Below are 57,671 nucleotides of genomic sequence, written 5' to 3'. Positions count from 1 at the left end.
CGGCTGAACCAGGCGGTCGCCGATCCGGTGATCATGGAGCTGGAACGCGAGTTACGCGGCTATCCCGTGCCGAAGCGGCTCGGTCCGCCGGCGTCGGCGCGCGACTATTCGCCGATCGCGGTACCACTGCGGGTCAGGATGAACGACATTACCCTGTCATTCATCTCGACCATCACCGTGTTCGGCACGCCGCTCGACGTGACTCTGTCGGAACTGGCGATCGAATCATTCTTTCCGGCCGACGAGGCGACGGCCGAAGCGATGCGCGCGATGGCAGCAGAGCGCGAGGCTGCGGCTTCCCCTCCCCCTTGAGGGGAGGGTGCCGAGCGAAGCGAGGCGGGAGGGGCCGCCTCGGCAGCGCTCCGGCGCGAAGCAACGTTGGCGTTTGGCCGCAGCGACCCCTCCCCCGGCCTGCGGCCGGACCCTCCCCTCAAGGGGGAGGGAAGGACGGCTCCTACTGCGGCGGCGTCGCTTCCTTTGCCGCCGCCCGCTCGATGCCGAGGCGGCGTTCGCGCAGGATGATGAAGATGCCGGCGCCGACGACGATCAGGCCGCCAACCAGCATGTGCACCGTCGGGACATCGCCGAACAGCATGTAGCCCACGGCGATGGCGAGCAGCATCGAGGTGTATTCGAACGGCGCGACGACCGAGGCCTCGGCGTGCCGGTAAGCCTCCGTCATCAGCAGTTGGGCGATGCCGCCGCAGATGCCGGCGCCGACCAGCAGGGCGGCCTGCTCCATTGTCAGCGCCTGCCAGCCGAACGGAACGGAGACCAGCGACAGCGCCGCCGCCGACAGCGAGAACCAGATGACGATGGTGGAGGTCTTTTCCGTATGCACGAGGCTGCGCACCAGGATCATCGCCAGCGCGGAAGCGGTCGCGCCGCCGAGGGTAGCAAGGGCGCCGAGCGCCTCGTCGTTGCCGAATGCGGCTCCCTCGCTGAACAGCGTGAGTTTCGGCCAGGAGATGATGAAGACGCCGATCAGCCCGACGACGACCGCGCTCCAGCGGTAGAAGCGGATCGTCTCGCCAAGGATGACGGCGCTGAAGACGACGACCAGCAGCGGCTGCGCATAGTTGATGGTGACCGATTCCGGCAGGGGCAGACGGGCGAGGCCGAAGAAGCCCAGCGCCATCGAGGTGACGCCGACCAGCCCGCGCAGGAAATGGCTGACCGGACGCGTCGTATGCAGCGCGCGCCTGAGGTCATGGTTCCACATCAGGAAAATGACGATCGGCAGGATCGCGAAGAAGGAGCGGAAAAACACGACCTGCCCGGTTGGCAGTGGCCCCGCCGCCTTGATCATGCTCGACATGGCGACAAAAACGGTCACCGAAACAATCTTGAAGGCGATACCCGCCAGCGGGCTGTCGGGATGGGAGCGGCCCGGCTTCGTCACCGGGCCGTCGCCTCCCGGATCGCTGCCCAGATGCGCGACGGCGTCGTCGGCATCTCGATGTGACCGATGCCATAGGCGCGCCACAGCGCGTCGGTGACGGCGTTGAGTGTCGCCGGCGTCGAGCCGATCGTGCCGGCCTCGCCGGCGCCCTTGATGCCCATGGCATTCGTGGTGGACGGCACGTTGCGCGTTTCGAAGTGGATGAAGGGAACGTCGTCGGCGCGCGGCATGGCATAGTCCATGAAGCTCGCGGTGAGCAGTTGGCCATCGTCGCCATAGACGGTTTCCTCGATCAGCGCCTGGCCGATGCCCTGGACGATGCCGCCATGCACCTGGCCGGCGAGCAGGATCGGGTTCACAGTCACGCCGAAATCGTCGACCACGACATAGTCGGTGAGTTCGGTGCGGCCGGTCGCCGGATCGATCTCGACCTCGCAGATGTGGGTGCCGTTCGGATAGGTGCACTCGTCCTGGACGAATTCGCCGAAGCCGGCAATGTCCTCCGGCTTCTTCGCCGCTTTCGCCAGCGCGGGAAAGCCGATCGAGCGGTCGGTGCCGACGATACGCGCCTCGCCGCCGGTGAGTTCGATATCGTCGGACGAAGCTTCCAGTTCGTCCGCCGCCAGTTTGCGCAATTTCACGGCAAGATCCTCGCCGGCGCGCGACGCGGAGACGCCGCCGAGCGGGATGGAGCGCGAGCCGCCCGTGCCGCCGCCGCTGGCCAGCCGGTCGGTGTCGCCCTGGTGGACGATCACCTTCTCGACATCCAGCCCGAGTTTTTCCGCCGCGATTTGCGCATAGGCGGTGGCGTGGCCCTGTCCGTTCGACTGGGTGCCGATGCGAAGCGTCACCGTGCCGTCGGGATTGAGGTCGACATAGGCCGGCTCGGAGCCTTCGAAGGCGCAGGCCTCGATGTAGGTCGCCATGCCGATGCCGCGGATCAGCCCCTTGGCGCGCGATTCCTCCAGCCGTGTTTCGAAGTCGGTCCACCCGGCGCGCTCCATGGCGAGCGTCATATGGGCGTCGAACTCGCCGACGTCATAGAGCCTGTCAGTGGCCGTGCGGTACGGGAATTGTTCGGGGCGGATGAAGTTGCGGCGCCTGATCTCCTCGCGCGGCAGGCCTAGCTCGCGGGCGCAGACATCGACCAGCTTTTCGAGCAGGAACGCGGCTTCCGGCCGGCCGGCGCCGCGATAGGCGTCGACGGGGGTGGTGTTGGTGTAGACGCCGGTGATGGTCACGTCGAGCGCCGGTATGTCGTAGAGGCCGGTCGACATGGAGGCGCCGATGTAAGGCACGATCGGGCCGTATTGGGAACAATAGGCGCCGAGATTGGCGAGGAAACTTACCCGCAGCCCAAGGAAGCGGCCGTTCTCGTCCATCGCCATCTCGGCGTCGACGGCATTGTCTCGGCCTTGCGCGTCGCTCAGAAAATGCTCGCCGCGGTCGCCCGTCCATTTCACCGGCTTGCCCAAGCGCTTCGCCGCCTCCAGCACCAGCGCGTATTCGCGATAGACGAAAGCTTTCGGCCCGAAGCCGCCGCCGACGTCGGGCGTGATTACCCTGATCCTCGACTTGTCGATGTTGAACACCTGCTCGGCGAGGACGTATTGCATCGAATGCACGCCCTGCGAGCCGCTGGTCAGCACCAGCCGCCCGGTCTCGTCAACCTCGCCGATGGCGGCGCGCGCCTCCATGTAGTTGACGACGAGGCGGTTGTTGACGAAGGAGACGCTGGCCGTGCGGGCAGCTTTCTCGAAGGCGGCATCGGTGGCGGCGCGGTCACCGATCTCGTAGAGGAAGGCACGGTTGGTGCCGAGTTCCGGCCAGACCAGCGGCGTTTCGGGATCGAGCGCGGTCGCCGTCTTTCCCGCCGCTTCCTCGGCGTCGTAGTCGACCTCGATCAGCTCGGCGGCGTCCTGCGCCTGCGCCCGGCTGTCGGCGACAACGAAGGCTATGGCGTCGCCGACATGGTTGACGCGATCCCGACAGAGGATCGGGATGTCGCGCGTCGGCGCGCGCTTGCCGTCCGGCTGCTTCTGCATGACGGTCGACTTCAGCGCGCCGAGATGCGCCACGTCCTCGCCGGTCAGCACCAGATGCACGCCCGGCGCGGCGCGGGCCGCCTCGGTCGAGGTGATGCGGAAACCGCCCTTGGCGACCGGGGAGCGCAGCACGAAGCCATGCAGCATGCCGGGAGCAGAGATGTCGTCGGTGTAGCGGCCCTTGCCGGTGATGAAGGACTGGTCTTCCAGCCGCTTTACGGGCGCTCCCATCCCGAATTTGGGTGTGAAGACGGTCATGACTGCTCCGGAAATCTGTGGCGGGAAGGCTGGCTTGGAGATAAGCGCTTCGTCAGTTTTGTCGAGGGGTGGTTTGCGTGTAAAGAGCAACACCCCGGAATTGTTGGGCCAGTCCGGCTGGCCTTCTGCCGCAACCCAGGAAGGTTTTTCGATGCGCACAGACACCGGCCAGGTTTTCCGGCTCGAGGATTATCGGCCGAGCGACTACCTGATTCCGCGGACCGAGCTTTCTTTCGTGCTCTCGCCCGACAGCACGCTTGTCACCGCCAGGCTGACGATCCGACGCCGCGATACGGAGGCGCGCAACGTTCCGCTTGTGCTCGACGGCGATGGGTTGCAACTGCGCAGCATCAGCCTGGACGGGAAGCCGCTGACGCCGGCCGACTATCTGGCGACGCCGGACAAGGTCATCCTGCACAACCCGCCGGCGGAGTTTTCGCTCACGCTGGAGACCGAGATCGAGCCATCGAAAAACACCGCACTGATGGGGCTCTATCGCTCGAACGGCGTCTATTGCACCCAATGCGAGGCGGAGGGATTTCGGCGCATCACCTATTTCCTCGACCGGCCGGATATTCTGTCGGTCTATACGGTCCGCATCGAGGCCGAGCGGGCCGAGGCGCCGCTGCTGCTTTCCAACGGCAATCCCGTCGAGAGCGGCTATCTCGGCGGCGGCCGACATTTCGCGGTCTGGCACGATCCGTTCCCGAAACCGTCCTATCTGTTCGCGCTGGTCGCCGGCGATCTCGGCGTGGTCGCCGACAGTTTCACCACCATGTCGGGCCGCAAGGTGGCGCTCGGCATCTATGTTGAGCATGGCAAAGAGCCGCTCGCCGCCTATGCGATGGATTCGCTGAAGCGCTCGATGCAGTGGGACGAGGAGGTGTTCGGCCGGGAATACGATCTCGACGTCTTCAACATCGTCGCCGTGTCGGACTTCAACATGGGCGCGATGGAGAACAAGGGCCTCAACATCTTCAACGACAAATACGTGCTGGCCGACGAGGACACCGCGACCGACGCCGATTTCGCCAATATCGAGGCGATCATCGCCCACGAATATTTCCACAATTGGACCGGAAACAGAATCACTTGCCGCGACTGGTTCCAGCTTTGTCTGAAGGAAGGGCTGACCGTTTTTCGCGATCATGAGTTTTCCGCCGACCAGCGCTCGCGCGCCGTCAAGCGCATCGCCGAGGTGCGCACGCTGCGCGCCCACCAGTTCCCCGAGGACCAGGGGCCGCTGGCGCATCCTGTTCGTCCGCGCCGCTACCGCGAGATCAACAATTTCTACACGGCGACCGTATACGAGAAGGGCTCGGAAGTCGTGCGCATGATCCGCACCATCCTCGGCGCCGAGGATTTCCGCAGGGGCATGGACCTCTATTTCGAGCGGCACGACGGCGAGGCCGCGACGATCGAGGATTTTCTGAAGGCTTTCGAGGACGCGTCAGGCCGCGATCTCAGCCAGTTCGCGCTGTGGTATCATCAGGCGGGAACGCCGAACCTGACGGTGACCGCCGAGCACGACGCGACGGCTGAAACCTTCACCGTGCAGATCGAGCAGTCGGTGCCGCCGACGCCGTCGGAGAGCCGCAAGCGGCTGATGCATATTCCGGTCAAGTTCGGCCTCGTCGGGCCGGACGGACGCGACCTCGACTATTCAGGCGCCGAGGGCGCGGCCGTCGAGGACGGCGTGATCCATCTGCGCAAGCGGCGGCATTCGGTCGTCTTCTCGGGCGTCAGGGAACGTCCGGCGGTGTCGCTCAACCGCGGTTTTTCCGCGCCGGTGACGCTTTCGGTCGAGCAGAAGGCGGAGGACCAGTTCTTCCTCGCCCGTCACGACAGCGACGCCTTCTCGCGCTGGCAGGCGTTCAACACGGTGATGACGGAGGCCCTGATCGCCGCGTCGCGGCTCATACTCGACGAGCGCGCGCCGGATTTTTCGCCGGCTATCGCCGAGCTCGCCGGCGCGATTGCCGACGACGGCAGCCTCGAACCGGCGTTCCGCGCGCTGGCGTTGACCCCGCCCAGCGAGGCCGACATCGCCCGCGAGATCGGCGGCAATATCGACCCGGACGCGATCTTTTCGGCGCGCGAAGCCCTTGTCCGTTTCGTCGCGGAGGCCAATCGCGAGCGCTTCTCCGCGCTCTACCAGAACCTGGCTGACAGCGGGCCGTTCAGTCCCGACGCGGCGAGCGCCGGACGGCGGGCCTTGCGCAACGTGCTGCTCGATTATCTGTCGGCACTGCCTGGCGGCGTCGAACTGGCGTTCAGGCATTTCTCGTCGGCGACGAACATGACCGACCGCGCCGCGGCCCTGACCGTGCTCGCGCATCGCCATCAGGCAACGCCCGAGGCGCGCGACGCCCTCTCCGGCTTCGAGACGACCTATGGCAAGGACGCGCTGGTGATGGACAAGTGGTTCGCCATCCAGGCGGCCGCGCCGGGGACCGGCACGGTCGACGCGGTAAAACGTCTTTCCGAGCATCCGTCGTTCTCGATCGCCAATCCCAACCGCCTGCGCTCGCTGTTCGGCACGTTCTTCAGCGGCAACCAGACGGGTTTTCATCGGGCCGACGGCGCCGGCTACAGGCTGTTCGCGGAGACGATCCTGCAGATCGAGAAGCGCAATCCGCAGGTCGCGGCGCGGCTGGCGACCGGCCTGCGTTCATGGCGCTCGCTGGAGCCGAAGCGGCAGGAACTGGCGCGTAAGGCGCTGGTGTCGATCGCTTCCACCAAGGGGCTGTCGGCGGATTTGAGCGATATCGTCGAGCGTACGCTGGCGTAGGGAAGTCAGGCCTCAGGCCGGCTCCCGGATCGCTCCGCCATCCTGCTTGTCCCCCGCCGGCCGGGCGCCCCTCGAAGCACCGATCGTCATATGCACGGCGACAGCGACGAAGACGATCGACCCGCCGACCAGCGTGCTCTCGCTCGGCGTTTCGCCGAATGCCAGCCACACCCAGAGCGGCGCTAGCGGCGCATCCAGCGCGCCGATCAGCGCGGTCTCGATCGCCGGCAGGAAGCGCGCGCCGAGGGTGAACAGCGCCAGGCCCAGCGACGAATTGACGATGCCGAACAGGGCAAGCAGCAGCAGATCGTAGCTGGAAACCGCCAGCGGGTCGCCCATCGGCCAGCAGGCGAAGCCGCTCAGCAGTGCCGACAGGCAGGCTGCCGGCATGACCGGAATGTCGCGAAAACGCCGGGCGATGGTCATCATGACAGCCATTGAGAGCGTCATGCCGAAGGCCAGGAGATCGCCGAGCAACCCGCCCTCGACGCCGAGCCCGACCATGATGGCCACGCCGACCAGCGCCGCAAGGCTGGCGAGCAGCGCATTCGCGGTCGGCCGCTCGCGCATCAGCAGCCAGCCGAGCGCCGCGGCCAGGAAGGGAGCCGTCGCATAGATCACCGCGACATGCGCGACCGTGGTATGTCGCAGCGAGGTGATGAAGAACACCATGCCAAAGGCCGACACGGTCACGAACAACCAGCCGGGCCAGCCCATCCTCCACATGCCGCGCAACGAATCCCCCCGGCGCAGAGCGACGATGACGATAGCGAGCCCGAGTGCGCCGAACAGGCCCCGCCAGGTGAGCATGGTCCATGTGTCCGTCGGGATCAGCCGGGTGAACAGGCCGGCGGTGCTCCAGGCGACTGCGGAACCGGTAACCAGAATCAATCCAAGGCGATACTCGGAGGCGTTCATGCTCCGCCTCCGCCGGTCGCGGAGGGCGAATTCGCCGTCTTCCAGTCTCCCGTCGTGTTCCACCAGCGGTTCGGGTTGGCACGGTCGTCGAGCCCCTTCGACCGGCTGGTCAGGATTTCCTGGAGCCTGATCACCGGCTCCTGGTAGCTGTGCGCCTGGAAGATCGCTTCGATCACTTGGCCAGCCAATTGCTGGTCGTCGGGGAGTTCGAGGGAGATGGTGACAACGCCGGGCCGCTTCCTGAGCTCCGTTTCCGGTCCGGCGGCCGCGCCCTCGAGCGGGCGATAGCGTTCGATACCGGCTGCCGACTGGTAGGCGTTGCTGTCGTAACTCCCCATCGCCAACGGCGTGATTTTCACCACCGCTTCCATGATGCGATCGACGTCCTCGACGGGAGCGTGGAACGTCAGCAGAAGCATCCGCTCCATCCCTACCGAGTGTGTTTCGAAGCCCTGCCCCACTGTCCGCGCTCCTTGCCCTGTGCAAACGCACCATACGCGCTGGCTGCTGACAACCGCCTGTCAGCAGTGACGATCCATCTACGATGGTCCCAATCGAGTCTCGATCCCGTCCACCGGTCATTTTTTTACGCCGGCTTGACGCGTTTCGTGCGTGAACACTGGACAAGGCGAATCACGTCTGATTCTTTAGGGCAGATTCGGGTGTGCGGCGTATCCGGATCGTCAGAGAAAAACCGGTTTCGGGGAGCCAGTCGGATGGCAAGGACGGACGCGTGGGGCGCGGCCGGCAGGTCGGCTTTTGTCCGGCGCAGGCCAATACGAGCGGAGACTGTAAGCGTGTTCGCCAAGCCTGCCTTCCGGCGCCTGCTGGCCGCCGAGCCGCTGCTCAGGCGATCGATCCCGACGCTGATCATCGTCTTCCTGATCGTCATCGGTGCAGCCCGCGTCCTGTCGCTGCTCGCCCAGCATGACGAGATCGAGCGCAATGCACGCACGATCCTGGCGCTTTCCGCCGCCGAACTCGGCAGCACGCTGACCAGGGCCGATGCAGAGACCGACGGGGCACCGGCCACGCGCGAGCTGATCGAGCGGACGGCGCATCGCGCGCTGCTCGGCTCTCGCCATGTGCTCGCGGTGATGGACGACCGGTTCAACGTGGCCGCGGCAAGCGACGCGGGGTCCGCGTGGAAAGGCAGGCGGCTCGACACGATCGTCTCCGGCGGCCAGCCAATGTTCCTGTTCGGCGAGCGCGCCGGCGTGCTGGAGGTCACGGTCGAAGGCGAGCCGTGGTTCGCGGCGATGGAGCTGTCGGAGGACCGCGGCATCGCCGTCGCCGCGCTGGTTCCCCAGGACGCCGTCTTCGCGGAATGGACCAAAGCCGTATCGCTCAATGTCACCCTCTTCCTGCTGACCGGCAGCATCCTGGTCATCGTGCTCTATGCCTATTTCCGGCAGGCGACGCGTGCCCAGATTGCCGACCGCATCTATCGCGACGCGCACCAGCGCATCGACCTGGCGCTCATCCGCGGCCGCTGCGGCCTGTGGGACTGGGACATGGTGCGCGGCAAGATGTACTGGTCGCATTCGATGTACGAGATGCTTGGCTACCAGCCCTGCGAGGCGATGCTGTCCTTCGGCGACGTGCATGACATCATCCACCAGGACGACGGCGACCTGTTCCATCTGGCGGAGCGGATCGTGGCGCGCGAGATCGATAATATCGACCAGGTTTTTCGCATGCGCCATGCGGACGGGCATTGGGTGTGGGTGCGGGCGCGCGCACAGGTGATCGATCCCGAGGCGTCCGACATCCAGTTGATCGGCATCGCCGTCGACGTCACTGAGCAGCGCCATCTCGCCGCGCGTTCTGAGGCCGCCGACCTCCGGCTGCGCACCGCGATCGAAAGTATCAGTGAATCCTTCGTCCTGTGGGACGCGGCCGGACGCCTCGTCATGTGCAACACCAAATACCAGCAGGACAGCGGGCTTTCCGATAAGGTACTCCTGCCCGGCGTGCCGCGCGAGGAACTGGAGGAGCGGATGACCGCCTTCGCCTCGGAACGGCGCATGGCCAATCCGAACGGACCGCGCGGCGGCGCCACCTATGAACGGCAGCTCGCCGACGGCCGCTGGCTACAGGTCAACGAGTTGAAGACCCGCGACGGCGGCACCGTCTCCATCGGCACCGACATCACGCTGATCCGGCAGAACCAGGACAAGCTGATCGATGGCGAAAGGCGGCTGATGGCCAACCTCCACGACCTCAGCCAGGCGCGCCGCAACGAGGAGGAGCGGACCCGCGAGCTTGAGGAGCTGAATCGCAAATACATGAAGGAGAAGGATCGGGCCGAGGCGGCCAACCGCGCCAAGTCGGAGTTCCTCGCGAACATGTCGCATGAGCTGCGCACGCCGCTGAACGCCATCATCGGCTTCTCGGAACTGATGGGCAACAGGCTGTTCGGCCCGCTCGGATCGCCGCGCTACGAGGAATATGCCGGCGACATCAACAGCAGCGGAAAGCACCTGCTGGGCGTCATCAACGACATACTCGACATGTCGAAGATCGAGGCCGGCCAGTTCTCGATGGACCGCGAGGAGATCGACCTCAACCCGCTGATCAGCGAGACGGTGCGCGTCATCTCGCTGCAGGCCAAGCAGAAATCCATTGCCGTGGAGACCAAGATCGCGGAGGCGATGACGCTCTATGCCGACCGCCGCGCGATCAAACAGATCGTCATCAACCTCTTGTCCAACGCGGTGAAGTTCACCGGCGAAGGCGGCCACATCCTGGTGCGGGCGCGAAAAGTGTCGGGCGCCATGATGCTGTCGATCGAGGACAATGGCTGCGGCATCCCGAAGGCGGCATTGAGCAAGCTCGGTAGGCCGTTCGAGCAGGTGCAGAACCAGTTTTCCAAAAGCCATGCCGGCTCGGGGCTCGGCCTCGCCATCTCGCGGTCGCTGGCGGAACTGCATGGCGGCGCGCTGAAGATCCGGTCGCGCGAAGGCATCGGCACGATCGTCTCGGTGCGCATCCCGGCCCGCAAAGGCCCGCCGCCGGTGACAATGCTGCAAGCGGCGGAGTAGCGCCGGTTAACCCTCCCCCTTGAGGGGAGGGTCGGCGAACGGTCGGAGCGAAGCGGAGATCGCGAGACGGGGTGGGGTCGCTTCAGGACGGAGCACTGCCGCACCGACCCCTCCCCGCTTACAAAACCTCGCGTTCCGCTCGGCTTTTTCCGCGACCCTCCCCTCAAGGGGGAGGGTTATGAAGGCGCGCGGCCTCGACGGTCAGTGCCGCTTGCCCCAGCCGCGCTTGGGCATCTCTTCCGGCACGATCTTGCCGTCGTCGTTGCGGTCCATCAGCGCGAAGAGTTTCTTCTGGCGCGACTCGATCTCGACGACCGTCAGCATGCCGTCGCCGTCGGTATCGAAACGCTCGACGATGCGGCGCGCCATGCGTTCCGCGCGCATGCGTTCGATCTCGGAGGCGATCTCGGCGACGGTCATCTTGCCGTCGCCATTGGCGTCGGCATTGCCGATTCGGTTGTTCATCGCCGCCACGAACTCCTCGAACGTGACGTCGCCGCTCGAATCGGCGTCGGCCCGCTCGAAACGCATGTTGCCGCCCATGCGGCCCTCCTCCCGGTCGGCCGCGAAGGCGGACGTTCCGCCGCTGGTCGCCACCGCCAGAAAGGCCATTGCGAGTTTGGTCGATGTCTTCACTTTATCTCTCCTTTGCATCGTTACCCCCGATGCGGTTCCGGCAAGGTTGCGGCGTCCCATCGCCGTCAGGCCTTTCCGGTACGAAGCAACCGGTCGAAATGCCTTCGAACCCGTTGCGCCGTCTCCTTGACGTGCGCTTCCAGCACGCCGATGTCAGGCAGGTCGGTCGCCCGCAACAGAAGATCGATAAGGCCGGGCGGGGCCTCCTTCCGGTCGAAGGGACCGGTAAGGCAAAGCCTGATCATCTGCGTCAGCGCCATATAGAGCGCGTCCGCGTCGCAAAGCTCCTGCCGTGTCTGCGCGTCGGCGAAATCCGGCGACAGCCGGTTCAGCGCGCCGACGGTGCTGGTCAGCCTGCCGGCCTCCGCGACGGTATTGCCGGTGAGCACTGCTGATTGGGCGATGAATTCGAGATCGATCAGTCCGCCCGGCACCAGTTTCAGGTCCCAGAAGTCACGCGGCGGTTTTTCCTTTTCGATCAGAGCCCGCATCTCGGCGGCTTCGCGGAGCACCTTGCCGGCATCGCGCGGCAAGGCCAGAATCTCCGCGACCTCCGCCTCCACCTCGGCGCAAAGGTCCGCATCGCCGGCAACCGGCCGGGCGCGCGTTAGCGCCATGTGCTCCCAGGTCCAGGCGTCGGTCCGCTGGTACTTTTTGAAAGAATCGACATGGGTCGCCACCGGTCCCTTGTTGCCGGAGGGCCGCAGCCTCAGATCCAGTTCGTAGAGCACACCCTCGGCGGTCTGCGCCGAGACGGCGGCAATCAGGCGCTGCGTCATGCGGGCGAAATAATGCGATGGGGCGAGGCCCTTCTCGCCATCCGATTCTTCGGCGTCCGCGTCGTGGTCGTAGAGCAGGATCAGGTCGACGTCGGAGCCGGCGGTCAGTTCGCGGCTGCCGAGCTTGCCCATGCCGAGGATCGCCACACGCCCGCCCGGCACCTTGCCGTGCCTGACCGCGAATTCGACCATGACGGCGTCTAGCGCGGCACCTATTGTCAGGTCGGCGAGATCGGAGAACGCCTTGCCGGCACGGCTGGCGTCGATCGCGCCGGCAAGCAGCCGCACACCGATCAGGAATTTCTGCTCCGACGCGAAGATGCGCAGCCGGTCAAGCACCTCCTCGTGCACCGTCACATTTGCCAGAAACGCCGCCAGCCGCTCGGCCAGATAGTCGCGCCGGGGCAATTCGGCGAGCAGCGCAGGATCAAGCAGCCCGTCGAAGACGTGCGGGCGCCGGGTGATGGTCGCGGCCAGCGCCGGCGCCGCGCTCATGATCGTCGCCAGCAGCTTCAGCAACGCCGGATTGGATTGCAGCAGCGAGAAAAGCTGGATGCCGGCAGGCAGGCCGGCAAGAAATGCGTCGAAGCGCAACAGCGCCTCGTCGGCGCGGCGCGTTTTGCCGAAGGCCTCCAGCAGCGCGGGCGTCAATTCGGTCAGCCGCTCGCGGGCTTCCGCCGACTGCGTCGCCTTGTAGCGCCCGAAATGCCAAGTGCGGATGACCCGGCATATGTCGCTGGCGCGCTCGAAACCGAGACGCTTCAGCGTGCTTAGCGTATCCGGGTCATCCACATCGCCGGTGAAGACGAGATTGCCGACGCCCGCCGACAATTGCGGCGCGGCCTCGAACAGCGCGGCATAGTGGCGCTCGACCTCCTGGAGGGAGGAACGGAAGACGCTGGAAAAGGCTTCGGCATTGTCGAAACCGAGCAGGCGGGCAATGCGCTCCAGCCCGTCGTCGTCTTCCGGCAGCGTGTGGCTCTGCTCATCCGCCACCATCTGCACCGCGTGTTCGACGCGGCGCAGGAACCAGTATTGCGCGGCAAGTGCGGCGCGCGCTTCCGCGCTGATCCAGCGGTGCTTGGCGAGTTCACCCAGCATCTGCACCGTCTCGCGGCCGCGCAGTTCGGGGAAACGCCCGCCGGCGATCAGTTGCTGGGTCTGCACGAAGAACTCGATCTCGCGGATGCCGCCGCGCCCGAGTTTTACGTTGTGACCCTTCACGGCTATCTCGCCGTGGCCCTTGTGGGCGTGGATCTGGCGCTTGATCGAATGGACATCGGCGATTGCCGCGAAGTCCATGTATTTGCGCCAGACATAGGGCTGCAATTCCTTGAGGAAGGCTTCGCCAGCCTCGATGTCGCCCGCCACCGGGCGCGCCTTGATCATCGCGGCGCGTTCCCAGTTCTGGCCCCTGCCCTCGTAATAGTTGAGCGCCGCTTCCACCGGGATCGCCAGCGGCGTCGAGCCGGGATCGGGGCGCAGGCGAAGGTCGGTGCGAAAGACGTAACCGGCCTCGGTGCGGTCCTGCATGATGCGGACCAGCCGCTTGGTCAGCCGCGAGAACAGGTCAGTCGCCTCGAACCGGTCGAGGACGGCCGGCGCCTCGGGCTCGAAGAAGACGACGAGATCAATGTCGGAGGAAAAATTCAGCTCGCAGGCGCCGAGCTTGCCCATGCCGAGCACGATCCAGCCCGACCCTTTTCCGGGGATTCCTGGATCGGGAAGCTTGAGCTTGCCGCTGTCATGCGCATCGCGCAGCAGGAAATCGATCGCGGCATTGGCGCAGGCGTCGGCGAGCGCGCTCAGGCGGCGAACGGTGACGTCGGCGCCGACGAAACCGGCGAGATCATCCAGCGCGATGAGGAAATGCGCCTCCAGCTTGAGCCGGCGCAAATCCGTCATCAAGGTCTTTTCGGTGACGCCCTCGGCGACAGGCAGTTGCCTTGCCGCCACGCCAATTGCAGCCAGCCGATCCTCGATGCTGGTATCGAACAGATTCTCCAGAATCTCCGGACGCCGCCTGACACAGTCGCGCATGAAGTCGGACAGATCGAAGACCGCGGCGAGGAATTCCGCCTCGGTGTCGCGGCCCGAAAGCAGCGACGCCAGCCGGGACAGTTCCCTTTCCCTCGCCAGGATTGCGAGATCTCGCATTTCCTGTTTTGCCTCGCCGGCATCGAGCGGCTTGAGCGCTGCCGGCCTAGCCTCGAACAGGCGCGGTTTCGCGGCTGCCTTCGCCCGGGCACCTGCCATCTATCCGTCCTCCTTGCGCGGAAAGCTCATGAGGACGGATAGTCCGGGATTGGCGGGCTCAAGATCAAGCCGGCCGCCGTGGAATTTCATCACAGCCTTCGCGAGGCTTAAACCCAGGCCCGAACCGGGCTGAGATCGGCTGCGTTCGAGGCGCACGAAACGTTCGGTCGCGCGCTTGCGGTCCTCGTCGTCGGGAATGCCGGGGCCGTTGTCCGAAACGCGGAGACTGACGTCGCCGGCCCGGCTCTCCAGGCGGACCAAGACCTTCGGCGCCGCGTTGCCGTCCGCGGAATATTTTATGGCGTTGTCGACGATGTTCGACACGGACTGCGCGATCAGTTCGCGATTGCCGTCGACCATGACGCCCTGCGGAACGTTGGTTTCGAGCGTCACGCCCAACTCCTCGGCGGCGGGCTCGTACAGTTCGACGACGTCCCGCACGACCTCCGTCAGATCGACCCTGGACGTCGATTCGGCCGAATAGCCCGCCTCCAGCCTGGAGATCATCAGGATCGCGTTGAAGGTGCGGATCAACTGGTCGGACTCGGCAATGGTGGCTTCCAGCGCCTCGCGATAGTCGCCGCCCTCCCGCTTGCCGAGCGCGGCCTCGGCACGGTTGCGCAGGCGGGTCAGCGGGGTCTTGAGGTCGTGGGCGATGTTGTCGGAGACCTGCTTCAGGCCTTCGTTCAGGTCGGCGATGCGGGCCAGCATGGCGTTGAGGTTTTCCGACAGGCGGTCGAACTCGTCCCCTGCCCCGCTGATCGGCAGTCGGCCAGTGAGATCGCCGCCCATGATGCGGCGGCTGGCCTCGGACACGCTGTCGATGCGCTTCAGCGCGTGGCGGCCGACGAAGAACCAGATCAGCAGCCCGCCGACCGCCATGACGCCGAGTGCGGCGACGAGCGACTGGCGCACCACGACGCGAAAGCGCTCAGGCTCGCCGAGGTCGCGGCCGACCAGCACGATCATCTGGTTGGGGAGCCGCAGCACCAGCGCGATCGCCGCATGCCGCGTCTCGGATTCGATCTGCGGCGCATCGGGATCGGCTAGGGCGCGGACGCGGCGTTCGGCGCTGCTGTCGCCAAAACGCTGATAGGAGAAGGGCCGCCCGGTCCAGCCCTCGACGTCCAGCACACCGGGCTCCAGGCTCTCGACGTTGCCCGACAGGATGCGGCCGTTGGCGTCGGCGATGAGATAGAGGTTGGCGCCCGGCTGGCGCGAGCGGCGCTCGATGGTGCGCACCAGCAGCGGCAGTCCGCCACGCTGGTAGGCGTTGGCGAGGCCGACGACCTCCTCGTTGATGGTGTCCTGCGTCTGCGAGGTCAGCATCCGCACGGAGAGCGCGGTCATGTAGAAGACGAGGCCGATCGCGCAAATGCCGAAAAGCAGGAGATAAAGCGCCGAGAGGCGCGCGGCGGTCGTCCTGAAGCTGGCCGGCAGCCGCATGCGTCGGTCTACCCGGCCTTGAGCATGTAGCCCGCGCCGCGCACCGTATGCAGGATCGGGCTGTCAAAACCCTTCTCGATCTTCGAGCGCAGCCGCGAGACATGGACGTCGATGACGTTGGTCTGCGGATCGAAGTGATAGTCCCAGACGTTTTCGAGCAGCATGGTGCGCGTCACCACCTGGGCGGCATGGCGCATCAGATATTCGAGCAGCTTGAACTCGCGCGGCTGAAGGACGATCTCGCGGCCGGCGCGGCGCACGGTGTGCGACAGGCGGTCGAGTTCGAGGTCGCCGACACGGTAGAGCGTCTCCGCGTCCTTGAAATTGGCGCGGCGGCACAGCACCTCGATGCGGGCCAGCAGTTCGGTGAAGGCGTAGGGTTTTGTCAGATAGTCGTCGCCACCCGCCCTGAGGCCAGTGACCCGGTCGTCCACCTCGCCGAGCGCCGACAGGATCAGCACCGGCGTGGCGTTGCCGTGGGCACGCAGGCCTGCGATGACGGACAGGCCGTCACGGCGAGGCAGCATGCGGTCGACCACCATCACGTCGTAGTCGCCGGTGTCGGCCAGCGTGTAGCCGGCGTCGCCGTCACCGGCGACGTGGACCGTATGGCCAGCTTCGGAGAGCGCCTTCTGCAGGTAATCGGCCGCCTCGCGATCGTCTTCAATGACCAGAATCTTCATCGGATCATCATATGCGAATTCGAGCTGGCCTGCTGGGACGATGTTCATCGGTGTTCCTCCCTGAATTGGGTGGAGAGTGCGGCAGCAACCGATGGGAGCTGCTGCCGCCCGAACCGATCCTTCAAAGACTGACAACTGGGACCGGTTCAAGGTCCGCGGCGCCCCGTTCGGGGGTGTTGAGGCAAGGCGCCGGGACTTGGCAGGCCGCGGACGTCAGCCGCGGCCGATCGGCAGGGCCACGAAGCGGCTGTTGTCGTCGCGGGTGATCTGGATGAGAACCGCCTTGCGGCCGGCCTTCTCGGCGTCGCTCATCGCGGTGGTGACGTCCTTGGCGCCCTTCACGTCGCGCGAGTTGATCGAGACGATCACGTCGCCGGCCTGGATGCCACGGTCGGCGGCATCGCTGTCAGGATCGACATCGGTGACCACCAGGCCCTTGCCATCCTCCGACGGCGTGACCGTCAGGCCGAGATCGGCAAGCGAGGAAGGCTCGGCCTGCTGCTGCTTGTCCTGATCGTTCGAAGCCTGCTTGTCGGGGCTCGGCAGCGTGCCGAGTTCCAGATTCAGGGTCTCCGACTTGCCGCCGCGCCAGACGGTGACTTCCACCGACTTGCCGGGCTGGATGGCGCCGACCGCACGGGCCAGCTCACGCGGCGAATCGACTTCCTTGCCGTCGACGGCGGTGATGACGTCACCCGCCTTGATGCCGGCCTTCAGCGCCGGGCTGCCTTCCTGCGCCTGGGACACGATCGCGCCCTTGGCATCCTGCAGGCCGATCGAGTCGGCGATGTCCTTGTTGACCGGCTGGATCTCGACGCCGAGCCAGCCGCGCGACACGCTGCCGTCCTTCATCAGGGTCTGCACCACCTGCTTGGCGGTGGAGGCCGGGATGGCGAAGGCGATGCCGACATTGCCGCCCGAAGGCGAGAAGATGGCGGTGTTGATGCCGACGACCTCGCCGCTCAGGTTGAACGCCGGGCCACCGGAATTGCCACGGTTGACGGCTGCGTCGATCTGCAGGAAGTCATCATACGGACCGGCGCCGATGTCACGGCCACGCGCCGAAACGATACCGGAGGTCACGGTGCCGCCGAGGCCGAACGGGTTGCCAACGGCCACGACCCAGTCGCCGACGCGGACCTTGCTGTCATCGGCGAAGTCGACATAGGTGAACTTGCGGCTGTCGTCGACCTTCAGCACGGCCAGGTCGGTGCGCGGATCGGTGCCGATCAGCTTGGCGTCGAGCTCGTCACCATTGTCCATCACCACGGTGAAGGCAGAGCCGCCCTCGACGACGTGATTGTTGGTGACCAGATAGCCGTCCTCGGAGATGAAGAAGCCGGAACCCTGCGCGACGGGGCGCGGACGCTCGGGACGGTCGCTGCGGTGCTGCTGCCAGCGGCCGCCCTGATCGCCATCGCCACGGAATTCGCGGAAGAAGCGCTTGAGCGGGCTATTGTCGGGAAGCTGGTCGAAGCCTGGACCACCCTGGAACATGTCGTCGCCGCCATTGTCGGAGGCGGGCTGGATCTTGGCCTTGACCTGGACGCTGACGACGGCCGGCGAAACCTTGTCGACGACGTCGGCAAAGCTCGGGACCTGCGGCGCCTGGACGCGGACAGCATCGGCGAGCACCGGGGCGGTGCCAGTCGTGACGGCGCCGAATCCGATCGCGCCGGCGATTGCAACGGAAGCGACGGCGGCCAGCAGGCGCGCACGTGTCCGGGAAATGGTGTTGGTGGGGGTGCTCATGGCTTCTATTCCTCTTCAACGGGATGCGTCTTGGGCGGCATCCGGTGCTGACAGAGATAGGAGCCGGAACATTACGGAGCCATTTCCGGGGAATGAAATCTTGGTAATGTTGGCGGCGATCGTGCGACCATTTCGGGGCGACATCGATCCCCGGCCGCTTTCCCATCGCGAGGTCGCGGCTTAAGGTGCGCGCCATGTCGAGCCCGCAACTCCCCGATGCCGAATCCTCAGGACCGATGGACGTCGCAAAGTCTGTCACCGACATCACGGCATGGCTGATCGGACCCGCCCGGAAAGCCAGCCCGCCCAAGGAGATCGTCGCTGGCTTGATTGACCGCCTCGTGGCCGCCGGCGTGCCGCTGTGGCGCGTGCGCATAGGCCAGCGCGTCGCCAATCCGATGATCGGCGCCTGGGGCGTGATCTGGACCCGTGACGGCGGTGCGGAACGCTACACGGTGCCGCGCAGCATGCTCTCGACCGATTCGTATCGCGGGAGCCCGTTCGAGCACGTCATCGTCACCAGGACGAGTTTTCACGAGTCGTTGGAGAATCTGAGAGAAGGTCACGATCATCCGGTCCTTTTCGAACAGGCAGCGACCGGCAGCACCGATTACCTGGCGATCCCGCTGGAATATGGCGATGGCTCGGTCCAGGCCGGCGCATTCACCACGGACCGGCCCGGCGGTTTCGTCGCCCGCGACATCGCGCTGATCGAAGGGCTGGCGCCGGCCATCGCCGCCGCTCTTGAGCCGGCGGCGATGCGCCACTCGATGGAAAGCCTGCTGGAGGTCTATCTCGGCGTCGGCCCCGCAAGCCGTGTCGCCAAGGGCAATTTTCAACGTGGCCACATGACCGAGGCAGAGGCCGCAGTGTTGGTGACCGACATGCGCGATTTCACCGGGCAGTCGGAGCGGCTCGCCCCCGACGCGTTGCTGGACCGCCTGGGAGCCTATTTCGAGGTGGTGGTCGATTCGGTCCGGGCCGAGGGCGGCGACGTGCTCAAATTCATCGGCGACGGTGTGCTGTCGGTCTTCCCCGCAAGGGATTCGGGACGCAAGGACGCTTGCCTGCGTGCCGCCCGCAGCGTCTCGCGAGCCTTCGGCGATACCAGCCTTGCCGAAACGCCCTTCGTGGCGGCAATGCATGTCGGGCCGGTCGTCTACGGCAACATCGGCAGCCGCGACCGGCTGGATTTCACGGTGGTGGGCCCGACCGTGAATTACGTCAGCCGGCTGGAAGGCATCAGCAAGCAATTGGACAAGCAAGCCGTGTGTTCTGAGGAGGCTGCGGCGCTGCTGCCGGCGGACATGGTCCGCGACCTCGGCCGTCATACGCTCAAGGGTTTTGCAGAACAGCACACGGTGTTCGAGTTGCGGACGTCGGCGGGCGCTTGATCGTGCCTAGACGGTCAGTCTTTCGGCAATTCGTGACGGGGACGGCCGCTACGCGCCGCCGCCTTGGCCGCTGCCACCCTCTCCGAGGATGCGGCCGAGCGCTGCCTTTTCCTCGTCCGAGAGAGCCGTCTCGGTCCGGCGCTTCGATCGGGCGGAGACCAACGCAAACAACCCGCCAAGAGCCAGGATCACGACCGGCGTTCCCCAAAGCAGCGCGTTGCGGGCGCTGAAGCGCGGCTTCAGCAGCACGAACTCGCCATAGCGGGCCACGACGAAGTCGAGCACTTGCGTATCCGTATCACCCGCCGCCAGCCGCTCGCGCACCAGCACGCGCAGATCGTGCGCAAGTTCGGCGTCGGAATCGTCAATCGACTGGTTCTGGCAGACCATGCAGCGCAATTCCGCCGAAAGGGTTCGCGCACGCGTTTCCAGCGCCGGATCGGCCAGCATCTCACCGGGCTGCACCGCCAGAACCGGCGTGATGCCGGCTGTGGCCAGGGTCAAAACCAGCGCCACAAAGGCAGCGCGCAAACGGATCACGCTCCGGCTCCGACCGGACTCGCGGTCTTGGCGCGTTTGGCCGGCGCCCCGACGCGCAGCCGGCGATCGCTCAGCGAAACCGCGCCCGCGGCCATCATGACCAGGCCACCCAGCCAGATGAGCGTGACAAGCGGCTTCCACCAGATGCGGACGACGATGCCGCCGTCGGCTGTCGGATCGCCAAGCGACACGTAGAGCTGGCTGAAGCCGACGGTCAGGATGCCCGCCTCCGTAGTCGGCATTTGCCGCGCCGTATAGAGGCGCTTGGCCGAAGTCACTTCGCCCTGCTGCCTTCCATCGGCGGCGATCAGCGCGAAACGTGCGCGGGTCTCAGTATAATTCGGTCCCTGCACCGGCGCCACGCCCTCGAAACGCAGCGTCTTGCCGGCAATGTCCGTCGTCTCGCCGGGTTTCATGGTGGTGATGTGTTCGGCCCCGAACGACAGGGTTGCGACGATGCCGAGCATCGTCAGCCCCATGCCAAGATGCGCCATCGCGGTCCCAAAGACGGAGCGTGGCAAACCGGCGAACCGCCGCGCCGATACCTTCAAATCGACCGCCCCAAGCGCCGATTTCTGGGCGATATCCGTCAACGCGCCAAGGATCATCCAGAAGGCCAGGCCAACGCCGAGCGCGGCGAAGACGCTTGCTCCATTGACTAGCAGCAGAGTTGCAAGAACCGCCAGCAGCGCGCCTCCGAAGGCTGCCATCAGCCTTTGCGCCACCGCGTAGAGATCGCCGCGCTTCCAGGCGAGCAGTGGCCCGAACGGAATGAGCAGCAGCAGCGGCAGCATCAGCGGGCCAAAGGTGAGATTGAAGAACGGCGCGCCGACCGAGATCTTGTCACCGGACACTGCTTCGATCACCAGCGGATAGAGCGTGCCGACCAGCACGGTCGCCGCTGCGGTGGTGAGAAAGAGGTTGTTGAGGACGAGCGCACCCTCGCGCGAGATCGGGCTGAACAGGCCGCCTGCGGAGAGGCTGCCGGCGCGCAGCGCGAATAGCGACAGCGAACCGCCTATAAAAATCATGAGGATCGCGAGGATGAAGATGCCGCGCGTCGGATCGGTGGCGAAGGCGTGCACCGAGGTCAAGACGCCGGAGCGGACTAGGAAAGTGCCGAGTAGCGACAGGGAAAACGTCAGGATGGCAAGCAGGATCGTCCAGATCTTCAGCGCCGAGCGTTTTTCCATGACGATCGCCGAATGCAGCAGCGCGGTGCCCGCCAGCCACGGCATGAAGGAAGCATTCTCGACCGGGTCCCAGAACCAGAACCCACCCCAGCCAAGCTCGTAGTAGGCCCAGTAGGAGCCCATCGCGATGCCGCCGGTCAGGAACATCCAGGCCGCCAGCGTCCACGGCCGCACCCAGCGCGCCCAGGCGGCGTCGATGCGGCCGTCGATCAGCGCCGCGACGGCGAAGGAGAAGCAGACCGAGAAGCCTACATAGCCGAGATAGAGCAGCGGCGGATGAACGGCGAGACCGATGTCCTGAAGGATCGGATTGAGGTCGCGGCCTTCGAAAGGCGCCGGCTCGATGCGGATGAACGGATTGGAGGTCGTCAAAACGAACAGCAGGAACGCCGCGCCGATCCATCCCTGCACGGCGAGCACGTTGGCGCGCAGCGTCGCCGGCAGATTGCCGCCGAATACTGCGACCAGTGCGCCGAAGAAGGTGAGGATCAGCACCCAGAGCAGCATGGAACCTTCATGGTTCCCCCAGACGCCGGTCACCTTGTAGAGCATCGGCTTCAGCGAATGCGAATTCTCCCAGACATTTGCGACCGAGAAATCCGACTGGACGTAGGCCATGGTGAGCGCCGCGAAGGCGATGCCGGTAAGCGCGAAGCCCGCGACCGCCACCGGCCCACCGACCGCCATCAGCCTGGAATCACCAGTTCGCGCACCAATCAGCGGCACCAGCGACTGCACCAGCGCAAGGGCCAGGGCCAGCACCAGCGCGAAATGTCCGGTCTCGACGATCATGAGCCCGGCCTCACGGTCTCGTCCTGCCAGACGCCCTTGGCCTTCAGGCTGTCGGCGACCTCCTTGGGCATATAGTTCTCGTCGTGCTTGGCAAGCACGCTGTCGGCGGCGAACACACCGTCGGCGCGCATCGTGCCCTCAGCGATGACGCCCTGCCCCTCGCGAAAGAGGTCAGGCAGGATGCCGACATAGGCGACGGGAACGGATTTGTCCTTGTCAGTGATCGCGAAGGATACCTCCGTGCCCTGCCCCCGCTTGACCGTGCCTTCCTCGACCAACCCGCCGAGGCGGATGCGCTGGCCGGGCTCGAGCGTCGCCGCCTGCAACTCCGCCGGCATGTAGAAGAACGACGCTTTTTGGCCGAGCGCGTAGAAGGTGAGCGCGGTCGCCGCGCCGAGGAAAGCCAGGGCGCCAGCGATGACCGACAGTCTTTTCTGCTTGCGCGTCATCAAAATCTCATTCCGTCGAGGAAAGGCCAAGCGACGTTGCGAGCGCCGACAGCCGCTTGCCGTCCTCGCTGCCGCCGCCCAGCGCCTGGAGGCCGCGTCCGAGAGCCTCGCGCGCCTCGTCGGTCTTGCCAAGCACGACATAAGAACGAACCAGCCGCATCCAGCCTTCCGGGTCGAGCGGATTCTGACGCAGCTTCGCGTCGAGACCGTTCACCATCTGCTCGATCATCGCGGTGCGGTCTGCCTGCGACATCGATGCAGCCGCGTCGACCTCATCGGCGGACGGACCTGGCGCGGCGGGTCTTTCGGCAGCAGCGATGCGGCGTCCGGCCTCGGCGATCGCTTCCTGCACCGGAACGCGCCACGGGCTGTCGGCCTGCAGGTCGGCCAGCATCAGTTGCCATGCTGACGCAGCATCCTGCATCCGGCCTTCCTGCGCCAGCGCCGTGGCCAGATAGAAACGCGACTTGGAATTGTTCGGATCGATCGCGGCTGCCTTACGGAAAGTCTCCTGCGCCTCGGCGGTAACGATGCCGCCGGCGGCGTTCGCTATGGCCTCGCCCAGGCCGGCAAGCCTGTCTCCGCTCTCGCCTAGCAGGCGGATCGCGTTTCGGTAAGCGGCGACGGAATCGGCGAAACGGCCCATGCGAAGATAGATCGGCGCCAGAACGTCCCAGCCACGGCCATCTTCCGGATTGGAAGAAAGATGGCCCTCGGCGCGGGCGACGAGTTCGGCCATCGTATTCTCGGCGGGGTCGGTCTGGAGACGGGCGCTGAGCGGCTGTCCGGGCAGCAAGGGCGAGCCGAGCGTCGCGTATAGCCCCCAACTGACGATCGGCACCGCCAGCACCGCCGCCGCACCGACCATGCGCGCGAGCGAACTGCCACCCGTCTTCGCTTCCCCGTCCCTAGTGCCAGCAAGCTTGAGAATGCGCCGGCCAATCTCGGCGCGCGCCTCTTCGGCTTCCGTCTTGCCGATCAGTCCTCGCCCCGCATCGCGGTCGAGCTCGCTCAATTGGTCGCGATAGACTTCGATGTCGTGATCCTGCCCGACGTCGGCCCGCGGCTTGCGCCCGCTCAGCGGCAGCATGACCGCCAGGCTGGCGGCCAGTGTCAGCAGCGCGGCGACGATCCAGAACAGCATGGGCCTCTCAATACCCGTCCCGTCGCGGCCTGCCAACTCGCGGCCGCTGCGGCTGATTGACTGCCGGCGCGGCGAGCCACTCGTTGCATGCCGAGATTCAGGCCATGATGACCGGAAAAGTGGCGGAACTCAGCTCAGGGTGGCCCAGCTTCCGTCGGTATTGCGGCAGGCGGTGCCGCGCGCAGTCCGCGTCGTTCCGTCGATCACGATCGTGTGCGTGTATTGCCGGCAGTCTTGCGACCCCACCCGATAGGGCTGCGCGGGAACCACGTCGCCCGAGCGGCCGGAGCTATCGCCGGTCCAGCTCACCTTCTGGCCGCTTTGGGTATATTCCAGGGCACGGTACTCGGCCTCCAGCGCCTTGCGCCTGTCGCCGGAATTCAGGCCTTTTCCGATGTCGCCGGCGACCAGCCCGCCGACCATGCTCGCCTTGCCGCCGGTCACGGGCGGGGGCTCAACCGTCGGGCCGCCGGGCTTGCCGCCGAGACCGGACGTCGTCCCGCAGCCCGCGAGGGCAAGCAAACCAGCAAGCAGCGCCATCCGAATCGTCATCACCACCACCGATCGAGGCCGCCCGCGGCATAGGAACGCCGCCGCGATACTGTTGATATCGGGCCGAAATTTGGCCGCCGCCGCATGCATTTGGCCTATCGACTGTCTACTCGACACGGCGCAGCAGGACAACAGCCTTCAGCCCACCCAGCGAGGAGCGGCCTAGTTCGATCCGTCCGCCATATTCATTGACCAGCTCGGAGACGATGGCGAGGCCAAGGCCGCTGCCGGGCTTGGTCTCGTCCAGCCGCTTGCCGCGCTTCATCACCTCGCGCGCCTTGTCGTCGGGAATGCCCGGCCCGTCATCCTCGATGACGATCGAAAGCATCGCGTGGTCGTCGACCGGAGGAGCGGCTGCCAGTGAGACCGTCACCCGCCGCAGTCCCCATTTCACCGCGTTTTCCATGAGATTGCCGACGATCTCCTCCAGATCCTCACGCTCACCGGCAAAAATCATTTCCTCGCCAGGCGGGACGAACGTCACCGTCATCCCGGTGTTGAGCTTCGCCATCACACGAACCAGGCGCTCCAGCAGGGGCGTCACCGGCGTGCGGTAGACGACGCTGTCGCGCTGCGCGGCGATGCGCGCCCGCTGCAAATAATGTTCGAGCTGGCTTTGCATGGCCGTGGCCTGTTCGCCGATGATCCTGCCCTTGTCGCCGCCAAGCGCCCGCGCCTCGTTGAGAAGCACCGCCAGCGGCGTCTTCAGCGAATGCGCAAGATTGCCAACCTGCGTGCGCGAGCGCTCGACGATGCGGCGGTTGTTCTCGATCAGCGCATTGGTCTCGTTCGCCAGCGGCTCGATCTCGGTCGGAAATCGGCCCCCCAGCCGCTGCGCCGTGCCCTCGCGCACCTGCGCCAGCGCCTGGCGCACACGTCCCAAAGGCCGCAGCCCGAACAGGATGGCTACAGCGTTGATGGCGATCATGCCGACGCCGAACAGCGACAGGTAGGTGAAGAGCCGCCATTCGAAGATGGCGATCTCGTTTTCCAGCTCGCTGCGATTTCCCATGACACGAAAGCGCGCCACGCGGTTCTGTGCGTCGAGCACGAATTCGCTCTCGAAAACCTCGAGCTCCTCGCCGCCGATGCCGGCGGTGATGTAGTTGCGCTGGAAGCTGGAATTGAACGGCGCTTCGGCGATTCCCGGCGACGGAACGGACTGCGTCATCGACAGCGAACGCAAGCGTCCGGTCAGTCCCTCTGAGATAGGCTCAACCTCCCAATACCAGCCGGATTGCGGTTCCGAAAAACGCAAATCGCCGAGGTCGGGCGCGCCGGTCAGCGTGCCGGACTGCGAGACGCCGACCGAGCCGATGAGGTTGAAGAGATGCGCCGAAAGCAGGCTGTCGAAACCGCGCTCGCTGGTCTCGCGATAGAGCGCGGCGATCACCGTGTAGATGACGATGAGCGTGACGATCGCCCAGATGGTGGAGAAGGCGACGACGCGGAATGCCAGCGACCGCGGCGTCAACGATTGCGGCCAGACCCGCCGGCGGAGTGTGGCTTTGCCGGGTTCAGCCGTCACGCCTCCGGCTCGCGCATGCGGTAGCCCATGCCGCGCACCGTCTCGATCATGTCGATGCCCATCTTCTTGCGGAGACGGCCAACAAACACCTCGATCGTGTTGGAATCGCGGTCGAAATCCTGGTCGTAGAGGTGCTCGACGAGTTCTGTCCGCGACACGACCTCACCCATGTGGTGCATCAGATAGGCCAGCAGCCGGAACTCATGCGACGTGAGTTTCAGCGGCGTGCCGTCCATGTCCGCCTTGGAGGCTTTTGTATCCAGCCGAAGCGGACCGCAGGTCAGTTCGGATGACGCATGGCCGGCGGCGCGCCGGATTAGCGCGCGCAGCCTAGCCAGCACTTCCTCGATGTGGAAGGGTTTCGTCACATAGTCGTCCGCGCCGGCGTCGATGCCCGACACCTTGTCGCTCCACCGATCGCGCGCGGTCAGGATCAGCACCGGCATTTTTCGGCCGGCGCGCCGCCAGCGCTCGACGACGCTGATGCCGTCCATCTGCGGCAGGCCGACATCCAGCACCACCGCGTCATAGGGCTCGGTGTCACCGAGGAAATGTCCCTCCTCGCCGTCGAAGGCCTTGTCGACCACGTAACCGGCATCGCCCAGCGCCTGGGTCAGCTGCCGGTTCAGGTCCTTGTCATCCTCGACGACGAGTATGCGCATGGAATCATCCGTCCGAATTCGGGAAGCTCATCTTAGAGTCTGACTCAGAATTCGTCAGGGCGTAGCGAAAATGGCAATTTTGAGAACCGCCGTTCAGCATGCGCTCGGATATGCGAGGAGCGGAAGCGCTAGAAATTGCCATTGCACCACGCCTTGGCAGATTTTCAGTCAGGTTCGTACAGAAGCGGCGGCACAACGTGAAATCGCCTGCCCTCAGTTCAGCGGCACGACGATCTCGGTGCGGCGCGGCCGCTGCCCGTCCTTGCCCGGCACCAGCACGACGATGACGCAGACCGGCTGGCCGCCTTTGGTCGACTGGCTGGCGCGCGCCAGCGTGCCGCCCTTCTGTTCGGCCACCTGCTGGCCGATGGCATAGCAATCCGACTGGACCAGGGCCGTCGGCTGTCCATGATCAGGCGCCGGCACAAAAGCCGGCGCGGCATTTGCGTGCGTCGCAAACATCGCCGCGACGCAGAGCGCCGCGAGGCCGGGCCGGAAAAGGGACAGGAGCCGTGTCATGCTGTGGTTCTAACCCATTCCTGCTGAACGCGGAATGAACGAATCCTTATAATAGCAAGACAAGCGAGTTGCTTCCGCCGACCTGCCTTTCACCCGATCCGCGATTGCGCGTACAACCTCCCCATCAGCGCCACGACGCCAGCCACTGCCGCCACCGCCTGCAGCAGCGCGTCGACAAAACCCGCCTCGTCGAAACCGTCCAGCGGCACGCCAAGCAGGCCGAGCATCGCTGTCACAATCGTTACAATGGCGGCCCAGATCGTGCGCGAAAGATACCAGGGTTTGCTGTCAGTCATTTCTTTTCCTTTCAACGGTTTATGGATGGGAATTCAGAGAATGAATCGGCGCGAAGCGGAAATTCCCCAGCCGGCCGACAGGCTGAGCTGGCGCACCGCGACGTCGATCTCGGCAGGCGTTCCGCCGAAATCGGCGGCGATATCGCCGCTGGCATAGGTCCAGTTCGGAAGCGTCACCGTTTCCGAACGCACGACAGGCCCACCCACGGCCGACACATCGATACGATATTCCTCCCGCTCCTCGCCGAGCGGGATGTCCGTGGCTTCCCAGTCGTCGGCGTCGATGCGGCCGCGCCGGACCCACGAAAAGGCAAGGTCGCCACTCGAACCCGGCCGGCATCGCAGATGAACCGGTGCAAGCGGCAGCCGTGCGCGCAGACCCCCAGCCTCGGAATGGTCGGCGAAGGTATCTTCGGAAATGACCACGCCGGAAGGTCCGACGCGCCAGTTGAGCGGGAGGCCGATCTCACTGGCAAGCAGCCCGGCGGATTTCACCCTGTCGTCCAGAATGACGAAGGGCGAGCCCGCCGCGGCGCCAGAAGCCATGGCGTCGCCGGTTCCGAGTTGCCCTCTCAGTAGTCCAGCCAGCACCCAGACACCCGCGGAAATCTCCTCGGCCGTTTCGAACTGCAAAATCTCCCAGACACCGACATCCGACCGGACTGCGGCAACGTTCGCGCCATTGAGCAGTTGCAGCCGGCTGACGCTCGCGGCCTCTGCGTCGAACAACGCGACCGTGATGGTTTTCGCATGGTCGACCCGCCCCTCGAAGCTTCCCGCCGACAGCGGCTCCAGCAACTCGCCGAGGTCGGCGGGCCTTTCGATCGTCGCCCGCACGGAGAAGCCGGTATCCTCTGGCGAGGCAAGCAAAACCTGGCTCTTCCAAGGCTTTTGCCGCACCGCGATGCGGAAATGGTCCTGCGGCGCGGTCGATGCAGTTCGCGCCGGCAGGTCCAGGAACAGCGCGTAGGGTTTTCCGGCATGGATCGCCGGCATCTCGACGGCTTCCTGCGGAGGCGTTGTCCAGGCAACCGGAGCGGCCCGGTCGATGCGGCGCGCTTTCAGCCGCCGCACCAGGCCGTCTTCGACTTCGGTGACTATGAATTCCGAACCACCGCCGTCCGGCAGCGATATCACCGCACCCGGTTCGAAGCCCGCGCGATAATTCGCCAGCGACAGCGACACGCTTTCGCGCCCGGCCCACAGCCGCCGATGCCACTCGGTGACAAGCGCCGTACCCTGCTCACGTTCCAGAATGCCCGGAAAGCTCAGCGTCCGCTGTAACCGCCCGCTCGCGCCGGCCCTCAGGCTGCGCGCCGACCCGGTCTGGAAATCGGAAAGATGGTCCCGGAACACCAGAACCGCCTCGGCCGGCAATTCATGATCGGGCGCCCGCACCTTTTCGATGATCGCCGCGCCGTCCTCGACGACCATCTCGTCGATCGCCAGCGGCGCGGCCGGACGCGCCTGCATCGACCAGAATGCCAGCCCCGCCGCATCCTCGCAAACGGCAAGGCCGTAGAGATCGGCCAACGGCTCCAGCGCTGTCCGCGCCGAACCCGGCTCGTCGACGACGTATCCTTGCAGCGTTCCATCGGCCAGCGAAACATCAGCCGCCGGCAATCCATGATCGGCGAGGATCGCATTGATCAGGGAACCCAGGTCCGGCGCTTCCAGCCGGCCGTTCAGCCAATGCCCGAAATGCCAGTTCGAGCCGTCCGCCCAGACGTTCCCCTGCAACGGAAAAGCCGGAAACGGCCGCGCGTCCCAGCACCAGACCCAAGTGCGCTCGTGGTCGAGCATCCGCCCGCCATAGACCGGCGACAGCGGATTTGCGGCCGGATCGAAATTTTGGCTCGCCGGATCCCAATGCGCGGCATGCGCCTCCAGAAAGCGTTTTGGCGCGAGGTCACTGCGCCCGCCGCTGGAGAAATAGGGCGTAAAACTCTCGCTCGACTTCGGATCGACGAAAACGTTCGGCTGGTTCGGCCCCTTGTCGATCGCCGGGCAGCCGAGTTCGGTCAGCCAGATCGGCTTGCCACGCGGCACCCAGTCCGTCGGCGTCAAAACCTCGACGCCACCGATGCGGTCGAAATGCTGGTTCGACCACCAGCCGACGAGATCCTTGTAGCGGAACGTCCAAGGCTTTCCAAAAGCATCGTCGGTGATCGGCGTGCGTATCCGCGCCTGCCGGTCGGCAAAACTGGCGTAATACCAATCGAACCCCTCGCCGGAATTGATCGCGGCACGTAAAGCAACAGGATCGTATGGCCCACGCGCCTCGTCCGGATTGCCGAAACGGTAGTCGGCGTCGCGCCAGTCCGACAGCGGCATGTAATTGTCGATGCCGACGGCGCTGATAGATGGCCGCGACCAAAGCGGATCGAGGTGGAAGAAGACATCACCCGAGCCGTCCTGCGGCTGGTGGCCGAAATATTCCGTCCAGTCCGCGCCATAGCAGATGTCGGTGTCCGGCCCGAGCAGCGCCTTGGCCTCGTCAGCCAGTTCGCACAGCGCGTCGACGAATGGAAAGGCATTCGCCGCGTCGCGCAGCGTGGTCAGGCCGCGCAGTTCGGAGCCGATCAGGAACGTGTCGACGCCGCCGGCGACAACCGCCAGATGCGCATAGTGCAGGATCAGCCGCCGGAACCTCCATTCGTCGGAGGCGCCGCCGAATGCGATCGTGTGATCTCCTTCCGAAAAATCCCCCGGCGCAGCGGACCCGCAAAACAATTCGACCTGCGCCCTTGCCGCCGCCGTCTTGTCAGCGGTATCCGGCTGGTCCGGTCCCGGAAAACACGAGATGCGGCCGCGCCACGGATAGGCCGCCTGCTCACCACCGCCATGCGGGTCGGGCAGGCCGTTGTCCCCAGCCACATCCATCATCACGAACGGATAGAGCGCGACCCTCAGGCCGCGCGCCTTGATCTCGGCGATCGCCGCCATCACGGAACGGTCGGTCGGCGTCCCGCCATAGGCCGACCCGCCGCCATGCGTTGAGACGATTCGCGCCCCGACGCGCCCAATGCCGGAAACCATCCAGGGTCTGGAGAAACCAGCGCCGCTGGCGGTGGTCACCCCCGGCCGGATCGAGCAAAACCCTGCGCGCAGATCGTCGGCGAACCATGAGACGACCAGCGCGATATCGGTGAGGTTCGGGCACAGCGCTTGCAACTCGTCGAGCGAGGCGGCGAGATCGCTCGACGCAAACAGGACATGGCGGTTTTCCGGCACAGTCTCGCCCGGCCGCAGCTTGCGGGTCACCTTGTCCGGATCCAGCCCATACTCCGTCGAACCGGGGATGAGCGCCACGCCGCGTATGTCGTGGCGCAGCCTGCCAACCGGCCGCAGCACCTCGAACTGGATCTGCGGAATCCTGTTTCCGTAATCTCCGAGCGGCAGGCGCTCGAACACGGCATAGGCGAGGCCGCGATAGGCCGGCGTGTTGCCCGCGCCCTGTTTGGCCGAAATCAGCGGGTCCGGCGCCTGGTCCGCGCCGCCCGTATGCACCCGCATTTCGATGCCGGTCAGGTCGAGTTCCCGCCCGTCCGCCCAGACGCGGCGCACCGCGGCGATCTCGCCCTCGCAGAGCGCGAAGGCGACGTTGGCGAAATAGCTGTATTCGGTGACCTTGGTGCCGCCCTTGCCGCCTTGCCGGCGGGTCGTGCTCGTCTCCTCGAAACGCGTCGCCCAGATGATCGTGCCACCGAGCCGCGCGGTGCCGTAGAGGCGCGGGATGGCCGCGCCCTCCTCCGCTGAAAAAGGCCTCGCGCCGGCCAGCCGTGGCCCCTCGACGCGTCGCGTGCCGTCGATCAACGCGCGGTCGAGCGCATAACCCGCAAGCGCGCCTGCCGCCGTGCCGACCGCGCCGCCGATCGAACCGAACAGCCCGCCGAGATAGGCGCCGGCTGCCTGGAGGAGAAGAACCGCCATGGCGAGAACCCGTTGTTCGGAAAAATTGTTTCGGAAGTATCCGGCTCAGCCGGCGGCTCCGATTTTGGGAAAAGCGAACGCCGCCGCGATCCGCTTCCGCCACTGCGGCACCAGCGCGCTGACCACCACCGCGCTGCCTTCATAGGCGTGGACGAAGCGGTCGGGCGCCACCAGGATCGCGGCATGTTTTGCCGGCAGGTTTGGTCGCCAGCGGAACAGGATCAGGTCGCCCGCCGTAGCCTTGGCAAACGACTTTTCACGACAATGCCGCCGCGCCGCTTCGAGGAACCGGTCGGCGCCGCCCGCCTCCGCCCAGTCGACCGAGTAAGGTCCGGGCTCCTCCGGCACCGCGCCATAGACCGCGCGCCAGACTCCGATCAGAAGCCCGAGACAGTCGCAGCCCACGCCCTTGCGCGAACCCTGGTGCCGGTAAGGCGTGCCGACCCAGTCCAGCGCTTCCGCCAGGATCCGCTCGCCAACATCGCCCACAACTTCAACATCATCGCTCATGGCACCAGCGGGCCTCCGTCGAAAACATCGCCGTCGACCGCATAGCCATAGACCGCGTCGTTGCCTGGCAGATGCGGAAACCCCTGGAAGTTCAGTGCATTGTCGAATTTCGCCTTGCAGGTCGCGAAGGTCTTGTCGCAGCCGGCCCTTATCAGGAACATGTCGCCCGGCTGCGGCGCGGCGGCCTCGCCGGGTTGCAGCGTCAGTTCGACAGCACCCTGGCGCGTCGCATGCCCTGCAACATGCGCCATGCGTCCGGCCAGCGCGCCGCTCGTCCATTCGAGCGAGCCAAGCGCGAACCATTCCGCTTCGAAGGAATCCAGCCCCGAGACGCGGAGCATCTCCGGCGTCTCCGCCGCGACCACGGTGCCGGCAGCGAAAAAACCCGGCAGGTCCATGGCGAAACGGCAGCGCGCATCGCCCAGTTCCGCATTGCACCGCCGCCCAATCACCCGCCCGTTCACCTGGTCGAGCGCATGCATGCGGCTCTTCAGTTCGGCGACGAACGCGCCGTCGCGTCGCGTGATCTTGCCGATCGTGGCGCTGCGCAGTTTTGCGAATTGCTCCGGCGCCGCCCAGTTGACCAGCAACGTCTCGACCGTCGCGTCATTATAGAGCCCGGCCGCGATATCGGCCTCGTCGATGTCGTCGGACGACAATGCGCCCTCAACATCCACCGTATCGACGGCCAGGCCCAGCGTGTCGCGGGCTTCCGTTGCGCTGAAACCGGTCAGCGGCTCGAATGGCGTTCCGTCGACGGTCAGCCGCCGGTCATGATCAGTAAAACCCTTCACCACGGCGTCGCGCCGCGTCAGCCGCCAGCAATGGCAGATCGTCGTCGCCTCGCCCTCGAGATGCGCGGCGAGCGGTTCGGGATAGATGGTCAAAGCCGTACCTCCACCAGTGGGATCGACGGGATGGCGCCGGCCTTGAAGGCACTGATGCCGATCTCCAGCCGGTCGATGTCGAAGCGCACCGGCACGTCGAACTCGAAGCCGGCCGTCACTTCCTCGTCGACGCCCGGCACAGCGGAAGGCGAGAACACGATCTCGCCGGTCGCATCGTCGAACGCATAGTCCGCGGGCGTCGCGGCCGGCATGCCGCCTACCGCCACCATCAGGCTGACGGACACCGGCTTGCGGATCGGCCGCGCATAGGCGCTTTCGCCATCGCCATAGGACTTGACCAGCGCGAAGCGTGTTCGCGCGCCATCGCCAGTGCCAAGCACCTGATCCGTATCAGTCGGGATCTGGTCGGCGCGGCACGACTTCATGTCGAACGGATCGCGGAACCGGAAGGCGTGCAGCGACCCGCGCCGCGCCTCGAAGAAATCGACGATCTCATAGAGATCGGCCAGAGAGCGCAGCCCCGTTCCGGCGTCGTAACGATGCCTGGAATGGGCAAAGCGCGCATTGCGCTTCTCCCGGCCGGAAGTCAGCGTGACGATCTCGTTGCGCCGCTCCGGCCCGCCGGTCGCGCCGAAGGAGACGGCGGTCGGAAATCGCACGTCGTGGAAGGCGGATAGTTCGGTCATGGGAAATTCCTTGGAGGGCAGTAGGCAGTAGGCAGTAGGCAGCGAAAGGGGAACTTGTCCCGGTAAAGCGATCAACCGGGCGGTAGCGAGATTTTTACGCAACTCTCAAGACAGGCTCCGGGAACAAGCAGCCCTACTGCCTACTGCCTACTGCCTACTGCCTACTGCCTACTGCCTACCTTGTTCAAAACGTCCGCGTCCCCCGCGACACCGCCCTTGCCAGCATCCCGGTCACCTGCGCCTCGGACTTGCGGAACGAGGCAGCGTCCTGCGTGGTGACGTTGAACACGACGTTCACCGCCGCCCCGCTGCTGCCCGCGGCGACGCCAAGCCTGCCGTCCGGCCCTCGCCGCAGCGGCATCACGGCCTCGGCGCCCGCCTCGCCCATCAGGCCGAGACGCCCGCCGGCGGGAAAATAGGTCGGAGACGAGACCACGCCGCCCGCCGCGAACGGCACGACGCCACCCTTGGCGAAAGGCAAGGCCAGCCCGCCGGTGATCCCGGAAAACAGCGACCCCAGCAATCCCTGAAGCGGTTGCAGGCCCTGGTTCAGCGCCATGCCCGTCAGGCTCAACGCGACGCGGCGCAGCACGCTGTCCAGTTCCCTGCCATCGATGACGGCGCCGCGCAGCGCGCCGGTCAGTTGCGTGCCGAAACTCGCCGACAGCCTCTGCAGATTGTCGAGCGCCGCCAGGAACGGCTCGGTATCCGCCTCGATCGAGACGACGACGTTCTCAGCCATGGCCAAATCTTCCTGTGCCAGCTTGTGTTAGGCAGGCCGGGGTCACCCGTTTTCCGGGGCCTTCGCGTCCGGAAACGCCGCCATCATCGCCGCCAGATCGCGGCGTCGCGGCCCGCCGTCGCCCGCGCCGCGATGAAAACTCATCGCCCGCTCGAATTCACGCGGCGTCATCGTCCAAAAATCCTTCGGAGAAAGCCGCAGCAGGCCGAACCCCAGGGCCATCACCGTGTCCCAGGGAAACGCCTCCGGCGAAGGGCCGCCGTCCCGGCCCGCTGCGGCGGTCAAGGGCGCGGCGGCTGTTCCGCCGTCTTCGCGCCGAAGGTCGCCGCCAGCAGTTCGGCGACGATCGCGGCGAACCCCGCCGCGCCGCCCGTTGCCTGCATGCGCGCCACCTCGTCGTCGGCGACCACGTTGCCCGCGCCGCGCAGGCCGGCGCCGACGATGCGGATCAGGTCGCGCGCCGAAAGCCGGCCGCCGGCAAATCGCTCGACCAGCGCGCCGAGATCGTCCGCTTCATACGCCGCCTCCAGTTCTGCCAGCGCGCCGAGCGTCAGGCAGAGCCGATATGCTTGTCCGTCGAGTTCCGCGGCCACCTCGCCGCGCCGCCGGTTCACAGTCATCACGCTGCCTCGAAGCTGATGGCGCCAGCCGATTCCAGGCCGATCTCGAAGGTCACCTCGCCGTCATGATTGCCCGAATATTCGAGCGCGGTGATCTGGAACGGCCCCTCGACCACGCCGAAGGCCGGGATTGCCATTTGCCAGTCGACGATATCGGCCGAGAAGAATCGCGTGCGGATCGAGGCGTCGGACTGTGCGTCCTTGAAGATGCCGGAACCGCTGACCGAGGCGCGCTGGATGCCGCTGCCGGCCAGCAGTTCGCGCCAGCGCCCGGCCGAATCCGCATCGGTCACGTCGACCGCCTCGCTGTTGAAGGCCAGCCGCCGCGAGCGCAGCCCGGCGACAGTGACGAAATTTCCGAGCCCGTCGAGATCGATCTTGAGCAAGAGATCCTTGCCCTTCTGTGCAGCCATTTCGGCCTCCTGAAAGTAAAAATTCGCAATGAGGTTGGCGCCTCTCACATCCCCTTTGTCCTGAAAGAGGTTGCGGCCGAAGCTCGATATACTCCGCGCTAAGCGGCCTCCGTCAGCGCCCGGAACCGCATCAGCCCATGATGTACCGACGCATCCTCGTCGAAGCGCGCCTCGGAAAACTCCAGCCGCAGGCTGACAAGATGATAGCCGGTGAGTTCCAGCGGAGTATCATGCAGCAGCGCTTTTACGCGCTCCATGATTGCCATGGTTTCCTTCTTGCCCTGCACCTTGGACCAGATGTGCAGCGTGAACAGATGCTCGTCGCCGCTCTCCGTGCCGGTGCTCCAGTCGAACACGCTGGTGCGGCCGAAGGTGATGTAGGGAAACCCGACATGCGCCGGGGCATGGTCATGGATCTTTGCCGCACCCAGCAGCGCAGCCAGTGGTCCATCGCCGCCAAGCGCGGCGAAGATCGCCTTCTGCAGTTCAGCGGCGGATTGCGTCATCGTCCGCTCCCGTCATTGGGCGTCGCCGCTGTCGGCCACGCGCGGCGACCGCCTCATCTTCCATATCGGAAGCCGCGCCGGGAAATTCCACATCGTCGGCAAGCTGTTGCGCCTGCATCCTCAGAGCCCGAATCAAGCCGTCGAGCGTCAGTCGCATTGCGAGTTTCATGACTCTGCCTCCCTCACCCGACAGGCAAGATAGCGTCCCGTCTCGTCGGGATCATGAACGGTCAGGATGTCGAAGACGCGCGCCTGGCTGACGAAACGCATACCGGGGGCGACGCCATCGCGCCGCCGGATAGTGACCCGATGCGTGTTCTCTTCCTGCACCTGCCCGGCGCCGAAGCGGCTCGCCTGCGATAGCGGTTCGACCAGCCCGAACACTGTGGCGACGTCCTGCCAGACGGCCGCGTGGCCACCGAGGCCGTCACCGGTCAGCACCGCCGATTGCAGCGACAATTCGGTGCGCAGCGCGCCGGGATCGATAAACGCCGCTTTCATCACAGCCTCCGGTCGCGATAGCCGGAGATCATCCGCTCATAATTGGGCGGATAGGAAACCGGCTGCTCGTCCGGGCCATAACTGGCGCGGAACTCGTACCAATGCGCCACCAGCACCAGGATGGCGCGGCGCAGCAGATCGGGCACATCGGTCCCCGCCTCGCCGAAACCGGCACGGAAATCGATCTCCAGCCCGTTCATGGCCCGCATCGGCTCCGGCCGCTTGCGAAAGGACAGTCGCGCCGGACGTGAGACGAGATCGGCCTGGTAGTCGTCGGGACTGACCAGCGAAGCCTCGTCTTCCGTCCCATAGGCGGTCACGGCTATGACCTCCTTCGCCGGATGGCGCATCAGCACGACCATGTCGCCGCGCGGAACGGCGTCCAGCACCAGTCGCCAGCTCTGGTCGATCAGGGCCAGACCCGTCGTCCGTTCCAGATCTTCGCGGGCTGCGCGGATCAGCCCCTCGATCAGTGCGTCCTCGGACGATCCAGCGAGCCTCAGGAAGCTTTTCGCCTCCGAAACCGTCACGGGTTCCGCCTCCGGCGCTCCAGTGAGAACCAGTGTCATCAAAAACCTCATTGTCAAAAGAGCAGCGGCCCCGGTTGGGAGAAAACCGGGGCCGCGACGGCACATGCGACGCAGGGCGCAAGGAGGAGTGACCGCCCGTCGGCTAAGTGCCGTTTTCATTGCCCGGCGGACGCTACCGCCCGCCGGAAAGCCCGCACTGTCTCAGGTCGTGCCGTATTTCAGCAGCTTGATCGCGTCGAAATCCTGCACTCCACCACCGACCCGCTTGGTCGTGTAGAACAGCACGTAGGGTTTGATCGAATACGGATCGCGCAGCACGCGCACGCCCGTCCGGTCGACCACCAGATAGCCGCGGGCAAAATCGCCGAAGGCGATCGGCGTCTCGTCGGTGGCGGCGTCGGGCATGTCCTCGGCCTCGACCAGCGGAAAGCCCATCAGCATGGCGCGGCTGCCGGGCGTGGCCGGCGGCTGCCAGAGATAGTTGCCGTCGGCATCCTTCAGCTTGCGGATCGCCGCCTGGGTTTTTCTGTTCATCACCCAGTTGGCGTTCTGCCGGTAGCCGGCCTTGAGCGCATAGACGAGGTCGATCAGCTTGTCCGACGGATTGCTCGCCGGCAGCGCGCCGGCGACGCCCGTGGCGATGTAGCCGATATTGTCCCAGGCCCAGCTACTCTCCGCAACGATGTTGTAGGCGAGAAAGCCCTTCGGCTTGTTGGTGCCGTTGCCATTGACGAAGGCGGTGCCTTCCTGTTCGGCGAAGGCCGTCTCGATCTCGGCCGCGATCCACTGGTCGAGGTCGACCACCGCATCCTCCAGCAGCGCCGGCGTCGCCGCCGGCATGGCGTAGAGCTCGGCCGTCGGAAACTGCATCTCCTCCAGCGCCGGCGAGTTGGTCTGCGGCCGCGCCGCCGTCTCTGCCACCCAGCCGACCGCCGGCCCGGTCTTGGAGAACGGCTTTTTCAGCACCGCCGAAGACACCTGGCGCACCGAGGCGATCGAGCGGATCGGCGAGATCTGCGCCAGCCGCTTGCCGATCTCCGCCTCGATCTCGTCCGGCACCAGGTAGCCGCCATCGGCGCCGGAGCCGATGGACATCGCCTTCAGGTCTAGCGTGCGCATCGCCCGCTCGTCGCCGCGTCTGAGATAGGCGTCGAAAGCCGCCTTGTGCTCCGAGGGCGCCGCCCTTCGGCCGCCGTCGCCAAGCTGCGGGCGTACCCGCTTCAGCGAAAGATCGTCCAGCACCCGCTTCTGCTGGTCGAGCGCCTTGGAGATGCGCTCGACCTTGTCGGTGGTCACCACATCGGCGCCGAGGCGCCGCTCGATGTCAGCCAGTTTCTCGTCATTGGCCTCCTTGAAGGCCTCGAAGGTCGACATGAAGTCGCCGAAGGCCTCGGCGAGGTCGGCGCCGTCGGCCGATTTGCGTTCCAGCCCTTGCGGGCCTGTCTGTTCCGTCATGGTTTTGTCTTTCGTGTTGGATGCATGAATCGTGTCGCCTCGCGAAGCCTGTTCACGAGGTCTTCCGTCGTCCCCGGGGCGGCGTCCCGCAGGCCCAGCAGGCTGGCGTAGCCCTTGGCAATCACCGTGCGGGCCTCGCCACGCGACAGCCCCGCATCCCGCGTGAGCCAGCGTTCGAATGTTCGGATGGTGGGCAGCGCGCCGCGGCCCTTCACGGCCTCGACGCGCGCGCCGGGCAGCATCGGAAACGTCACCACCGAGATTTCCCACAGATCTGCCTCGACGATGCGACGCACACCTGTCTTGGCATCGTTGCTCGCCTTCACGGCGCGAAAACCGATCGACAACCCGTCCAGCGCGCCGGCGCGCATCAGCGACAGCACTTCTCGTGCCCTAACGACGTTTTTCGCAAGTTGGCCGCGCACGAACAGGCCGCGCGTGTCCTCGCGAAGCTCGGTCCACACGCCGATCGGCTCGGCCGGATCATGCTGGTAGAGCATACGGATGCCGGCCGCGCCGCGGTCGCGGATCGAACGGGCGAAGGCGCCGCGCACCACCATGTCCTTGCCCAGGTCGACCGTGTCGAACAGGCTGGCATAGCCGCTGAAAGCGCCGTCCGGTTCCACCCCGGCCAGCCTGAAGCCGGCGTATTTGCGCTCGCGCGCCCTGTCCTGAACCCGTCCGGTCATTTGCCGCTCCTGAAGAGGCGGCCTATGCCGCCATTGCTGAAGGCCCGCTGCAGCAGGCCGAGCGCCCACCAGGCGCAAAGGCTGGCCGCCGCCGCGCCCATCAATGCCGTCTCGCCCGTGCCGATGATCTTCTCGATGCCGAGTTCGCTGGCGATCTTCAGGCCGGCCGTGCCGCCGAAGACCAGGCCGCAGACCAGTCCGACGGCAAACCGCACCGCCGCCTCGCGCCGCCCGGTCGGCAGGATGTAAGCAAGCGAGATCGCCGAGCCGGCAACCGCGCCCGCTCCCTTGGCGACCCAAAGCCAGGCCGCCTCGTTGAAGTCTGTCATTGTTGGAATTCCTGTCGTAGGGGCTGTAGGCAGTCGGCAATAGGCAGTCGAGGAAAATGCCTCCGAACGCTTCCCTACTGCCTACTGCCTACTGCCTACTGCCTACTGCCGTATCCAACCGCCTCCCGCTTCTCGTCGTCGCTGAGGAAACCGGCCGCCCCCACCCTCGCCCACAGCGCCTCGCGCTCGACGGCCAGTCCGTCGACCTGGTCGGCGTCGTACCAAAGCCGCAGGCCGTCGCCGAAAACCGGCGCCAGCCAGGCGGAAAACTCCCGCACGGTGCGCGCCACCAGCGGCAGCACGGTCATGCGGTAGAAGGCGCGGTTCGCCTCCTGATAGTTGGCGTAGGTATTGTCGCCCGGAACGCCGAGCAGCATCGGCGGCACGCCGAAGGCCAGCGCGATGTCGCGGCTGGCCGAATTCTTCGCCTCGATGAAATCCATGTCCTTCGGCGACAGGCCCATCACCTTCCAGTCCATCCCGCCCTCCAGCACCAGCGGCTTTCCCGCCTTCGCCGCGCCGGAATACTGTTCCTTCAGATCGGCCTTCAGCCGGTCGAACTGCTCGTCGGTGAGGTTGCCGCCATCCTTCGGCGCATAGACCAGCGCGCCGGAGGGCCGCGCCGAATTGTCGAGCAGCGCCTTGTTCCAGCGCCCCGCCGCATTGTGGGTGTCCAGCGCCATGAGCGCCGCCTCCAGCGGCGGAAAGCCGTGGATATCGTCGAGCGGATGGAACAGATTGAGATGCAGCGCCCCGCCGTCCTGCGCTGCCCCTGCCGGCACGCTGCGCCGTCCCTTGTCGGTCCGGTAGTCCAGCGCCACCGGCCAGCCCTGCCCATCACAAACCACCGACACGCGGTCGGGCCGTAGCAGATGCAGCTCGCGCAACGCCTCTCCGGCCTCGACCAATTCGACATAGGCGTTGCCGGAGATCAGCAAATGCCCGTAGAGCACCTCCAGAAAACTCGCGCCCGCCTGCCTTCGGTTCGGCCGCTCCAGCAGCGTGAGCAGGGGATGCTGCGACAGTTCCGCCGCGCCGTCATAGAGCAGCCACGGCACTGCCGAAGCCGTCCCGGCGATCAGCCGCACGGCGCGGTGCACGACCGGGTTCCTCATGAACCCCTCGCGCGCCAGGCCCGCATAGTCGCGCCGCGTCCACGCGGCCTCCGCCTGCATGTGCAAGGCGACGAAACCCAGCCCGCCGCTCTTGATTTCTGGCACGCCCTTGCCGTTCCGGGCGCTCCCGCGCCAGGGCCATTTCAGTTGCATCGGTGTTTCCTTGATTGGCGGGGCAGTGGGCAATGGGCAGTCGGAAGAGAAAGTGGCGAGATCTTCTTGCTACTGCCTACTGCCTATTCCTCGTCTCGCTCCGCCGCCGCGATCGACTGCAGAATATCAGTGATCGGCAGGACCAGCTTGAGCGGGTTGATCTTGGTTTCCTGAAAATGAAGCCGGCGGTAGAATTTGGCCGCCTCCTCATCGAGCGCATCGACCACCATGGCACGAAACGCTACCTGACGCGCAGCCAGGCAGGTGGTTTGAAGTGCGTGCGCAAGCAGTATCCGCCCCAGTCCATTGCCTTTGACATCGTTGTGAACCGCGAGCCGCGCCAGCAGCGCGATCGGCAGTTCGGTCGGTGCACCGTGTTTCGCCAGAGCCTTCGGTGCTTCCTTCCTGAACAGAACGCCGGCGCACAGGGCATAATACCCTTTGACCTCCATGGCGGCGTCCCGCACAACGAAGGTCCGCGTATAGTTCTCACGCTGGTTGTGCAGCGCCATGTCGCGCAGCCAGACGTCCAGCGTCGGGCGGCCACAGGTAAAATCGGCGACCCGATGATCCGGCGTCAGCAGTTCGGGCGGAAAAAGGCCTAGCCGCCCGAGTTCGCCCATTTGACCTTGTTCGCCGCCTTGAACAATTCGACCAGTTCTGGCCGCGGCTTGCCCGGTTTCGACAGCATTTCCTCGATCTCATCGAATAGCTGGGCGTCGAGATGGAAGAAGCGCTGGTCGAGCACAGCCTTCTCGGCCTGCGCCGACGCAGCCTCCAGCACAAACGCCGACAAGGTTTTGCCGCTTGCCAAAGCGCCGCGCCGGATCAAGTCAAGTTCCTCGCGCGACATGCGCACATTCAGGTTTTCTTTCTTCAGAGCAGGCATCGTCGAACTCCTTGCTCCGGATCATAGCAGAATGCGCCGTAATGACAATGTGAGCACAAAGAAACACTAATCCCCAATCGTCCTCACCCTCGGCTCTCCCGCGCGCCCCGGCGTCAACTCGCTCACCGCCCAGACCAGCGCGTCTACGCGGTCCGGCGAGCGGCCGCCGGAAAGACCGTCTAGGCCGAAGTCGCACATCTCGTCCTCCAGCGCGGGGAAGCGGCCGGCATGAACCACCCTCTCCTGCTGGTAGAGCATCTGCACCGGCTCGGCCCGCGTCCATTTTCCGTGCCGGGCGCGCACCGCCCTGACCGGAACCGAGGCGTCCGCCGCGCGGATCACCGCGCTCACCATGTCGCCGCCCTGGTTCACCTCGGCGACGATGCAGTCGGCTTCCAGCCGATGGAATAGGTTCACCGCGGCATTCGCCCAGGCCTGCGGCTTCGCCGCCCGCATGCTCGCGTCGGCCAGCACCACGATCCGCCCGTCAGCCGCCCTTCCCGCCGCGACGATGCCGCAGGCGTCGGAGGAGCGCCGCGAACTCGCCGGCGGATCGACCGCCACGACGATGCGCCCGACCTCCGGCGCCTCGGCCGCATAGGCCTTTTCGACCAGCTCGCGCGACCACAGCGCGTCCTCGCGATCCTCGATCAACTCGCCGTCGAGCTCCTGCCGGATGAGCCTGGAATTGCGATAACGCTCCGACAAAGCGACGATAAACCCCGGCGCCAGGTTTTTCATGTTCCCTGCCGTAGTAAAACGCGACACCACCACTGAAGGGTCGGCCATCAGCCGCTTCATCAGCTTCGTCGGCCTTGGCGTCGTCGTGATGACCTGCCTGGGCAGCGCGCCCAGGCGCAGTCCGAACTGCAGCATGTCGAAGGTCGCCTCGGCATTTTTCCATTTCGCCAGCTCGTCGCACCAGGCGGCGTGAAATTGCGGGCCACGCAGGCTTTCCGGGTCCTCCGAGGAAAACATATGCGCCACCGCGCCGGTCTCCCAGACTACACGGCGGCGACTCGGCTCGAAGCGGGCGCGGGTTTTTCGCGCCGTGGCGAGGATGCCGGACGGTCCCTCCACCATCACCTCGCGCACATCGCCCAGCGTCTCGCCCACCAGCGCGATCAGCGCGTGCCTGCGCTTCGCCACCGCGAAGGGCGGCAGGCCGCGCGCCACGGCGTTGACCCATTCGGCGCCCAGCCGCGTCTTGCCCGCCCCGCGCCCGCCGCTGACCAGCCAGATTGGCGGCAGGCCGAGCAGCAGCGGATATTGCTCGCCATGGGCGAAGGATATCCATTCGCCATCAGCCAGCTTCGCCCCCGCCAGGCCCAGATGCCCGTGCGACCATGCCTGCTGCGATTTCCATCGCGAGCTGGACAATCCGTTCGTTAATGCGATCGAGCGTATCGGCGACGTCTTCATCGTTCCTGATCTGATTTCCCTTGGCGGCCTCGTCGGACCGCATGATCTCGTCGATCTTCTCCACGCCGCGGATCATCGCCAGCATGGCGTCGATCTCCTGCTTGTCGATCTTCTTGCCTTCCTCCAGGCTCGCCGCCTGCACCGCCTCGACCTTGCCGAGCAGCCCGAGCGATATGGCGCGCACCCGCGCCAATATGTCCGGCTCCGGCTCGCGGTCGAGCTGCCAGCCTTCGCGCTCGGCGTCGGCGCGCAGGGTCCGTACAGACAGCGTACTGGCGTCGGCCAGAAGCTCCAGCGTCGGCTTCGCGCCTTCCGCCAGCAAACGCAGCGCCCGCTGGCGCGCCAGGGGGCGTTTCACCTGCCCTTTGGGCGGCGATTGTTTTGGCATTTTATTTTCCCGATTGAGGTCGAACGGTGCGGCCGGCTCCCTTCTCCCCGTTCACGGGGAGGTCCGCAGGACGGCCCGAGGGGCCGGATGAGGGGCGGCGCCAACCCGCGTCGGGAGCGTCTGCCTCCGCCGCTTCGCGCCACTCACACTTTTCGGACGATAACTGAACCCTACCAGACCACCGTCACGCCGTCAAGGACTTTTTTCCTATTCCTGCGAGAAAATTCGCGACGCCCAAATTCGCGCCCCGGACGCGGCTCGAATCCCGAGCCGGATGGTCGGCGCTCCCTGATCAGCTTCCCGTGATGGCCGGACCGCCACAATGTCCGGCCTCCCGACACCCTTGGTCCGGTTGGTGGCGCCCAAATCGGGTTGCGCACCTGCCAACCCCATGTCCCGGCTGTCCTTTCCAGGCATGACCTGTTCCCCGGCGGCGTTCCTGCTTTGTCGACCGGCAACGTCAGAGGTTTGCCTGTCGGTCGCAGTCACTGTCGCTTAACCATCCCGCGCTACCGCTGCCCAATGGCGGGCATCGGTAGAACTGGAAACCGGAAATGCGCATCCTGATCACTTTCGCCCTCGCCCTGCTCACGCTGCCGGCCGAAGCCAAAACCCTGTGCACGGCGCTGGCCGACGCCGCCAGCGGCAAGATGCTGGTGCAGGAGGGCGACTGCGAGACACGCGTCACCCCGGCCTCCACCTTCAAGATCCCGCTCGCCCTGATGGGCTACGATTCCGGTTTCCTGAACGACGAGCACGCGCCCCCGTTGCCGTTCCGTGAGGGTTATCCGGACTGGATCAAGGCCTGGCGCACCGACATCGACCCGGCCGCATGGATGAAAAATTCCGTCGTCTGGTATTCGCAGCGGATTACCGAGAACCTCGGCGAGGCGCGTTTTCGCGGCTATGTCGAAGCGTTCGACTACGGCAACGAGGACGTTTCCGGCGATCCCGGCAAGAACAACAGCCTCGAGCGTTCGTGGATCGCCTCGTCGTTGAAAATCTCGCCGGTCGAGCAGGTCGAGTTCCTCCGCAAGCTGGTGCGGCGCGAACTGCCGGTCTCGGCCGCCGCCTACGACATGACCGCGGCGATCACCGCCCAGCCGCCGCTGCCCGGCGGATGGCAGTTGCACGGCAAGACCGGCTCCGCCTTTTCGCGCAAACCCGACGGCTCGCCGGACCGCGACCGCGCCTATGGCTGGTTCGTCGGCTGGGCGACGCGCGGTGATCGGACGATTGTCTTCGCCCGGCTGATCCAGACGGAAAAGCGCGAGGCCATCGGCTCCGGCCTTGTCGCCCGCGACGCTTTTCTGAAGGAGTTGCCAGGCCTGTTGCCGGAATCCTGAGCCGGCCGCGGTCGCCGCGGCCGGCTCTAACGAAACGAGGCTCGCCTCAGATGATCAAGAAGTCGGCCGCCGTCAGGCCCGGCGCTCCGGTCAGCGTCGCGATCACCGTCACCCCGCCGGCGGCGGAGCCGTTGGCGTCGTAGCGCAGGATGCCGGTGTCGGTTTCGTAGATGAAATGCTGGTCGAGCGTCGTCGCAACCCCGGCGGCGTTCGCGACGAAATGTTTTGCGGCGAGCGCGCCCTTGGCGAGACCGCCAAAGACATCGCCGTCGAAACGCAGCGTATCGTTGTTGCCGGTGACATTCTGGAATTCGCGGATCGTGTCGCCGCCGTCGCTCAGCGCCAGATAGTCGAACCTGTCGTTGCCGCCGCCGCCGCTGAGCGAATCCTTTCCGGCGCCGCCGAAGAGCACGTCATTGCCGTCGCCGCCGGCGAGCAAGTCGGCACCGCCGCGGCCCGTGAGCTTGTTGGCAAGGCTGTCGCCGCGAAGCACATCGTCGAAATTGGAACCGGCTAGAGCCTCCATCCCCTGCTGGTTGTCGCCCTCCGCATCGCCGGTGCCGGCAAACGTATTGTCGAGCGCGAAACGCACCCCCTTGTCCGCGCTGGCGTAGCTGATGGTGTCAAAACCGTCGCCGCCTTCGAAGCGGTCGCGGCCCGCCCCGCCGTCGAGCACGTCGTTGCCGTCCTCGCCGTGAAGCTGGTCGTCGCCGCCGCCGGAGATCAGCACGTCGTTGCCACCGCGTCCGCCGATGGCGTCCTTGCCGGCGCCGGTCTCGATCACATTGGCCAAGTCGTTGCCGATGCCGATGAAATCGCCGGTCGCGAGCGAGGTAAGGTTCTCGAAATTGTCACCGAGCTTGTAGCTGTTGAGCAAGCTGAGAACCGTGTCGGTGCCCTGGCCGACTGACTCGATCACCACTTCGCCGATGGTATCGACGACGTAGAAATCATTGCCGGCGCCGCCCTCCATGGTGTCGAGACCGGTGCCGCCATCCAGAAAATCATTGCCCGTGCCGCCATAGAGGCGGTCGGCGTCGGCGCCGCCATAAAGCTGGTCGTTGCCGGTCTGGCCGAACATATCGTCCTCGCCCGCCTCGCCGAAGATCAGGTCGTCGCCACGGACGATGAGCGCGCCGGAATCGAAAGCCGATTCGCCATAGATGCGGTCATTGCCGGCCCCGCCATAGATGGTGTCGTTGCCGCCGACGACGCGCGAGCCGTTCTCGATCCGCTCGGCTTCGCCGGAGATGACGTCGTCGCCATTGTTGCCGCTCAGCCGGTCGTCGCCGGCATAGAGCCGCCCGCCGGTGACATACCGGACGTCGCCGTAGATTTCATCGCGCACCAGGCCGCCATCGATCCGGTCGTCGCCACCGTAAACCAAAGTGTCGGTATTCTGGGCGGCGGCATCGCCGATCAGCGTCCCGTGGAAATCAGGTCCAGCGGCAATGTAGTCGTTGCCGCCGACCAGTTGGGCCACCCGGCCGCTCATGCCCTCGACGATCACGACGTCGCCGACCGCCATCGACTGCGCGTGTGTCGACTGAATGTAGATGGTGTCGTTGCCGCCGGTGAGTTTTCCGGAAGCAAAAAGCACTTCGGCATCGCCGGAGAAGGACTGGAACGCCGTGGTGGCGGCTCCGGTGATGTCGTCCACGCCGCCACGGTAGTCGACGAGAGCGGAAGTCGTGCTCCTGCTTCCGACCTGGGAAACGTCGCCCATCGCGGTGGTCTGGGCGTCGCCGGGCTGGATGATGTCGTTGCCGCCGGTCGCCCCGGCCCGCGCGGAAATACCGTCGCCGAACAGCTTGAACTCGTCGTCGGGACCGGCAGTCGCCAGCGAGGCGCCGGTGATGACGTCATTGCCTTCGAGGAAGCGCCAGAAACTGTCCGGACCGGCGAGCAGGGCTTGCGGTTCGAGGGAGATGCCGGTGATGACGAGTTCCGGCCGGGCGGCGTCATAGGCGCCGGTATCCAGTTCGATCTTGGTGACGGTGCCGGACACCGGCCGTCCGTCCGCGCCATAGGTCATGTTCTCACCCTGCAGCACGACCGAACTCCCGGCTGTGGTGAGATAATTGAAGTAGAACGGCAGCGTTGCTCCGCCCTTGCTGAAGGTGACAAGGTTGGGGTCCGCCATGTCGAGGGACGCGGTTGCCTTGCTGAAATCCAGGGTAGCCATGGTCATAGTTCCTTTTTGACGATCCGGCGGCGCGCAGGGGCCGCAACGGCTTCGCGCCGTCCACGGATCGGATGCGTTGATGTGGTTCAGACGAGGTGGCGCGGCGGACTGGGACCGGCTTTCAAGCCGGTTCGCTTCGCCGCGCCGGTTGCGGGAAACTCAGCGGGTCATTCGCCGGACGGCCGCAGCCATTCCGCGGACGCCGCCTTACGGAAACGCGTCGAGGACGAGATCTCGCAGCGCGCGATACCCATGTCCTTCAGCATGTGATCCGGCATCGCATGCAGCCTGGCACGGCCCTGCCTCATGCGGATTGCGCGGTGCACGAAACCCGCTGCCTGGCCGAACTTCGGCCCGAACGCGCGGGCGATTGTCATGACGTCGAATATATGGGAAGCGGCTTCCGCTCTCCTGGGGCTGGTCATTGTCTTTCTCCTTTGGCAACTTGCCTTGTGCCCCTTAGGAGACATGTTGAACTTTCAAACAAGTTCAGAAACTGTATTGCGCAGTGATTCAGGTGCTTGCGAAAGGCGATGAATCGAATCGAATTGGCAATAACAACACATTGTGTGCAACATCACACAGATTCGCTCGGCCAAAATAAGTTGGAAAATTGCGGCGATTTGGCCGCTTCTGCCCGCTTTCGATCAAAGGCGGCGTTTCTTACCACCGCCGGGTTGTGCCCGTTCGACGCGAGATCCTCGACGGCCTCCGGCCTGTCAAAAAGCCGTGCCTTGGCGTGCCGCCCATGGTGCCGGCATCATTTTTCCAAGCAGTTGAAAGAATTGATGAAACACACCGTCGTCGGCATTCTGCGGGAAGACGCTGATACGATCGAACGAAAACTTCCCAAGATCACGCGAAACCTGACGTGTTTGGCCAGATCGTTGTGCCGAACGGCATCCGACACTTGAGAAACGGGATCGGCCGCTGTCGATGCGAGGCATCCGGCCTGTGTTCGATCCCAGGCGGTTTCCAGCCCGATTCAGTTTCTGTACTCCGAATTGTCCTGGAGAGATAGTGCGCACCATGTCGCCGATGTGAAACGCAGGCAGCCGCCCCACCGTGACGGCTTTTTTGAGGAGTAGCCGGCTCGCTAACTCAAACCGCGTCGATCATCACCTTGAACGCCACCATGCCGGGATCCTCCATGCCGATGGTGCGCTCGGCAAAAATCCGCGCCCGCCCGATCTTGTTCGGCTTGTCACGGAATTCGGCCATCGCCTGATCCGTGCCCTGCCGCAGCGCCGCCAGCAGTTCCGCCGGATCGTCCTTGCCGGCGCCAGTCCTAGCCGCGCCGGACACCGCGTCCATGACGGTCTTGTCGCCGAGGCTGGCTTTTCCGCGCGCCATCATCGCCTCGACAGCCTTGTCGAGAAAACCCGGCACCTCGCTCCAGGCGACCTCGGTCCTTCCCTTGGTCAACTTCGCCGCCGCCATCATGCTGGTCGCCAGCAACGTACCGAAGCTGGAACTCGACACCTTGGACACCGCCCCTGCCCCCAGCATCAGCGCCATGCCGACGTCGTCCGGCCAGGTATCCTTGATGCGGTCGAGTTCGCGAAACGCCTTTATCAGCGTGATCCCCAGGTCGCCGTCGCCAATCTGGCCGTCGAGAGCGGTCAGCCTTTCGTGCTCGGTCTCCAGCGCTGCCAGAATTTTCGCCACCCCCTGCCGCAGCGAATTGACCGTTAGCGCCATGGTCACACCTTCCAGAAGGCGCAGGCCGCCGGCGCGGTCAAGAATTTCTCCAACTCGCCATCCAGCGGCAGGACGGTCAGCGAGGCGCCCGCCATCTCCATTGAGGTCGCATAGCGCCCCACCAGCGGATGGGCGATTTTCAGCCCCGCATCCTCGATGCGGTCGGCGATCCGGTCGTAGAGAATGAAAAGTTCCTCTACCGGCGTGGCTCCCAGGCTGTTTACCAGCACCGTGACCCGCTCGCCTCGCGGCAGCGACAGGTCCGCCAGCACTGGATCCAGCATCGCATCGGCTATCTCCCTGGCCGGCCTCAATTTTTCGCGCTTCACACCGGGCTCGCCATGGATGCCCATGCCGACCTCCATCTCGTCGTCGCCGATTGAAAAAGTTGGCTTTCCGGCCTGTGGCACGGTGCAGGGCGACAGCGCCACGCCCATGGTGCGGCAGCCGTCCGCCGCTTTCTGCGCAACCCGTGTCACCTCATCCAGATCAAGCCCGGCATCGGCGGCAGCTCCCGCGATCTTGAAGGTCAGCACCATACCGGCCACGCCGCGCCTTTTCTCGCGCTCGGCAATCGGGGCGCTCGCCACGTCGTCGGCAAGCAGCACGGTCGTCGAGGATATCTCATCGAACTCAACCATTTCGCCGGCCATGTCGAAATTCATGACGTCGCCGCCATAGTTGCCGTAGAGCCTGAGCACCCCTGCCCCGCCATTGGCAGCGCGCATGGCGGTGGCCATCTCGTCGGCGGAAGGAGACGCAAAGACGTCGCCGCTGGCGACCGCGTCCAGAAACCCCGGCCCGACATAACCGGTGAAAATCGGCAGGTGGCCCGAGCCGCCTCCCGAGACTATCCCCACCTTGCCCTTGACCGGCCCACCAGCCCGGGCGATCACCCGCGTCGTACCTTCAACCAGTTGATAATATTGCGGATAAGCGCGGCAAAGCCCCTTCAGCGTCTCTTCGGCATAGCTGAACGGGTCGTTCAAGATCTTCTTCACGACGAATCCTCCAGGAACTTCAACCAGAACCGCTCCTGCCCTCGGCTACGGCCTCGGGCGTTCGCATCCTTTGAAAGGTCCACCGTACCTTCCAATTCGCCTTGGGCGAACCGGATGCTTACTCCCGCGCGCTTTCCCTCAGCTTCTGGGCGTAGACGTTGATTACCAGCGCGGCCAGCAGGATCAGGCCGCGGATCAAAATCTTCAGGAAACTATCGATCTGGATATGGTCGAGCCCGTTGTTCAGCACGCCCAGCACCATCAGGCCGATGATGGTGTTGCCGATGCCGCCGCGCCCGCCGAAGAGGCTGGTGCCACCGACAACAACCGCGGCAATCGCGTCGAGCAGAAAAGTGTCGAACTGGTTCTGCTGCGCCGAGCCGAAATAGGCAACGCCGATCATGCCGGCGATGCCCGAGCACATGGCGGAAATCACCATCACGGCGCCGATGATCATCTTGACGTTGACGCCGGAATACTCGGCCGCCTCGCGGTTGCCGCCGACCATATAGACGTAGCGGCCGAAGCGCGTGTAGGTCAGCACCAGATGCGCCACCAGCATGAACAGCAGACAGACCACGATCGACCATTTGACCCCGAGGATCGTGCCCGAGCCCAGCGTGGTGATCAGGTCGGGAAAATTATAGGCGATCTGGCCGCGCACCAGCATGGCGGACATGCCGTTGGCGATCTGCATCATGGCCAGCGTCATGATGAAGGAAGGGATGCCGATACCCACCACACCAAAGGCGGTTACCAGCCCCAGCGTCAGGCAGGCGGCAAGCGTCAAAATGATGGCGATCCAGCCCTGCATCGGCAGGTTGGCGATGTTCACGTATTCGGGCTGGATGGTGAAATAGGCCACCAATATGCCTATGGCATTGGCTATAGCCGCCACCGACAGGTCGATCTCGGCCGTCAGGATCACGAAGGTCAGGCCGACCGCGATGATGCCGGTGATCGAGGCCTGGCTCAAAATGTTCATGAAATTGTCGAAGGTGCGGAAACTCTCGGCCTGGGTCGCAAAGAAGATCACCAGCACGATCAGCGTGAACACCGGCGCGATGTTGCGCATCTGCTCGGCGAGGAACCGCTTCAGTTCGAACGGCCGCGCCGTTTCGGTCGCCATGCTCATCCCAATTCCCCCGAAGTATCCGTTTCGCGCCGTTCACGCCGCATCGAGCAGGTCCGTCTTGTCGATGTGGCCGCGCGTGAATTCCTTTGCCACCACGCCGCGCTTCAGCACCGTCACCCGGTCGGCCAAGGTCAAAATCGTCTCCGGCTCGGTCGACAGCACAAGGATAGCCACACCGCGGTCGCGCAGCGACTTGACGATGCGGATCACGTCCTCCTTGGCGCCGACATCCATGCCGCGCGTCGGCTCGGACAGGATCAGCACCTTCGGCAGTTCCGTCAGCCACTTGGCCAGAGCTACCTTCTGCTGGTTGCCGCCGGAGAGATTACCGAGCGCGATGTCGGCACGCGGCGGCCTGATCTGCAGGTCCTCGATATGCCTCACCGCGATGTCCCGCTCCTTGCGCGGCTTGAGCAGAACACGGTGGATACGGCCCAGTATGGCGATGGAGATGTTCTTGAACACCTGTTCGGTGCGAAACAGCATCATGCGCCGGCTCTCCGGCAGGTAGGCGATACCGGCGCGGCGCGCCGACGCGGTCGAGCCGAAGCGCACCGGCTTGCCGTTCAGCACAAGACTGCCGGCGCGCAAAAAACCCTTGCCGAACAGGATGCGCGACAGCTCGACCTGGCCGCAGCCCATGAAGCCGTAGACGCCGGTGATCTCACCGCTCCTGAGTTTTAGCGAAACGTCGCGGACCATCTGTCCGTCGCTCAGGCCGCTGGCTTCCAGCACGACGGGCTTGGCATCGTCGCCCCTGAGTTCCGAGCTTTCGCCCATATGCATGTCGACCGAGCCGCGGCCGATCATGTATCCGATGATGGAATCCTTGGTCAGCGCCTGCGTCCGCTCGGTCACCACCTTGCGGCCGTTGCGGAACACGGTGACGCGGTCGGAAATCGCCAGCACGTCGTCCAGGAAATGCGAGATGAAGACGATGGTGCGGCCCTGGCTTTTCAGCCGCCGCAGCGCCTCGAACAGGCGGGCCACTTCCGGTGGCGACAGCGCCGAGGTGGGCTCGTCGAGAATGATGATCTTTGCGCCGGAAAACAGCACGCGCGACAATTCGACGAGCTGCTGGATGCCGACCGGCAGGCTGCCCATGCGGGCTGTCGGCTCGATATTGAGCCCGAGGCTCGCAAGCTGCACCCTCGCCTCGCGGCGCATGCGGCGCCAGTCGACGACGCCGCCGGCGACCAGCGGCTGGACGCCGAGGAAGACGTTTTCGGCCACCGTCAAATCCGGCACGATCGACAGTTCCTGGTGCACCATGCCGATGCCGGCGGCCAGCGCCTCGCCCGGCGAGCGGAAATGCACGCTCCTGCCGTCGACCCGCATGTCGCCCTCGAAACCGTGATGGACGCCGGCGATGATCTTCATCATCGTCGACTTGCCGGCGCCGTTCTCGCCGACCAGCCCGTGGATCTCGCCGGGGGCGAGGTCGAAATCGACGTCGCGCAAGGCATGCACGCCACCAAAAGCCTTCGACACGCCGACCATTTCCAGGATCGGCATGGCGGCGGATGAATTGGCCGGGGACTCGGTCGAGCCCCCGGCCGCTATCGAAGCATTGTCAGCCAAAGTCGCGGCCGGTCAGATCAGAAAATTCTTCTGCAGCCAGAGATGGCCGGGAGCCGTCTCGGCGGTGATGACCGGACCGTCGGCCCAGATATAGTTCGGGATATCCTTGCCGGTCTTCTCGCCGCCATTGACCGCCGCCACGCCGGCCGCGACCGCCCAGCCATGGATGCGGCAGGACGGATTGCGCACGGTCGCCACCATGGTGCCGTCGAGCACGGCGTTGACCGCCGGCGGCATGGCGTCGACGCCGCCGATGAAGATGCCCTCGCGGCCCTTGGCCTTCATGACGTTGTGCGCGGCCAGCGCCATGTCGTCATTGTGGAAGAAGGCGCCGGCGATGTCCGGATATTTGGTCAGCAGCGATTCCCAGATGCGGGCGACCTTGGTGACGTCCCAATCCGCCGGCTGGTCGTCCACCAGCTTCACGTCCGGATAGTTGGCGATGACCTCCTTGAAGCCCTTGGCGCGCCCTTGGGCGCCGGTATGGCCGAGCGCGCCCTGGGTCATGACGACGTTGCCCTTGCCGCCGATCTTCTTCATCAGCTCGTTGGTCACCACCGAGCCCATGAAGATGTTGTCCGGCGCGATGAAGGTGTGCAGCGCGAGCTGACCCTCAGGCGCCATCATCGTGTCCATGGCGATGACCGGCGTGCCCGAATCGATCACCTTCTTGATCGGGTCGTTGAGCGTGCCGATGCCGAAGGTCTGCAGAGCGACGAAGTCCCATTTCTGCGTGGCAAGGTTGTCGACCGCCGCGCGCTGCTTGGTGGCGGACAATTCGCCGTCGAACCAGGTGATTTCGACGTTCATGAGCTTGGCCCAAGCTTCCGCCGCCTGCTTGCCCTGCGCACACCAGCTTGCCTGCAGGCCGGCATTGCCCATGGCAGCCTTCAGCGGCTTGCCCGAGGGCTTGAGTTCCTGCGCCATCGCCGGGTCGAAGCCGGCGGAGCCGAGCAGCGCGCCGGCAAGCGCGGTGGCGCCGATCGCCTTGAAGATGTCGCGGCGCGTTCTGGATTCCTCGATAAGATCGTCGAGCACGTGATTCCTCCCATTTGCCCCCGGCGAACGGCCGGATTGCGGTTCCTACCCTCGCGCCCGCGCCCGTCCGGGAGAACTCCTCTCGCCCACCAAACGGGTTTTCTGCGCGTCCCGAAAAATAGGGCCGAAACCGTTGAAAGGTCAACACGGGACAGGGCGAATTGTATGACTATTTGCAAATGCCAGCGGGGGTGGAAAATGTTGGAACTTCGAGCGTGGTGAATCGGACGTGACGCAGCGTCACGGGACAGCGCATACACTATATTGACCGATGTGGCGACTTTTGGACAACTATTCGAAACTGTTCGGTATTAGTGCCGAGTTGCCGAAAAGACGCAATCAAAGAGATAGCGGAGAACCCTTTCGTCCCTGCCTTGTATTTGCGCAATAGGGCCTTTATTCGATCATCAATATGAGACGACAATCGTCCAGGAATATCGTGGGCAGCGCAAGCAGGGGGAAATTGAATGCCGATCAAATTTGTCGGACCTGAATTCGGAGTGCAGTCGACATGGGGAGACAATTTTTCCCCCTCGCTGACCACACTCGCCAACGGCCGCATCGTGGCGACATGGCAGCACAACGGGCTTGAAGAGAGCGGATTCGACATCCGCGCAAGAATTTTTAGTGCCGACGGTCAAAAACTCGGCGATGACTTCATCGTCAATTCCACGATCGTGGATGGACAAGAGAACCCTTCACTTTCGGCTTTGTCGAATGGTGGCTTCGTAGCCACCTGGAAATCCCGGGATACAGGGGACGGTACCAGCGACTGTATCCGTGCTCGTGTATTCGACGCTGATGGACAACCGTCCGGAGCCGACTTTGTCGTAAACGATCCGGTTGATGAATTGCAGTTTACTTCTTCGGTTGCGGCGCTGCCAGACGGTCACTTCGTCGTGACATGGCATTCTTCAGGAGGAGAGAACTCCTTTGAGGCGATTAGCGCTCGCATATTTGATGCGTCAGGCGCTCCTGTTGGTAACGAACTCGTCGTATCAATCCACGGCGCTCCGTACGGCTCACCGTCCACCACCGCGCTTGCGGACGGTCGTTTCCTGGTTTCATGGGATTCAGAAAGTGTGCCTGGAGACGGTGACCTCAGTGGAGTTCAGGGACGAATTTTTAATGCCGATGGGCAGCCTTCTGGACAGGCGTTTACTGTCAATACTTCAGGCGCCGGTTTTCAGAACGCATCCGTGACAACCGCATTGCCTAATGGCGGTTTTGTCGTTGTATGGCGATCGGAAGAAAGTCCTGGTCAAGCCGATCCCGACCTGGATGCTCGTGGTCGTGTCTTTGACGCAAATGGTCAGGCCATAGGTCCCGATTTCAATCTGGCATCGACGACCGAAGGTAACCAACGCAACGTTTCCGTCGTGGCATTGCCTGATGGACGCTTTGTGGCCGTATGGGATTCCTGGGATTCAGGCGACGGTGACGGCTCGTGCATTCGCGCACGCCTGTTTGCTGCTGACGGGACGCCCTCGGGTGATGATTTCATCGTCAATACGAGGGCGGAAAGTAATCAGTCCGGGCCAGCGGTTTCTGCCATGTCCGACGGCCGCCTGTTGGTGACTTGGGGCTCGTGGGAGGCCGCTGCTTATACCCTTCGTGGTCAGATTCTAGATTCGTCAATTTTTGATGGCACGGTCGACGCGGATAGCTGGAACGGCAGCAACGTCTTCGCGGACAAGATTTCCGGTGCAGCCGGCGAAGACATGCTGTCGGGTCTCGGCGGCAATGACACGATCTCCGGCGGCGACGGCGACGATATCCTGAATGGCGGCGGCGGCGCCGACTATCTCAGCGGTGGAGCGGGTCGCGACACCGCCTCTTATGCGCAGGCCACCGCCGCCGTTAAAGTCAATCTCAGCGATCCGTCGCTCAACGCTGGCGAGGCCAAGGGCGACACCTTCAACTCCATCGAAAATCTGGAAGGCTCGGCCTTCAACGACACGCTCGACGGCAATGCCGGCGCCAACATCCTGACCGGCCTGAATGGCTCTGATTTGCTTCGCGGCGCAGCCGGCACCGACACGCTGCTGGGCGGGGCCGGAGACGACACGCTTGGTGGCGGCGATGGCAGAGATACGCTAATAGGCGGAGAAGGAGCCGACTATCTCAGCGGCGGCGCGGGTATCGACACCGCGTCATACGCAGATGCGGCTGCCGCCGTGCGGGTATTCCTGTCCAGTCCCGACTCTAATGACGGCATTGCCGCCGGAGACACTTTCAACTCCATCGAAAACCTCACCGGTTCGGTCTTCGACGACGTCCTCGACGGAAACTCCGCCACAAATGTCCTGATCGGAGGCGACGGCAACGATATCCTCGGGACTGGCGTTCGAGGGCGAGACGAACTTTACGGCGGTGAAGGTGATGACATCCTCTTCTCCGCCAACGACGAATACGAAACGGGCGTGTTCGACGGCGGCGGCGGTGTAGACACGCTGAAATCGGAATACGCCAATCTTGTGGGCAGGACCGTTGTCGGCGTCGAAAACCTGTCCATCGAGGGCAAGGTGATCGCCACCATCGACATCCTCTCAAAATTTGAACAGATCGCCGGCCCGACACCCGATGGAATCGTCCTCGAATTGGAAGGTGCCGGTGGCGTCCTTGATCTATCCAACTCCGCTCTCGACAGAATATATGTCCAAAGGTCGGACACGACGTCGGGCTACACACTTATTGGCGGCGCGTATGACGACTACCTGAGCGGTTCCAAATTTAACGATGTGTTGCAGGGTGGCGCTGAGGGCGACTATCTCTTCGGCCGTGACGGGCAAGACACCGTCAGCTACTCGCTTTCAAAGTCTGCCGTCCTAGTCGATCTCAAGATTGCATTCCAACGCGATGGAACTGGTGACGCGGAAGGCGACTATCTCACCGGCATCGAGAATTCGATAGGATCCGCCTTCGCGGACACGCTGATCGGCAATTCTGTCGCTAACAGGCTGTTCGGCAGCAATAGCAGCGATACGCTGAACGGCGGCCTCGGCGCCGACTATTTGAGCGGCGGCACAGGCAGTGACACCGCCTCCTACGCGCAGGCGGCCGCCGCCGTGAAGGTCAACCTCGCCGATCCATCGCTCAATGCCGGCGAGGCCAAGGGCGACACTTTCAACTCCATCGAGAACCTCTCAGGCTCCGCCTTCAACGACACGCTCGACGGCAATGCAGGCATGAACACACTGACCGGTCTCGGCGGCATCGATGTGCTTCGCGGCGCTGGCGGCAACGACGTCCTGCAGGGCGGCGACGGCGACGACAAGCTTGGCGGCGGCGACGGCAACGATGTCCTTGCCGGTGGCGTTGGGGCGGACTATCTCAATGGCGGCAACGGCGCCGACACGGCCTCCTATGCCGGCGCGGCGGCGGGCGTTATTGTCAATCTCGCCGCCCCTGCCGGCAACACCGGCGAGGCGGCCGGCGACAGCTTTATTTCCATCGAGAACCTCGAAGGCTCCGGTTTCGGCGACCGGCTGAGCGGCAATTCCGCGGCCGCGACCGGCTGAGCGGCAATTCCGCGGCCAATGCCATCTCCGGCCTGAACGGCGCAGACGTGATCGATGGCGGAGCCGGGTCGGACAGGCTCACCGGCGGCGCGGCGAAAGACTTCTTCGTCTTCTCCAGCGCGCTCGGCACGTCCAATATCGACACCATCGCCGACTTCTCGGCGGCCGACGACACGATCCGGCTGGACAATGCCATCTTTGCCGCCGTCGGAGCCAACGGCGCGCTTCTTTCCGGCTATTTTCGGTCAAACACCACCGGCACGGCGCAGGATTCCAACGATCACATCATCTACGAAACCGACACCGGCAAACTCTTCTATGACGCCGACGGCAATGGTGCCGGCATCGCCATCCAGTTCGCCACGCTGACCGGCAACCCGGCGATATCAGCCGCCGATTTCCAGGTGATCTGACTCACTGCGGAGCGCAGCGCTCCCGCGGTGTTTACCCGAGGCGCGGCAAGCAAGCCTTGCCGCGCCTTTTTCGCCGGCGCTCGGCTCGTCGGCCTTGCCTGCTCCTTTGGTCATGCTTGTTGCGCGAAAACCCACCTGCCTTGCCGCCACTGGGCTGATTCTATTTGCTTTTGCAGGCATGACATTGTTTTCGACCGGCCTCCGGCCCGCTCCGCACCAAATTAACGAAGCGTCGGAGGTCCGCCAATCGCCGATGTTGGAGATTAGCTGAGGCACATTATGACTGTCGTCATTCCCGACCTCGTGAGCGAGCGAAGCGAGTGGAGAGTGTCGGGAATCCATGCCTCGTCGCTCGTGCAGTCAAAGCCGGCTCCGAAAATCCGGCGCGAATGTCTGCCCCCCTTGAACCTGATGGCATAGGGAGAGGGACGCCAAGCCAAGCTTGCGATCTCCTCCGTCTCAATACGTATCTGAAGGACGCCCGAAGGGCCGGAGAGAAGGTCGATCTTAAAGCCGCTTGCAGCACCCCTTGGTCATGCTTGTTGCGCCAAAATCCACGCGGGTTCCGATTAGCTCTCTGTTTTCGCTTGGCTTTGCAAGCATGACATTCTTTCCGGCTGGCCTTGTGCGCAGACCGTGAAGGCTGTGATGCGGGCTTCCCACCTCTCAAAAAACCAAGCCTTTTCAATATGTTGTGCTGACGGCGTGGCGGAAGCCTCGCCTTTCCCTCGTCGCCAAGGATTATTTTCTTAGGAGCATTGCATATGTTCCCGATATGTTCCATATTGGATGCCAGCCTTGTCTGGAGGAGGCATCGGTGGAGTTTGGAGACGCGAGTGCGACAATCGAGCGATACCGGGGAGCGCTGAAGCACATCGTGCTGACGCTGGTCGGCATGGCCGAGATGGGGTACGGCAGGCCGCTGTCCCTGGTGCTCGGGGA

At 64.9% G+C, this 57,671-nt stretch carries 53 protein-coding genes (1 of these 53 running past the window's edge); 8 read left to right on the top strand and 45 right to left on the bottom strand.

What is annotated here, in order from left to right; translation table 11 throughout:
* A protein-coding gene (locus ACH196_RS23355) for a helix-turn-helix domain-containing protein (RefSeq protein WP_396649335.1) crosses the window boundary here: on the top strand, positions 1-312 show its 3' end. The gene continues 516 nt to the left of window position 1, outside the view; 312 of the gene's 828 nt are visible here — the last part of the coding sequence; the start codon falls outside the window, past its left edge; its stop codon occupies positions 310-312.
* Positions 313-454: 142 nt separating this feature from the next.
* Here ACH196_RS23355 and ACH196_RS23350 read toward each other — a convergent pair whose 3' ends face one another.
* Together ACH196_RS23350 and ACH196_RS23345 are read right to left on the bottom strand one after the other, a co-directional pair.
* Positions 455-1,402, bottom strand: coding sequence for a DMT family transporter (locus tag ACH196_RS23350; RefSeq protein ID WP_396649334.1), 948 nt, complete (start codon positions 1,400-1,402; stop codon positions 455-457).
* Positions 1,399-3,705, bottom strand: a complete 2,307-nt coding sequence (locus ACH196_RS23345; protein WP_396649333.1) for a xanthine dehydrogenase family protein molybdopterin-binding subunit — start codon at positions 3,703-3,705, stop codon at positions 1,399-1,401. The genes ACH196_RS23350 and ACH196_RS23345 overlap by 4 nt, the downstream gene beginning before the upstream one ends.
* A gap of 151 nt (positions 3,706-3,856) precedes the next feature.
* On the opposite strand from ACH196_RS23345, the gene pepN reads away from it, so the two are divergent.
* Positions 3,857-6,496: an aminopeptidase N gene (pepN, locus tag ACH196_RS23340; RefSeq protein ID WP_396649332.1), complete on the top strand. Its 2,640-nt coding sequence runs from the start codon at positions 3,857-3,859 to the stop codon at positions 6,494-6,496.
* A 12-nt stretch (positions 6,497-6,508) separates the two neighbouring features.
* On the opposite strand, the gene ACH196_RS23335 is transcribed toward pepN, so the two are convergent.
* On the bottom strand, positions 6,509-7,414 hold the full coding sequence (locus ACH196_RS23335; protein WP_396649331.1) for a DMT family transporter: 906 nt from the start codon (positions 7,412-7,414) through the stop codon (positions 6,509-6,511).
* Positions 7,411-7,833 (bottom strand): hypothetical protein, encoded by a 423-nt coding sequence (locus tag ACH196_RS23330; RefSeq protein ID WP_396649330.1) that lies wholly within the window; start codon positions 7,831-7,833, stop codon positions 7,411-7,413. Before ACH196_RS23330 ends, ACH196_RS23335 begins: the two co-directional genes overlap by 4 nt.
* Before the next feature lie 297 nt (positions 7,834-8,130).
* Here ACH196_RS23330 and ACH196_RS23325 point away from each other — a divergent pair, with 297 nt between their 5' ends.
* On the top strand, positions 8,131-10,458 hold the full coding sequence (locus ACH196_RS23325) for a PAS domain-containing sensor histidine kinase (protein WP_396649329.1): 2,328 nt from the start codon (positions 8,131-8,133) through the stop codon (positions 10,456-10,458).
* A 201-nt stretch (positions 10,459-10,659) separates the two neighbouring features.
* Here the strand turns inward: ACH196_RS23325 and ACH196_RS23320 are convergent, their stop codons facing one another.
* The 5 genes from ACH196_RS23320 to ACH196_RS23300 all read right to left on the bottom strand — a co-directional run bounded on the left by ACH196_RS23320 (position 10,660) and on the right by ACH196_RS23300 (position 18,010).
* Complete coding sequence (locus ACH196_RS23320) at positions 10,660-11,094, bottom strand: EF-hand domain-containing protein (RefSeq protein ID WP_396649328.1); 435 nt, start codon at positions 11,092-11,094, stop codon at positions 10,660-10,662.
* Positions 11,095-11,159: 65 nt separating this feature from the next.
* Positions 11,160-14,129 carry a bifunctional [glutamine synthetase] adenylyltransferase/[glutamine synthetase]-adenylyl-L-tyrosine phosphorylase gene (locus ACH196_RS23315; protein ID WP_396649327.1) on the bottom strand — a complete coding sequence of 990 codons (2,970 nt, stop codon included), beginning with the start codon at positions 14,127-14,129 and terminating at the stop codon, positions 11,160-11,162.
* Entirely contained in the window at positions 14,130-15,575 is a 1,446-nt protein-coding gene (locus ACH196_RS23310; RefSeq protein ID WP_396649326.1) for a sensor histidine kinase, read from the bottom strand. It abuts the gene before it with no gap.
* A gap of 8 nt (positions 15,576-15,583) precedes the next feature.
* Positions 15,584-16,258: a response regulator transcription factor gene (locus ACH196_RS23305; RefSeq protein ID WP_396649359.1), complete on the bottom strand. Its 675-nt coding sequence runs from the start codon at positions 16,256-16,258 to the stop codon at positions 15,584-15,586.
* Between the two features lie 213 nt (positions 16,259-16,471).
* Positions 16,472-18,010, bottom strand: coding sequence for a Do family serine endopeptidase (locus ACH196_RS23300; protein WP_396649325.1), 1,539 nt, complete (start codon positions 18,008-18,010; stop codon positions 16,472-16,474).
* Positions 18,011-18,204: 194 nt separating this feature from the next.
* On the opposite strand from ACH196_RS23300, the gene ACH196_RS23295 reads away from it, so the two are divergent.
* On the top strand, positions 18,205-19,404 hold the full coding sequence (locus tag ACH196_RS23295) for an adenylate/guanylate cyclase domain-containing protein (protein ID WP_396649324.1): 1,200 nt from the start codon (positions 18,205-18,207) through the stop codon (positions 19,402-19,404).
* A gap of 48 nt (positions 19,405-19,452) precedes the next feature.
* On the opposite strand, the gene ACH196_RS23290 is transcribed toward ACH196_RS23295, so the two are convergent.
* The 29 genes from ACH196_RS23290 to ACH196_RS23150 form a co-directional block, all read right to left on the bottom strand.
* Entirely contained in the window at positions 19,453-19,941 is a 489-nt protein-coding gene (locus ACH196_RS23290) for a cytochrome c-type biogenesis protein CcmH (protein ID WP_396649358.1), read from the bottom strand.
* Entirely contained in the window at positions 19,941-21,926 is a 1,986-nt protein-coding gene (locus tag ACH196_RS23285; protein ID WP_396649357.1) for a heme lyase CcmF/NrfE family subunit, read from the bottom strand. Before ACH196_RS23285 ends, ACH196_RS23290 begins: the two co-directional genes overlap by 1 nt.
* The gene (ccmE, locus tag ACH196_RS23280) at positions 21,926-22,378 is read right to left on the bottom strand and encodes a cytochrome c maturation protein CcmE (RefSeq protein ID WP_396649323.1); all 453 of its coding nucleotides are present in this window, start codon (positions 22,376-22,378) and stop codon (positions 21,926-21,928) included. Before ccmE ends, ACH196_RS23285 begins: the two co-directional genes overlap by 1 nt.
* A gap of 7 nt (positions 22,379-22,385) precedes the next feature.
* Positions 22,386-23,522 carry a c-type cytochrome biogenesis protein CcmI gene (gene ccmI, locus ACH196_RS23275; RefSeq protein WP_396649322.1) on the bottom strand — a complete coding sequence of 379 codons (1,137 nt, stop codon included), beginning with the start codon at positions 23,520-23,522 and terminating at the stop codon, positions 22,386-22,388.
* Between the two features lie 129 nt (positions 23,523-23,651).
* A complete protein-coding gene (locus ACH196_RS23270; RefSeq protein WP_396649321.1) occupies positions 23,652-24,164 on the bottom strand; it encodes a hypothetical protein in 513 nt (170 codons plus the stop codon).
* A gap of 16 nt (positions 24,165-24,180) precedes the next feature.
* Complete coding sequence (locus ACH196_RS23265) at positions 24,181-25,602, bottom strand: ATP-binding protein (protein WP_396649320.1); 1,422 nt, start codon at positions 25,600-25,602, stop codon at positions 24,181-24,183.
* Positions 25,599-26,264, bottom strand: a complete 666-nt coding sequence (locus tag ACH196_RS23260) for a response regulator transcription factor (RefSeq protein ID WP_396649319.1) — start codon at positions 26,262-26,264, stop codon at positions 25,599-25,601. Before ACH196_RS23260 ends, ACH196_RS23265 begins: the two co-directional genes overlap by 4 nt.
* 213 nt (positions 26,265-26,477) lie before the next feature.
* Positions 26,478-26,783 carry a hypothetical protein gene (locus ACH196_RS23255; RefSeq protein WP_396649318.1) on the bottom strand — a complete coding sequence of 102 codons (306 nt, stop codon included), beginning with the start codon at positions 26,781-26,783 and terminating at the stop codon, positions 26,478-26,480.
* An 89-nt stretch (positions 26,784-26,872) separates the two neighbouring features.
* Positions 26,873-27,079 carry a hypothetical protein gene (locus ACH196_RS23250; RefSeq protein ID WP_396649317.1) on the bottom strand — a complete coding sequence of 69 codons (207 nt, stop codon included), beginning with the start codon at positions 27,077-27,079 and terminating at the stop codon, positions 26,873-26,875.
* A gap of 33 nt (positions 27,080-27,112) precedes the next feature.
* Positions 27,113-31,012, bottom strand: coding sequence for a glycoside hydrolase/phage tail family protein (locus ACH196_RS23245; RefSeq protein WP_396649316.1), 3,900 nt, complete (start codon positions 31,010-31,012; stop codon positions 27,113-27,115).
* Positions 31,013-31,057: 45 nt separating this feature from the next.
* Positions 31,058-31,522 (bottom strand): NlpC/P60 family protein, encoded by a 465-nt coding sequence (locus ACH196_RS23240; protein ID WP_396649315.1) that lies wholly within the window; start codon positions 31,520-31,522, stop codon positions 31,058-31,060.
* Positions 31,519-32,409: a DUF2163 domain-containing protein gene (locus ACH196_RS23235; RefSeq protein ID WP_396649314.1), complete on the bottom strand. Its 891-nt coding sequence runs from the start codon at positions 32,407-32,409 to the stop codon at positions 31,519-31,521. Before ACH196_RS23235 ends, ACH196_RS23240 begins: the two co-directional genes overlap by 4 nt.
* On the bottom strand, positions 32,406-33,056 hold the full coding sequence (locus tag ACH196_RS23230; RefSeq protein WP_396649313.1) for a TIGR02217 family protein: 651 nt from the start codon (positions 33,054-33,056) through the stop codon (positions 32,406-32,408). The genes ACH196_RS23235 and ACH196_RS23230 overlap by 4 nt, the downstream gene beginning before the upstream one ends.
* 184 nt (positions 33,057-33,240) lie before the next feature.
* Positions 33,241-33,798 (bottom strand): phage tail tape measure protein, encoded by a 558-nt coding sequence (locus ACH196_RS23225; RefSeq protein ID WP_396649312.1) that lies wholly within the window; start codon positions 33,796-33,798, stop codon positions 33,241-33,243.
* A gap of 42 nt (positions 33,799-33,840) precedes the next feature.
* Entirely contained in the window at positions 33,841-34,083 is a 243-nt protein-coding gene (locus tag ACH196_RS23220; RefSeq protein ID WP_396649311.1) for a rcc01693 family protein, read from the bottom strand.
* Positions 34,080-34,421, bottom strand: a complete 342-nt coding sequence (locus ACH196_RS23215) for a gene transfer agent family protein (protein ID WP_396649310.1) — start codon at positions 34,419-34,421, stop codon at positions 34,080-34,082. The genes ACH196_RS23220 and ACH196_RS23215 overlap by 4 nt, the downstream gene beginning before the upstream one ends.
* Positions 34,418-34,831 carry a phage major tail protein, TP901-1 family gene (locus tag ACH196_RS23210; protein WP_396649309.1) on the bottom strand — a complete coding sequence of 138 codons (414 nt, stop codon included), beginning with the start codon at positions 34,829-34,831 and terminating at the stop codon, positions 34,418-34,420. Before ACH196_RS23210 ends, ACH196_RS23215 begins: the two co-directional genes overlap by 4 nt.
* A 98-nt stretch (positions 34,832-34,929) precedes the next feature.
* Positions 34,930-35,337: a DUF3168 domain-containing protein gene (locus ACH196_RS23205; RefSeq protein ID WP_396649308.1), complete on the bottom strand. Its 408-nt coding sequence runs from the start codon at positions 35,335-35,337 to the stop codon at positions 34,930-34,932.
* Positions 35,318-35,494: a hypothetical protein gene (locus tag ACH196_RS23200; RefSeq protein WP_396649307.1), complete on the bottom strand. Its 177-nt coding sequence runs from the start codon at positions 35,492-35,494 to the stop codon at positions 35,318-35,320. The genes ACH196_RS23205 and ACH196_RS23200 overlap by 20 nt, the downstream gene beginning before the upstream one ends.
* An 8-nt stretch (positions 35,495-35,502) precedes the next feature.
* Complete coding sequence (locus ACH196_RS23195) at positions 35,503-35,838, bottom strand: phage head closure protein (protein ID WP_396649306.1); 336 nt, start codon at positions 35,836-35,838, stop codon at positions 35,503-35,505.
* Positions 35,838-36,407: a head-tail connector protein gene (locus tag ACH196_RS23190; RefSeq protein WP_396649305.1), complete on the bottom strand. Its 570-nt coding sequence runs from the start codon at positions 36,405-36,407 to the stop codon at positions 35,838-35,840. Before ACH196_RS23190 ends, ACH196_RS23195 begins: the two co-directional genes overlap by 1 nt.
* Positions 36,408-36,569: 162 nt before the next feature.
* Positions 36,570-37,823 (bottom strand): phage major capsid protein, encoded by a 1,254-nt coding sequence (locus ACH196_RS23185; protein ID WP_396649304.1) that lies wholly within the window; start codon positions 37,821-37,823, stop codon positions 36,570-36,572.
* Complete coding sequence (locus ACH196_RS23180; RefSeq protein WP_396649303.1) at positions 37,820-38,512, bottom strand: HK97 family phage prohead protease; 693 nt, start codon at positions 38,510-38,512, stop codon at positions 37,820-37,822. Before ACH196_RS23180 ends, ACH196_RS23185 begins: the two co-directional genes overlap by 4 nt.
* Positions 38,509-38,841 (bottom strand): DUF6107 family protein, encoded by a 333-nt coding sequence (locus ACH196_RS23175; protein WP_396649302.1) that lies wholly within the window; start codon positions 38,839-38,841, stop codon positions 38,509-38,511. Before ACH196_RS23175 ends, ACH196_RS23180 begins: the two co-directional genes overlap by 4 nt.
* Before the next feature lie 95 nt (positions 38,842-38,936).
* Positions 38,937-40,109, bottom strand: a complete 1,173-nt coding sequence (locus ACH196_RS23170; protein ID WP_396649301.1) for a phage portal protein — start codon at positions 40,107-40,109, stop codon at positions 38,937-38,939.
* An 83-nt stretch (positions 40,110-40,192) separates the two neighbouring features.
* Complete coding sequence (locus tag ACH196_RS23165) at positions 40,193-40,621, bottom strand: GNAT family N-acetyltransferase (RefSeq protein WP_396649300.1); 429 nt, start codon at positions 40,619-40,621, stop codon at positions 40,193-40,195.
* An 89-nt stretch (positions 40,622-40,710) separates the two neighbouring features.
* Complete coding sequence (locus ACH196_RS23160; RefSeq protein ID WP_396649299.1) at positions 40,711-40,998, bottom strand: DUF1778 domain-containing protein; 288 nt, start codon at positions 40,996-40,998, stop codon at positions 40,711-40,713.
* 66 nt (positions 40,999-41,064) lie between these two features.
* Positions 41,065-42,330 (bottom strand): DNA-packaging protein, encoded by a 1,266-nt coding sequence (locus ACH196_RS23155; protein ID WP_396649356.1) that lies wholly within the window; start codon positions 42,328-42,330, stop codon positions 41,065-41,067.
* A complete protein-coding gene (locus ACH196_RS23150) occupies positions 42,302-42,808 on the bottom strand; it encodes a hypothetical protein (RefSeq protein WP_396649298.1) in 507 nt (168 codons plus the stop codon). Before ACH196_RS23150 ends, ACH196_RS23155 begins: the two co-directional genes overlap by 29 nt.
* 554 nt (positions 42,809-43,362) lie before the next feature.
* Here ACH196_RS23150 and blaOXA point away from each other — a divergent pair.
* Complete coding sequence (gene blaOXA / locus ACH196_RS23145) at positions 43,363-44,154, top strand: class D beta-lactamase (protein ID WP_396649297.1); 792 nt, start codon at positions 43,363-43,365, stop codon at positions 44,152-44,154.
* 46 nt (positions 44,155-44,200) lie between these two features.
* Here blaOXA and ACH196_RS23140 read toward each other — a convergent pair whose 3' ends face one another.
* Positions 44,201-46,339, bottom strand: a complete 2,139-nt coding sequence (locus ACH196_RS23140) for a calcium-binding protein (RefSeq protein WP_396649296.1) — start codon at positions 46,337-46,339, stop codon at positions 44,201-44,203.
* A gap of 167 nt (positions 46,340-46,506) precedes the next feature.
* Positions 46,507-46,764, bottom strand: a complete 258-nt coding sequence (locus tag ACH196_RS23135; RefSeq protein WP_396649295.1) for a DUF1127 domain-containing protein — start codon at positions 46,762-46,764, stop codon at positions 46,507-46,509.
* Positions 46,765-46,872: 108 nt separating this feature from the next.
* On the opposite strand from ACH196_RS23135, the gene ACH196_RS23130 reads away from it, so the two are divergent.
* Positions 46,873-47,253 carry a hypothetical protein gene (locus ACH196_RS23130; RefSeq protein WP_396649294.1) on the top strand — a complete coding sequence of 127 codons (381 nt, stop codon included), beginning with the start codon at positions 46,873-46,875 and terminating at the stop codon, positions 47,251-47,253.
* Between the two features lie 187 nt (positions 47,254-47,440).
* Here the strand turns inward: ACH196_RS23130 and ACH196_RS23125 are convergent, their stop codons facing one another.
* The 5 genes from ACH196_RS23125 to ACH196_RS23105 form a co-directional block, all read right to left on the bottom strand.
* Positions 47,441-48,040 carry a dihydroxyacetone kinase subunit L gene (locus ACH196_RS23125; RefSeq protein WP_396649293.1) on the bottom strand — a complete coding sequence of 200 codons (600 nt, stop codon included), beginning with the start codon at positions 48,038-48,040 and terminating at the stop codon, positions 47,441-47,443.
* A gap of 2 nt (positions 48,041-48,042) precedes the next feature.
* Positions 48,043-49,041 (bottom strand): dihydroxyacetone kinase subunit DhaK, encoded by a 999-nt coding sequence (locus ACH196_RS23120; RefSeq protein WP_396649292.1) that lies wholly within the window; start codon positions 49,039-49,041, stop codon positions 48,043-48,045.
* A 118-nt stretch (positions 49,042-49,159) separates the two neighbouring features.
* Entirely contained in the window at positions 49,160-50,176 is a 1,017-nt protein-coding gene (locus ACH196_RS23115; protein ID WP_396649291.1) for an ABC transporter permease, read from the bottom strand.
* 33 nt (positions 50,177-50,209) lie between these two features.
* Positions 50,210-51,691, bottom strand: coding sequence for a sugar ABC transporter ATP-binding protein (locus ACH196_RS23110; protein ID WP_396649355.1), 1,482 nt, complete (start codon positions 51,689-51,691; stop codon positions 50,210-50,212).
* Between the two features lie 78 nt (positions 51,692-51,769).
* Complete coding sequence (locus tag ACH196_RS23105; protein WP_396649290.1) at positions 51,770-52,795, bottom strand: sugar ABC transporter substrate-binding protein; 1,026 nt, start codon at positions 52,793-52,795, stop codon at positions 51,770-51,772.
* A 467-nt stretch (positions 52,796-53,262) separates the two neighbouring features.
* On the opposite strand from ACH196_RS23105, the gene ACH196_RS23100 reads away from it, so the two are divergent.
* Together ACH196_RS23100 and ACH196_RS23095 are read left to right on the top strand one after the other, a co-directional pair.
* Positions 53,263-56,316: a calcium-binding protein gene (locus ACH196_RS23100; protein WP_396649289.1), complete on the top strand. Its 3,054-nt coding sequence runs from the start codon at positions 53,263-53,265 to the stop codon at positions 56,314-56,316.
* Entirely contained in the window at positions 56,313-56,729 is a 417-nt protein-coding gene (locus ACH196_RS23095; RefSeq protein ID WP_396649354.1) for a hypothetical protein, read from the top strand. The genes ACH196_RS23100 and ACH196_RS23095 overlap by 4 nt, the downstream gene beginning before the upstream one ends.
* Positions 56,730-57,671: the final 942 nt, after the last annotated feature.

The organism is Mesorhizobium sp. IMUNJ 23232, from assembly GCF_044326205.1.
Taxonomy (GTDB): domain Bacteria; phylum Pseudomonadota; class Alphaproteobacteria; order Rhizobiales; family Rhizobiaceae; genus Kumtagia.
Note: the sequence above shows the minus strand (reverse complement) of the source record. Positions and strands in the feature narration are given on the sequence as shown.

Coding starts and splice junctions, on each gene's coding strand:
- ACH196_RS23255 (WP_396649318.1), bottom strand. CDS start 26,783: ATGACACGGCTCCTGTCCCTTTTCCGGCCCGGCCTCGCGGCGCTCTGC.
- ACH196_RS23345 (WP_396649333.1), bottom strand. CDS start 3,705: ATGACCGTCTTCACACCCAAATTCGGGATGGGAGCGCCCGTAAAGCGG.
- pepN (WP_396649332.1), top strand. CDS start 3,857: ATGCGCACAGACACCGGCCAGGTTTTCCGGCTCGAGGATTATCGGCCG.
- ACH196_RS23315 (WP_396649327.1), bottom strand. CDS start 14,129: ATGGCAGGTGCCCGGGCGAAGGCAGCCGCGAAACCGCGCCTGTTCGAG.
- ACH196_RS23100 (WP_396649289.1), top strand. CDS start 53,263: ATGCCGATCAAATTTGTCGGACCTGAATTCGGAGTGCAGTCGACATGG.
- ACH196_RS23305 (WP_396649359.1), bottom strand. CDS start 16,258: ATGAAGATTCTGGTCATTGAAGACGATCGCGAGGCGGCCGATTACCTG.
- ACH196_RS23210 (WP_396649309.1), bottom strand. CDS start 34,831: ATGGCTGCACAGAAGGGCAAGGATCTCTTGCTCAAGATCGATCTCGAC.
- ACH196_RS23185 (WP_396649304.1), bottom strand. CDS start 37,823: ATGACGGAACAGACAGGCCCGCAAGGGCTGGAACGCAAATCGGCCGAC.
- ACH196_RS23310 (WP_396649326.1), bottom strand. CDS start 15,575: ATGCGGCTGCCGGCCAGCTTCAGGACGACCGCCGCGCGCCTCTCGGCG.
- ACH196_RS23195 (WP_396649306.1), bottom strand. CDS start 35,838: ATGAAAGCGGCGTTTATCGATCCCGGCGCGCTGCGCACCGAATTGTCG.
- ACH196_RS23325 (WP_396649329.1), top strand. CDS start 8,131: ATGGCAAGGACGGACGCGTGGGGCGCGGCCGGCAGGTCGGCTTTTGTC.
- blaOXA (WP_396649297.1), top strand. CDS start 43,363: ATGCGCATCCTGATCACTTTCGCCCTCGCCCTGCTCACGCTGCCGGCC.
- ACH196_RS23115 (WP_396649291.1), bottom strand. CDS start 50,176: ATGAGCATGGCGACCGAAACGGCGCGGCCGTTCGAACTGAAGCGGTTC.
- ACH196_RS23190 (WP_396649305.1), bottom strand. CDS start 36,407: ATGACACTGGTTCTCACTGGAGCGCCGGAGGCGGAACCCGTGACGGTT.
- ACH196_RS23125 (WP_396649293.1), bottom strand. CDS start 48,040: ATGGCGCTAACGGTCAATTCGCTGCGGCAGGGGGTGGCGAAAATTCTG.
- ccmI (WP_396649322.1), bottom strand. CDS start 23,522: ATGCTGTTCTGGATCGTCGCCGCGCTGCTGACACTGGCCGCCAGCCTG.
- ACH196_RS23170 (WP_396649301.1), bottom strand. CDS start 40,109: ATGCAACTGAAATGGCCCTGGCGCGGGAGCGCCCGGAACGGCAAGGGC.
- ACH196_RS23270 (WP_396649321.1), bottom strand. CDS start 24,164: ATGCATGCGGCGGCGGCCAAATTTCGGCCCGATATCAACAGTATCGCG.
- ACH196_RS23225 (WP_396649312.1), bottom strand. CDS start 33,798: ATGGCTGAGAACGTCGTCGTCTCGATCGAGGCGGATACCGAGCCGTTC.
- ACH196_RS23295 (WP_396649324.1), top strand. CDS start 18,205: ATGTCGAGCCCGCAACTCCCCGATGCCGAATCCTCAGGACCGATGGAC.
- ACH196_RS23250 (WP_396649317.1), bottom strand. CDS start 27,079: ATGACTGACAGCAAACCCTGGTATCTTTCGCGCACGATCTGGGCCGCC.
- ACH196_RS23160 (WP_396649299.1), bottom strand. CDS start 40,998: ATGCCTGCTCTGAAGAAAGAAAACCTGAATGTGCGCATGTCGCGCGAG.
- ACH196_RS23245 (WP_396649316.1), bottom strand. CDS start 31,012: ATGGCGGTTCTTCTCCTCCAGGCAGCCGGCGCCTATCTCGGCGGGCTG.
- ACH196_RS23110 (WP_396649355.1), bottom strand. CDS start 51,691: ATGCCGATCCTGGAAATGGTCGGCGTGTCGAAGGCTTTTGGTGGCGTG.
- ACH196_RS23260 (WP_396649319.1), bottom strand. CDS start 26,264: ATGCGCATACTCGTCGTCGAGGATGACAAGGACCTGAACCGGCAGCTG.
- ACH196_RS23205 (WP_396649308.1), bottom strand. CDS start 35,337: ATGACGCAATCCGCCGCTGAACTGCAGAAGGCGATCTTCGCCGCGCTT.
- ACH196_RS23230 (WP_396649313.1), bottom strand. CDS start 33,056: ATGACCGAACTATCCGCCTTCCACGACGTGCGATTTCCGACCGCCGTC.
- ACH196_RS23135 (WP_396649295.1), bottom strand. CDS start 46,764: ATGACCAGCCCCAGGAGAGCGGAAGCCGCTTCCCATATATTCGACGTC.
- ACH196_RS23130 (WP_396649294.1), top strand. CDS start 46,873: ATGAATCGAATCGAATTGGCAATAACAACACATTGTGTGCAACATCAC.
- ACH196_RS23240 (WP_396649315.1), bottom strand. CDS start 31,522: ATGAGCGATGATGTTGAAGTTGTGGGCGATGTTGGCGAGCGGATCCTG.
- ACH196_RS23330 (WP_396649330.1), bottom strand. CDS start 7,833: ATGCTTCTGCTGACGTTCCACGCTCCCGTCGAGGACGTCGATCGCATC.
- ACH196_RS23335 (WP_396649331.1), bottom strand. CDS start 7,414: ATGAACGCCTCCGAGTATCGCCTTGGATTGATTCTGGTTACCGGTTCC.
- ACH196_RS23175 (WP_396649302.1), bottom strand. CDS start 38,841: ATGACAGACTTCAACGAGGCGGCCTGGCTTTGGGTCGCCAAGGGAGCG.
- ACH196_RS23140 (WP_396649296.1), bottom strand. CDS start 46,339: ATGGCTACCCTGGATTTCAGCAAGGCAACCGCGTCCCTCGACATGGCG.
- ACH196_RS23200 (WP_396649307.1), bottom strand. CDS start 35,494: ATGCGACTGACGCTCGACGGCTTGATTCGGGCTCTGAGGATGCAGGCG.
- ACH196_RS23150 (WP_396649298.1), bottom strand. CDS start 42,808: ATGCCAAAACAATCGCCGCCCAAAGGGCAGGTGAAACGCCCCCTGGCG.
- ACH196_RS23300 (WP_396649325.1), bottom strand. CDS start 18,010: ATGAGCACCCCCACCAACACCATTTCCCGGACACGTGCGCGCCTGCTG.
- ACH196_RS23165 (WP_396649300.1), bottom strand. CDS start 40,621: ATGGCGCTGCACAACCAGCGTGAGAACTATACGCGGACCTTCGTTGTG.
- ccmE (WP_396649323.1), bottom strand. CDS start 22,378: ATGACGCGCAAGCAGAAAAGACTGTCGGTCATCGCTGGCGCCCTGGCT.
- ACH196_RS23180 (WP_396649303.1), bottom strand. CDS start 38,512: ATGACCGGACGGGTTCAGGACAGGGCGCGCGAGCGCAAATACGCCGGC.